At 50.0% G+C, this 57,671-nt stretch carries 47 protein-coding genes (1 of these 47 running past the window's edge); 44 read left to right on the top strand and 3 right to left on the bottom strand.

Annotation, left to right across the window (positions count from 1 at the left end):
• The 5 genes from AC0YNU_RS31415 to fliT form a co-directional block, all read left to right on the top strand.
• Nucleotides 1–674: the 3' portion of a glycosyltransferase gene (locus AC0YNU_RS31415; protein ID WP_475763723.1), read on the top strand. 397 nt of this gene lie to the left of the window's left edge; 674 of the gene's 1,071 nt are visible here — the last part of the coding sequence; its start codon lies off the left edge, out of view; its stop codon occupies nucleotides 672–674.
• A 74-nt stretch (nucleotides 675–748) separates the two neighbouring features.
• Nucleotides 749–1,147 (top strand): flagellar protein FlaG, encoded by a 399-nt coding sequence (locus AC0YNU_RS31410; protein WP_475763721.1) that lies wholly within the window; start codon nucleotides 749–751, stop codon nucleotides 1,145–1,147.
• A gap of 16 nt (nucleotides 1,148–1,163) precedes the next feature.
• Entirely contained in the window at nucleotides 1,164–2,663 is a 1,500-nt protein-coding gene (gene fliD, locus AC0YNU_RS31405; RefSeq protein ID WP_475763719.1) for a flagellar filament capping protein FliD, read from the top strand.
• A 23-nt stretch (nucleotides 2,664–2,686) separates the two neighbouring features.
• Nucleotides 2,687–3,064, top strand: coding sequence for a flagellar export chaperone FliS (fliS, locus tag AC0YNU_RS31400; protein ID WP_475763717.1), 378 nt, complete (start codon nucleotides 2,687–2,689; stop codon nucleotides 3,062–3,064).
• A 9-nt stretch (nucleotides 3,065–3,073) separates the two neighbouring features.
• On the top strand, nucleotides 3,074–3,403 hold the full coding sequence (gene fliT, locus AC0YNU_RS31395; protein ID WP_475763715.1) for a flagellar protein FliT: 330 nt from the start codon (nucleotides 3,074–3,076) through the stop codon (nucleotides 3,401–3,403).
• 109 nt (nucleotides 3,404–3,512) lie between these two features.
• Here fliT and AC0YNU_RS31390 read toward each other — a convergent pair whose 3' ends face one another.
• Nucleotides 3,513–5,450, bottom strand: coding sequence for a tetratricopeptide repeat-containing glycosyltransferase family 2 protein (locus AC0YNU_RS31390; RefSeq protein ID WP_475763713.1), 1,938 nt, complete (start codon nucleotides 5,448–5,450; stop codon nucleotides 3,513–3,515).
• A 292-nt stretch (nucleotides 5,451–5,742) separates the two neighbouring features.
• Here AC0YNU_RS31390 and rfbG point away from each other — a divergent pair, with 292 nt between their 5' ends.
• The 31 genes from rfbG (at nucleotide 5,743) to argH (ending at nucleotide 42,074) form a co-directional block, all read left to right on the top strand.
• The gene (gene rfbG / locus AC0YNU_RS31385; protein WP_475763711.1) at nucleotides 5,743–6,804 is read left to right on the top strand and encodes a CDP-glucose 4,6-dehydratase; all 1,062 of its coding nucleotides are present in this window, start codon (nucleotides 5,743–5,745) and stop codon (nucleotides 6,802–6,804) included.
• Nucleotides 6,805–6,817: 13 nt separating this feature from the next.
• Nucleotides 6,818–7,735: an NAD-dependent epimerase/dehydratase family protein gene (locus AC0YNU_RS31380; RefSeq protein WP_475763709.1), complete on the top strand. Its 918-nt coding sequence runs from the start codon at nucleotides 6,818–6,820 to the stop codon at nucleotides 7,733–7,735.
• Between the two features lie 2 nt (nucleotides 7,736–7,737).
• The gene (gene rfbC, locus AC0YNU_RS31375; RefSeq protein WP_475763707.1) at nucleotides 7,738–8,304 is read left to right on the top strand and encodes a dTDP-4-dehydrorhamnose 3,5-epimerase; all 567 of its coding nucleotides are present in this window, start codon (nucleotides 7,738–7,740) and stop codon (nucleotides 8,302–8,304) included.
• Nucleotides 8,305–8,328: 24 nt separating this feature from the next.
• Nucleotides 8,329–9,882 carry a glycosyltransferase family 2 protein gene (locus AC0YNU_RS31370; protein ID WP_475763705.1) on the top strand — a complete coding sequence of 518 codons (1,554 nt, stop codon included), beginning with the start codon at nucleotides 8,329–8,331 and terminating at the stop codon, nucleotides 9,880–9,882.
• 19 nt (nucleotides 9,883–9,901) lie between these two features.
• On the top strand, nucleotides 9,902–10,717 hold the full coding sequence (gene rfbF, locus AC0YNU_RS31365; protein ID WP_475763703.1) for a glucose-1-phosphate cytidylyltransferase: 816 nt from the start codon (nucleotides 9,902–9,904) through the stop codon (nucleotides 10,715–10,717).
• Nucleotides 10,714–11,661, top strand: a complete 948-nt coding sequence (locus tag AC0YNU_RS31360; protein WP_475763701.1) for a glycosyltransferase family 2 protein — start codon at nucleotides 10,714–10,716, stop codon at nucleotides 11,659–11,661. Before rfbF ends, AC0YNU_RS31360 begins: the two co-directional genes overlap by 4 nt.
• Nucleotides 11,662–11,683: 22 nt before the next feature.
• Nucleotides 11,684–13,006, top strand: coding sequence for a glycosyltransferase family 2 protein (locus AC0YNU_RS31355; RefSeq protein ID WP_475763699.1), 1,323 nt, complete (start codon nucleotides 11,684–11,686; stop codon nucleotides 13,004–13,006).
• Between the two features lie 14 nt (nucleotides 13,007–13,020).
• The gene (glf, locus tag AC0YNU_RS31350; RefSeq protein ID WP_475763697.1) at nucleotides 13,021–14,187 is read left to right on the top strand and encodes a UDP-galactopyranose mutase; all 1,167 of its coding nucleotides are present in this window, start codon (nucleotides 13,021–13,023) and stop codon (nucleotides 14,185–14,187) included.
• Nucleotides 14,188–14,218: 31 nt separating this feature from the next.
• On the top strand, nucleotides 14,219–15,493 hold the full coding sequence (locus AC0YNU_RS31345) for a glycosyltransferase (RefSeq protein ID WP_475763695.1): 1,275 nt from the start codon (nucleotides 14,219–14,221) through the stop codon (nucleotides 15,491–15,493).
• A 9-nt stretch (nucleotides 15,494–15,502) separates the two neighbouring features.
• Nucleotides 15,503–16,726 carry a glycosyltransferase family 8 protein gene (locus tag AC0YNU_RS31340; RefSeq protein ID WP_475763693.1) on the top strand — a complete coding sequence of 408 codons (1,224 nt, stop codon included), beginning with the start codon at nucleotides 15,503–15,505 and terminating at the stop codon, nucleotides 16,724–16,726.
• A gap of 51 nt (nucleotides 16,727–16,777) precedes the next feature.
• Nucleotides 16,778–18,598, top strand: coding sequence for a hypothetical protein (locus AC0YNU_RS31335; protein ID WP_475763691.1), 1,821 nt, complete (start codon nucleotides 16,778–16,780; stop codon nucleotides 18,596–18,598).
• 468 nt (nucleotides 18,599–19,066) lie between these two features.
• Complete coding sequence (locus AC0YNU_RS31330; RefSeq protein ID WP_475763689.1) at nucleotides 19,067–20,113, top strand: polysaccharide biosynthesis protein; 1,047 nt, start codon at nucleotides 19,067–19,069, stop codon at nucleotides 20,111–20,113.
• Nucleotides 20,110–20,838: a cytidylyltransferase domain-containing protein gene (locus AC0YNU_RS31325; protein WP_475763686.1), complete on the top strand. Its 729-nt coding sequence runs from the start codon at nucleotides 20,110–20,112 to the stop codon at nucleotides 20,836–20,838. Before AC0YNU_RS31330 ends, AC0YNU_RS31325 begins: the two co-directional genes overlap by 4 nt.
• An 11-nt stretch (nucleotides 20,839–20,849) precedes the next feature.
• Nucleotides 20,850–21,971, top strand: a complete 1,122-nt coding sequence (gene pseG, locus AC0YNU_RS31320; RefSeq protein WP_475763684.1) for a UDP-2,4-diacetamido-2,4,6-trideoxy-beta-L-altropyranose hydrolase — start codon at nucleotides 20,850–20,852, stop codon at nucleotides 21,969–21,971.
• Nucleotides 21,968–22,558, top strand: coding sequence for a formyltransferase family protein (locus AC0YNU_RS31315; protein ID WP_475763682.1), 591 nt, complete (start codon nucleotides 21,968–21,970; stop codon nucleotides 22,556–22,558). The genes pseG and AC0YNU_RS31315 overlap by 4 nt, the downstream gene beginning before the upstream one ends.
• 4 nt (nucleotides 22,559–22,562) lie before the next feature.
• Nucleotides 22,563–23,624 carry a pseudaminic acid synthase gene (pseI, locus tag AC0YNU_RS31310; protein WP_475763680.1) on the top strand — a complete coding sequence of 354 codons (1,062 nt, stop codon included), beginning with the start codon at nucleotides 22,563–22,565 and terminating at the stop codon, nucleotides 23,622–23,624.
• An 11-nt stretch (nucleotides 23,625–23,635) separates the two neighbouring features.
• Complete coding sequence (locus AC0YNU_RS31305; RefSeq protein ID WP_475763678.1) at nucleotides 23,636–24,583, top strand: NAD-dependent epimerase/dehydratase family protein; 948 nt, start codon at nucleotides 23,636–23,638, stop codon at nucleotides 24,581–24,583.
• Between the two features lie 33 nt (nucleotides 24,584–24,616).
• On the top strand, nucleotides 24,617–25,783 hold the full coding sequence (gene pseC, locus AC0YNU_RS31300; protein WP_475763745.1) for a UDP-4-amino-4,6-dideoxy-N-acetyl-beta-L-altrosamine transaminase: 1,167 nt from the start codon (nucleotides 24,617–24,619) through the stop codon (nucleotides 25,781–25,783).
• A 196-nt stretch (nucleotides 25,784–25,979) separates the two neighbouring features.
• A complete protein-coding gene (glf, locus tag AC0YNU_RS31295) occupies nucleotides 25,980–27,092 on the top strand; it encodes a UDP-galactopyranose mutase (RefSeq protein ID WP_475763676.1) in 1,113 nt (370 codons plus the stop codon).
• Nucleotides 27,093–27,455: 363 nt separating this feature from the next.
• Nucleotides 27,456–27,653: a cold shock domain-containing protein gene (locus tag AC0YNU_RS31290; protein WP_090575545.1), complete on the top strand. Its 198-nt coding sequence runs from the start codon at nucleotides 27,456–27,458 to the stop codon at nucleotides 27,651–27,653.
• Between the two features lie 389 nt (nucleotides 27,654–28,042).
• A complete protein-coding gene (gene hpf / locus AC0YNU_RS31285; protein ID WP_161704826.1) occupies nucleotides 28,043–28,588 on the top strand; it encodes a ribosome hibernation-promoting factor, HPF/YfiA family in 546 nt (181 codons plus the stop codon).
• A gap of 162 nt (nucleotides 28,589–28,750) precedes the next feature.
• Nucleotides 28,751–31,258, top strand: a complete 2,508-nt coding sequence (secA, locus tag AC0YNU_RS31280; protein WP_475763673.1) for a preprotein translocase subunit SecA — start codon at nucleotides 28,751–28,753, stop codon at nucleotides 31,256–31,258.
• Between the two features lie 57 nt (nucleotides 31,259–31,315).
• A protein-coding gene (gene prfB, locus AC0YNU_RS31275; protein WP_475763671.1) for a peptide chain release factor 2 occupies nucleotides 31,316–32,429 on the top strand; the annotation gives its coding sequence in 2 pieces (ribosomal slippage) (nucleotides 31,316–31,387 and nucleotides 31,389–32,429; 1,113 coding nt in all).
• Nucleotides 32,430–32,692: 263 nt separating this feature from the next.
• Nucleotides 32,693–33,532 (top strand): YitT family protein, encoded by an 840-nt coding sequence (locus AC0YNU_RS31270; RefSeq protein WP_475763669.1) that lies wholly within the window; start codon nucleotides 32,693–32,695, stop codon nucleotides 33,530–33,532.
• Between the two features lie 134 nt (nucleotides 33,533–33,666).
• A complete protein-coding gene (argC, locus tag AC0YNU_RS31265) occupies nucleotides 33,667–34,716 on the top strand; it encodes an N-acetyl-gamma-glutamyl-phosphate reductase (RefSeq protein ID WP_475763667.1) in 1,050 nt (349 codons plus the stop codon).
• A gap of 40 nt (nucleotides 34,717–34,756) precedes the next feature.
• Nucleotides 34,757–35,998 carry a bifunctional ornithine acetyltransferase/N-acetylglutamate synthase gene (argJ, locus tag AC0YNU_RS31260; RefSeq protein WP_475763665.1) on the top strand — a complete coding sequence of 414 codons (1,242 nt, stop codon included), beginning with the start codon at nucleotides 34,757–34,759 and terminating at the stop codon, nucleotides 35,996–35,998.
• A 26-nt stretch (nucleotides 35,999–36,024) separates the two neighbouring features.
• Nucleotides 36,025–36,813, top strand: coding sequence for an acetylglutamate kinase (argB, locus tag AC0YNU_RS31255; RefSeq protein ID WP_475763663.1), 789 nt, complete (start codon nucleotides 36,025–36,027; stop codon nucleotides 36,811–36,813).
• Nucleotides 36,814–36,845: 32 nt separating this feature from the next.
• Nucleotides 36,846–38,060 (top strand): acetylornithine transaminase, encoded by a 1,215-nt coding sequence (locus AC0YNU_RS31250; RefSeq protein ID WP_475763661.1) that lies wholly within the window; start codon nucleotides 36,846–36,848, stop codon nucleotides 38,058–38,060.
• A gap of 16 nt (nucleotides 38,061–38,076) precedes the next feature.
• The gene (gene argF / locus AC0YNU_RS31245; RefSeq protein WP_475763659.1) at nucleotides 38,077–39,036 is read left to right on the top strand and encodes an ornithine carbamoyltransferase; all 960 of its coding nucleotides are present in this window, start codon (nucleotides 38,077–38,079) and stop codon (nucleotides 39,034–39,036) included.
• 233 nt (nucleotides 39,037–39,269) lie between these two features.
• Nucleotides 39,270–40,505 carry an argininosuccinate synthase gene (locus tag AC0YNU_RS31240; protein WP_475763657.1) on the top strand — a complete coding sequence of 412 codons (1,236 nt, stop codon included), beginning with the start codon at nucleotides 39,270–39,272 and terminating at the stop codon, nucleotides 40,503–40,505.
• 153 nt (nucleotides 40,506–40,658) lie between these two features.
• On the top strand, nucleotides 40,659–42,074 hold the full coding sequence (argH, locus tag AC0YNU_RS31235; RefSeq protein ID WP_475763655.1) for an argininosuccinate lyase: 1,416 nt from the start codon (nucleotides 40,659–40,661) through the stop codon (nucleotides 42,072–42,074).
• Nucleotides 42,075–42,301: 227 nt separating this feature from the next.
• On the opposite strand, the gene AC0YNU_RS31230 is transcribed toward argH, so the two are convergent.
• On the bottom strand, nucleotides 42,302–43,789 hold the full coding sequence (locus AC0YNU_RS31230; protein WP_475763653.1) for a VanW family protein: 1,488 nt from the start codon (nucleotides 43,787–43,789) through the stop codon (nucleotides 42,302–42,304).
• Nucleotides 43,790–44,023: 234 nt separating this feature from the next.
• Between AC0YNU_RS31230 and ftsE the strand changes: the two genes are divergently transcribed.
• The 7 genes from ftsE to uvrA all read left to right on the top strand — a co-directional run bounded on the left by ftsE (nucleotide 44,024) and on the right by uvrA (nucleotide 55,075).
• A complete protein-coding gene (gene ftsE / locus AC0YNU_RS31225) occupies nucleotides 44,024–44,710 on the top strand; it encodes a cell division ATP-binding protein FtsE (protein ID WP_475763651.1) in 687 nt (228 codons plus the stop codon).
• Nucleotides 44,700–45,617 (top strand): permease-like cell division protein FtsX, encoded by a 918-nt coding sequence (gene ftsX, locus AC0YNU_RS31220; RefSeq protein ID WP_475763649.1) that lies wholly within the window; start codon nucleotides 44,700–44,702, stop codon nucleotides 45,615–45,617. The genes ftsE and ftsX overlap by 11 nt, the downstream gene beginning before the upstream one ends.
• Before the next feature lie 12 nt (nucleotides 45,618–45,629).
• A complete protein-coding gene (locus AC0YNU_RS31215) occupies nucleotides 45,630–46,805 on the top strand; it encodes a murein hydrolase activator EnvC family protein (RefSeq protein ID WP_475763647.1) in 1,176 nt (391 codons plus the stop codon).
• A gap of 139 nt (nucleotides 46,806–46,944) precedes the next feature.
• Nucleotides 46,945–48,414 carry a S41 family peptidase gene (locus AC0YNU_RS31210; protein WP_475763645.1) on the top strand — a complete coding sequence of 490 codons (1,470 nt, stop codon included), beginning with the start codon at nucleotides 46,945–46,947 and terminating at the stop codon, nucleotides 48,412–48,414.
• A gap of 126 nt (nucleotides 48,415–48,540) precedes the next feature.
• Nucleotides 48,541–49,848, top strand: coding sequence for a PDZ domain-containing protein (locus AC0YNU_RS31205; RefSeq protein ID WP_475763644.1), 1,308 nt, complete (start codon nucleotides 48,541–48,543; stop codon nucleotides 49,846–49,848).
• A 325-nt stretch (nucleotides 49,849–50,173) separates the two neighbouring features.
• Nucleotides 50,174–52,177, top strand: coding sequence for an excinuclease ABC subunit UvrB (gene uvrB / locus AC0YNU_RS31200; RefSeq protein WP_475763642.1), 2,004 nt, complete (start codon nucleotides 50,174–50,176; stop codon nucleotides 52,175–52,177).
• 21 nt (nucleotides 52,178–52,198) lie between these two features.
• Nucleotides 52,199–55,075, top strand: a complete 2,877-nt coding sequence (gene uvrA, locus AC0YNU_RS31195; protein ID WP_475763640.1) for an excinuclease ABC subunit UvrA — start codon at nucleotides 52,199–52,201, stop codon at nucleotides 55,073–55,075.
• A 208-nt stretch (nucleotides 55,076–55,283) separates the two neighbouring features.
• Here uvrA and AC0YNU_RS31190 read toward each other — a convergent pair whose 3' ends face one another.
• The gene (locus tag AC0YNU_RS31190) at nucleotides 55,284–56,894 is read right to left on the bottom strand and encodes a nitrite/sulfite reductase (RefSeq protein ID WP_475763638.1); all 1,611 of its coding nucleotides are present in this window, start codon (nucleotides 56,892–56,894) and stop codon (nucleotides 55,284–55,286) included.
• Between the two features lie 299 nt (nucleotides 56,895–57,193).
• Here AC0YNU_RS31190 and AC0YNU_RS31185 point away from each other — a divergent pair, with 299 nt between their 5' ends.
• Entirely contained in the window at nucleotides 57,194–57,409 is a 216-nt protein-coding gene (locus AC0YNU_RS31185; protein WP_475763636.1) for a hypothetical protein, read from the top strand.
• Nucleotides 57,410–57,671: the final 262 nt, after the last annotated feature.

Genomic DNA, 57,671 nt, shown 5'->3' with positions numbered 1-57,671 from the left:
CTGCTCACGTTCGATTTAAGGGGCGTATCCATGAACAAGCACAGTCGGATTTAGTTCGGCTTAATATGCCGATTACCGTACTTCATGATGGCTATTTAAACCGAAACAAGTCGAAACGAAATATACCACTGCTACTGGCGGAAGAGGCTGTCGATCCGGATAACAGTTATATTCATTTTCAGTTAGGCAGGGAGTACCAGGGCATTGCAGAACCAGATCGGGCATGCCATTATTTTAAACGTTCCCTAGAAGGGCTTAGCGGACAAGAAAGATACGCGCCTAATGTGGCGGTTCATTATATATACGCATTAAAGGAGTCCAAACAATATACGACGGCGCTTACTCTGATTCAGAAAGAATATAGTTGGTTGCAATTTTTTCCGGATTATCATTTTGCATGCGGTGTGTTCTATTTGGATTTGGTCATGAGTGATCCCGGTCAGTATGTAGGCTTATTGCCGCTAATCGAAGCGTGTTATAACAAATGCACCGCAATCGGCGAAACCAATCAATATGATACGGTTGCAGGTACAGGTTCGTATCTGGCCTTATACAACTTAGCTATTTACTACGAAATATCCGGACGAAAGAAGGAAGCAATTCGCTGTCTGAGACAAGCAGTTGAGCTGGGATATGAGAAGGCGAAGACAAGGTTGACAACACTGAATGTTTGACTAATGAAATACTAAATAATAACCAGAATATACCGATAAATAAATTAAGGATATTTATCGGGGGGGCATGTGCGATGACGATTAGTTTATCTTCGGTTACATCAGGTAAGGCGATTTCTGCTGAGTTGCTTGCAAGTTCACAGGGGGCTGAAAAGAGCGCTCAGTCAAACGATCAAGGATTGTCCTCCTTGGTCAATACGACGGAGAGCATGCAATTGGCAGAGATGCGAGGAGCGAAGGTATCAGTCGGAGAAGAGCAAAAAATCAAGATGCTCAATAAGGCCATTAAAGCGATGGAAGGTCCTAGAACCGCGCTTCATCTCTCCGTGCATAAGGAAACAAACACCATCATGATTAAAGTGATGGATAAGGACACGGGTGAATTGATTCGCGAGGTGCCGCCAGAGAAAACGTTAGATGTCGCCGCCAAAATGATGGAGATTGCAGGAATATTAGTAGATCATAAGGTTTGATTAGGAGGGAAAATGCATGACAATGCGTATCGGCGGTCTAGCATCGGGAATGGATATCGATTCGATGGTCAAGACCTTGATGAAAGCAGAGCAAGCAAAGAAGGATAAGCTGGTCAAGCAGCAAACCTCATTGCAATGGAAACAAGAGGCATACCGAGATGTCGCGACTTCGCTTGTCGATTTCCGTAATAACAAACTAAGCAGCTATAACTTGAATTCCGTTCTAACGTCCAAGAAGGCCGAGGTAACCGGGAATACGACAGCGGTATCCATAACTTCGACGAACAGCTCATTTAACGGAAACCTATCGGTAACGGTTGGTACGCTAGCGCAAGCGGCTACTACCGTATACGATACGAAAATTGCGCCCACGATTCCACCTACCACTGACATGGATGCAAAATTAGGTGCTGTGCTTGGCTCGGGGGGGGCAGTAACTTTAACCATTAACGGTAAAGTTATTGCTGGTATTGATAAGGATAGCAAGATGAGCGATGTCCTTGCTGCGATCAATTCGGATAAAGACGCGAACGCGACTGCTATGTATGCGAACGGGCAACTTTCCATATCGAATAAAAGCACGGGAGACCTGTCTGCCGCTAAGAATGCGACACTCCTTGTAAATGGAGCAGCTCCAGCAGTTGGTGCCACGCACATCATACAAGCCGGCACGAACGCAAGCTACACCGTGAACGGGCTGACAATGACGTCTTCTACAAATAACGTGACTGTTAACGGTGTCAGCATGCAATTAAAAGCAACAACGGGAGGAACAGCTTCCGTAATCACCTCCTCCGTCGACGTGGATAAAATCGTAGGAGCAATCAAGTCGTTCATTACCGACTATAACGCCATATTGGATCAAGTGAACGGCAAACTTAATGAGGCTGTTTATCGCAATTATCAACCACTAACGCAAGATGAAGAAGACGCGATGAGTGACAAGCAAGTGGAGTTGTGGGAAGGCAAAGCGAAGAGCGGCCTTTTACGCCAGGATTCGACGATGTCATCTTTGATCAGCAGCATGAGAACAATGATGGTGACTCAATACGATAATGGAGCAGGAACACAAAGCAGCCTTCAATCGCTAGGCATTACAACAGGTCAATGGAGCGATTACGGAAAACTAGTCATTGCCGATGAAGATCAGTTGCGTAAGCAAATTACAGCAGATCCTGAAGGCGTGGCGAAACTGTTTACAGCTTCTGGCGCCAACCCGTTGGATCCTTCCAGTAAGGATTCGGGTATATTCACGAAAATTAGCGCAACTGTTATGAACTCACTTCAATTGATGTCCTCGAAGGCGGGGACCTCTGCCTACAGTACGGATAAGAATGGCACTTTTATTGCCAATTCCATGCTGAGTGAGCAATTGCGCACGATTACGAAGCAAATCTCAGATCAGGATGACTATTTGAAACGCAAAGAAGATCAGTATTATAAGCAATTCTCGGCAATGGAAACAGCAATTAATAAATACAGTTCACAATCCTCGGCATTTTCAAGTTACTCTTAAGTAAGTAAGGAGGATACAGCAGGATGCTTTCACCCCAACAGAAATATCAGCAGTTGTCGGCTCAAACGGCAACACCGATTCAGCTTGTTTTGATGCTATACGATGGAGCCATTCGGTTTGCTAAGCAAGGGATGGAAGGTATTGAGCAATCGAAATATGAGGTTGCTAATAACTCTCTATGTAAAGCAGAAGCTATTATTCATGAATTAATGGGTGCGTTGAATTTCAGTTATCCGATTTCGCACGATTTAGCCAAAATCTATGAGTATGTATTGCATAATTTAATTCAAGCTAATATCCAAAAGAATGCCTCATTCGTAGTTGAGGTTATTACTCAACTGCAGGAACTGCGTGATGCTTGGAGACAAATCTCTAAATCCGCAGTTGCTGTCGGCAATTAGGTGCCGAGTATGAGCCAATCCAAGTTATTGAAGCTATACCAAGAAACCGTGGCCGTGGCAGATGCGCTTGCTGATGAAGGGCCTGATCGTCTCGTACAATTGGTTGAGCTGCGGGAAGTTGTGCTAGATGAACTGCAGGCAAGCAAAGACGTAGATGAGAACGAGCGGATCATCATCCGCGAAATTATGAAGTATGACAATCGTATAATGAAGCGGATGCAGGAACTGAAGAATGAAGCCTCCGATCAAATTAATAAGTTTCAGTATTCCAAGATGCAGAAGCGGGTATATGAAGCCGATTCCTTTGAAGGCGGCTCCTTCTTCGACAAACGAAAATAAGCTGCCTATGCAGCGCACAAATACCCTTGGCAAATATCGGTGCATACCGATATGCTGCCAGGGGTATTTTCGTCTATGATCTGCACGAAAGCAAATGCTGTGACCTTGGTTAGAGTATACGAGCAAACGCAGGGATTCTTTGGTAAAAAGAAAATTTATCGCCATACTTACGGATGAATTTCTGTTTTGTAGTTGCATCTAAACAATGCTGTAAGTAGAGCGTGTAGAAGCGAAGTTCGTCCGGACGCTTCTCGATAGCTTGCAGTAGAAAATCCAAACCGTCATCGATATAGTTGTGGGCAAGATGGTAATAAGCAAGGTTTTCCAAGCTGGCAGCATCTAGAGCTTCATTCTTCAGTAGTAAGGAATAATAGTTCATCGCTAATTCATATTGCTTCTCGGAATATAGAAAGTTGGCTATCGCATTTGTTATTTCCGTATTGTAATAGGTGTTAACGAGCCGATCATATAAGTCGAAATACTGGTAAAGATAGCATTTAGTCAATAGTTGATAGATATGAAACGTGTTTGTAACGGGTTCTCCTTCGATGATTCCTGCCAACAATTGATAACTATCAAATAAAATATGGTCTCCTGCAACAGATAAACGAATGAGATAGTTCTTACCCCAGACCAAAGAAGCAAGCGTTAGGGCAATGAGTGTATCGAAATCGAAGTGTGTATCCTTCAAACGAATGCTGCATTCATCGAATTTTGCCTCATTATTGTCAAGCAACGCATAGATCAATAAATCAATTGGATTTAGTTCCGATGCAACATCTGATAGTTGATCATATGCTTGCGAGGCTATCTCCTTCTTGCCGACAGCAAGCGCAGACTTAAACAAATACAACTGGTATTTCCTGGATTCGCCTTCGTTGAAGCTTTCTACCAGCCTATAGATATCAAGAGCGGATTGCGTGGGTGAAAGCAGAGTCCACAATTTAGTCATCGATCGGAAGTCATACGGATTTTGTATTAACAATTTGGATAGATAATAAATCGATTTTTCGGTATCGAATTCTATGGAAGCGATCTCGAATAGTACTCGAAGCGGGAAAGTCGACGCATAATCTGGACTGTCCAACCAAAACACATGAGTCTTTTCTGCAAGCTTTTCAGACGTTTGAAGGGCGGCAAGATACTCTTTCTTAGCTTCATCATACAAACCAAGATGGTAATAGATCGATCCCTTTAGCGAATAATATTCAGGATAATTATTCCATGGGAATAGCTTGGTTTCGACTAATTTCCAAGCGTCATAATTTCGGTTGAGCTCCATATAGGCCTTTGTTAAAGATACGGCGCATCGAGGATACCAAGGCAGATTGCTGTTTCGTTCGCCTTTTTTGAGCCCGCGTTCATAATAATATACGGCTCGTGGCAAATCTCGTCTGACGCCCATTTCATTCCCGATCGTAAAATAATCGTAAGCGGAGAATCCTTGTTTCTTTTTCATTTCGGAAATTATGTTTCCATTGCGGTTAAGCTTGTCCTTCGCGGTAACGGTGTCTTTCAGATAGCCTGTATGAAATAAAGAGCCAGGAGCTAAATAAAATTCAAGGGTAGTACCGTCAAGACAATGGAGTTGTTCATGGATTGGGCGCGTGTAGCAGATATTGAAGTTGTTGGGGAAGAGCCGAGGTACCTCCGCTGTCGTCTTGGTGTTACTTGTCAATTCGGAGTCGCCAAGAAAGTTAACAACGCTTATGACATAAGCGTATCCTTCTCGAGCGGGTGTTCTTTCTAAAAAGTCACGAAACTTTTGAGCTTCGTCAGGCGGGAAATATTCATCGGCATCAATAATGAAGACCCACTGGGAGGTTGCTCGTCGAATGCCTTCGTTTCGGGCAGCGGAGAAGTCATTGATCCAATCGAAATCGTAGATGAGATCCGTATAATTCGAAGCGATTTCTCTTGTTCTGTCTGTCGAGCCGGTATCGATAATAATAATTTCATCGACATGGTCTTTGATGCTGGAGAGGCATCGTTCGATTACGTTCTCTTCGTTTTTCACAATCATGCATGCTGAAATTAATTTGCTCATAATCAGGTCCACCTTATACAGAGGGTATATGTATATATTCGACATAAAGATTTGAGTTATTAATATGTTGGGCAGCCAATGGGAATGGAAACCGTTATGGCTCAAATTTAGAATCCGTATCTATCAACTCGAAATCCGATGGCGGTTGCTGTTCGATGAGAACAGGCAGTACTCGAAGTCTTATTTTACCAGTATTAATGCCGGTTGGTATATTCATATTACCATAATCTTTTAGGCGGAATATCCGATATAGTAATATAAGCTCACATAATCAAGAAGGTGCTGATAGATAATGGGTTTGCTAGATTTTTATAAAGGGAAAAAGGTTTTGATTACAGGGCATACGGGATTTAAAGGATCCTGGATGACGAAGGTACTTACCTTGAGCGGGGCACAGGTTATCGGTTATGCCTTAACACCTCCAACCGAGCCTAGTTTGTTTACATTGTCGTGCATGGAAAAAGAGATAACTTCTATAACGGGAGACATCCGTGAGTTAAAGAAATTACAGGATTGTTTCGATGCTTATCAGCCGGAAATCGTGATTCATATGGCAGCGCAGCCGTTAGTGAGAGAATCATATAAGTATCCGGTTGATACCTATGCAGTTAATGTCATGGGGACTGTTAATTTATTGGAGTCCGTTCGCGGTTGCGAAAGTGTGAAATCCGTTATTAACGTCACAACAGATAAAGTCTACCAGAATAAAGAGTGGGCTTGGGGTTATCGTGAACACGATGCGTTAAATGGCTTTGATCCTTACTCCAATTCCAAATCGTGCGCTGAATTGGTTACCTCTAGTTATAAAAATTCGTTTTTTTCTTCCGGGCAACGAAATTGTGCGATTTCAACCTGCAGAGCAGGCAATGTGATTGGTGGGGGCGATTTTGCAATAGATCGGATTATTCCCGATTGCGTGCGAGCTGTTTTGGCAAATCGCGAAGTCGTTATACGTAATCCATTCTCTACCCGCCCTTATCAGCATGTGCTTGAACCGGTATTTGCTTATCTTCAATTGGCGATGTCGCAGTTAGAAGATTCAAAGTATGCGGGTTCATATAATATCGGACCGGATGATGAAGATTGTGTTTCCACAGGTATGCTAGTGGATTCGTTCTGCCGAATTTGGGGAGAATCAGCTTCCTGGAAAAGCCTGTCCGAAGAGGGGGCGCCTCATGAAGCGCATTTTTTGAAGCTTGATTGTTCAGAGTTTAAAACCACGCTAGGTTGGAAGCCAAGGTGGCACATCGAAGATGCTTTAAAGGAAACAGTCGAGTGGAGTAAAGCCTATCGAAATGGCGAGAGCATTAACGAAATCATGAATAAGCAAATTTTAGCTTATTCAGGGGAATAAAGGAGCGGTCACCTTGAAAAAAGCTTTGGTAACTGGTGCGAACGGGTTCTTGGGTGCAGCCCTCATAAAAGAATTACTACAGCACAATGTATCGGTTATTGCTGTGGGCCGTGAAGGAAGAGACGACAACATTCCGAAACACGAGAACTTGCGTTTTGTTTCTTGTGATCTAAGCCGGATTTGTGAACTGAAAGATCAGATTTTGGATAAGGACATCGACGTCTTCTATCACTTGGCTTGGGCAGGCAGTGCAGGGCCAGCGCGTGCTGACACAGCCCTGCAGTTGCAAAATGCACAATGGACCGTGGATAGTGTTCGAGTAGCAAAGGAAATGGGCTGTACACGATTCGTAGGTGCGGGAAGTATTATGGAGAAAGAAACGACAACGGTTGCGTTTTCCCAAGGAAGTAAACCTGGAATGGGCTACATTTATGGCGGGGGGAAGTTAATTGCCCATTGCATGAGTAAGTCTGTCGCAACGCAGCTTGCGATCGATCATCTATGGGCGATTATAACCAACGCATACGGAGAGGGGGAACTATCCCCGCGATTTATTAATAGTACGCTCCGCAATATCATGAATGACAAGCCTTTGCAGTTTACGGCTGGAACACAGAACTATGATTTTGTTCACGTTGTGGATGTAGCCAAAGCATTTTATCTAATTGGAATTAATGGAAAAACCAACCGTGAATACGTGATTGGAAGCTCTAATGCACGTCCGTTGAGAGAGTTTATACTCGAAATTAAAAGTCAACTTGCTCCAGAAAAAGAGTTTCAATTTGGAGATGTTCCTTTTACCGGTATTAATCTTCCGTTGGAAGCGTTCGATTGTTCAGCAACAGAGTCGGATACAGGGTTTCGTTCCGAACTTTCATTTTCCGAAGGTATGGTTAGAACAATGACATGGATTCAAAGAGAGGATCAATAATCATGCAGCACTTTTCGTTTCACTCCACAGAAATAGAGGGCTTGACGCTTGTAAAACCTTTTATAGCTGAAGATAAGCGTGGTTACTTTTTAAAGGATTATTCCCGTGAAGTTTTCGAGAAGAATGGGATTCATCATAATCTGGAAGAAGTGTTTTATACCAACTCTCAAAAGGGAGTTATACGTGCCATTCATTTTCAACGTGTTAAACAGCAAGCGAAATTGGTTCGCTGCGTTCAAGGGCATATTTTTGATGTCGTGGTAGATTTGCGGAAAGATTCGAAAACTTTTGGCAAATGGCAGGGGTTCTATTTGTCTGGAGAATCCAATGATGAGCTGCTTATCCCTACTGGTTGTGGACATGGCTATCTCGTACTAGAGCAATCCATCGTATCTTACAAATGCGCGGAAAAATTTTATGGCGAATACGATGACGGCATTCTATGGAATGATCCGGCATTGGCAATAGAATGGCCGTTGCACCTGGTAGAAGGAAGTGTCATTCTCTCTGCAAAGGATCAGGAATTACAGACATTTGCCCAGTTTATAGATGTATACGAAGGCTTCTAATCCTCCAGGAATGAAAGGATACATATGGAACAGATAAAAGTTACGTTTCTAATGATGGCCTATAATGCAGAAAAGTATATTGCAAAAGCAATCGAAAGCGTTCTTAATCAGACTGAACGCAACATTGTTCTTTGCATTCGCAACAATGGTTCCACCGACTCGACCGGTGAGATTATTCGGCGTTACGCGGAATTGGATCCGCGTATTTATGTTGTCGAGAATGAACAAAACAATGTAAGCCAGGAAGGAATAACTCCCTTTCAAACAGGCTGGTGGCCCTATACGGAAGCTACTGCCGGTGAATATTTTTCCATTATTGACTCGGATGACTATTTAACTCCTGATTTTGTAGAGGTTATGTATAGCGAAGCAAAAAGAGCTTCTGCAGATATGGTTGTTTCCGGTAACTATCTTGTAAATGAAGAAACAAATGAGATTCATGTGCAACGTATACCCCCGAAGCTTGGAACAGAGAACCTGCATGAAATAGGTCCGAATTTTGTTCAACTCTACAATTGCATGAGAACTTGGTGGGGGAAATTATTTCAAAAGGATTTTTTCATTCATCATTATTCCGAATGCTGGAATCATATCGAACCGTTATCATGGACCATTGATACTGTTGTTATGTTAAATTATCTGGTTCGTTGTAAGATGCTTGTCTGCGTGGATCAGCCTCTTTATTATTTCCTACATCGAAAAAACTCGGCCTATAATACGCGTCCGTTTGGCTTTTTTCGATTGTGCGAAGCGGACATTTTGTACGCAGCGGGTCTTGATGTTTTAATTCACTTGAACGCTCGATCCTCACAAAACGAGTCCTTTTTAGTTAACTTACATTGGACTTATATAGCGGAAGCATTGAACGGATTAAATCACGCCGATAATGCGATTTCACCATTAAAAACACTCGAAAGATTGGGTGACATATTTAATAATCGTACAGTAAATTCCTACTTGGAATCCTCTTTTTCTCATATTTTTACCGTTTGCGAACCTTATATCCGCAGAGCAATGAATGCTGATCAGGAGAAATACTTGATTTGGGGATCCTACTTATCCCGTCTTGTTTATCTGATGGAACAAATCCCACAAGATACAAAGCTTTATTTTCCTTTGCTGTTGTCCTGTATATGTGACCCTCAAAATAAGAATCGCGTCGGGAAATGGTTCTTTTACGTTTACGGAACAAATCAAGAGAACAACAAGCTATCAAATGGTCAGAAATGGTTTCTATGCTGTTCCAAGCCGATACAAGAGTATTATTATGAACACCCACAGCTGTTAGTCGAGGTAGTCGATTCTAAAGATAGGGATGATTCTCTCATGGAGAAGGAGAATCTATTGATTAAAAGCTTTCAACAAGAAGATTTGGCGAAAGCGTGTGATTTAATTGAGGAAATAAGTCTACAATCGCCATTAAACCGGATTGCGATGTATTATCGGATCTATGTTGCCACATTAATTGATGAGTTTCCGCTCGCTTTAGTCATGGCAGCTTCCGCTAAGGTCCTATGGCCTAACGATAAAGATATACAGCTATTGTATTGGAACATCCAGAATTCCTTGAACGATTAACTATAAAAGGGGACTGAATATGAAGGTTGTTATACTCGCAGGGGGACTCGGGACCCGTATTAGCGAAGAGAGTCAGATACGTCCTAAACCAATGGTTGAGATCGGTGAGTTTCCCATCCTCTGGCATATCATGAAAATCTATTCCCACTATGGTTTTAATGATTTTGTGATTTGCCTCGGCTATAAAGCGCATATGATTAAGGAATTCTTTGCGGATTATTATTTGCATATGTCTGATGTTACGTTTGATTTTCGTGACAATAATCAGATGGTGATTCATCAAAATGTAGCAGAACCATGGCGTGTTACTTTGGTTGATACGGGCCTCTCGACTTTGACGGGAGGGCGGCTCGCACGCGTTAAGAAATATCTTGATAACGAAACGTTTATGCTCACCTATGGGGATGGAGTAGGCGATATTAATATCCCTCGATTACTCGATTATCACAGGACGCACAAGAAGACAGTGACCCTTACAGCTGTGCAGCCAGGAGGGCGTTTCGGGGTGTTAAACATTGAAGACAAGGGAACGGATGTGATTGGTTTTACCGAGAAATCCGTAGAAGAAGGTGGCTGGATCAACGGCGGTTTTATGGTTATGGAACCGGAGGTCTTTGACTACTTGGATGATGATTATACGGTGCTCGAGAAAGAACCAATGGAGAAGCTCAGCGCTAATCGTGCTTTAAGTGCGTATAAGCACTACGGATTTTGGCACTGTATGGATACATTACGTGACAAGCTGGTGTTGGAAAGCTATTGGAAGAGCAAGAATGTTCCGTGGAAAGTATGGGATGAAACTAGAAATTCGATGAAAATAGAGATGAACGTATGAACAACCCGGCTGTTAGCGTAGTTATTCCCACCTATAACCGCTGGATGTATTTGCCGCGAATGTTAGATAGCTTGCTTGCGCAGGATTTTCGCGACTTCGAGATCCTGCTCATCAATAATGGTTCAACAGATGGGAAGACCGATGAAATATGTCGTGCCTATTCGGAAAAGTCCTCTGCTATTCGTGTGTTCTCGATTATAGAAAATCAGGGTCCTGCGTCTGCTCGCAATCTCGGCATTCAAGAATCTGTAGGCGAATATTTGATTCATCTTGATGACGATGATTATTGCGAGCCCAACCATCTTATGTTGCTATATCAGCTGATCGTTCAGCATGACGCGGATGTTGCTATTTCAGGTTCGGTTCATGAAAATAATGGACGTATAGAGCCGAACCATGTGTACGAGGGGACATATGTTTGGAATCGAGCTGAGACGGTAAGTGAATTTCTGAAGAGAGAAAAATTTAATACAGGAACCCAGACGAAGCTTTACCGGCGCAGGTTGTACGATGTGATTCGCTATGTCCCCGGGAAAATAATAGATGATATTCATGTGACGTATCGACTGCTTGCAAATGTAAATAAAGCGGTTGCTCACGGAATCCCGACATATCGGTTTTGTAAGCATACGAACAATACCACCTCATTTCTTGAACAGGGCATTGTGTGGTCGGAACTGTTGGACGAGTATTTGGCTATGCAGCAAGAGAGGGTTGCATATATCTCCGAGCATGTACCGGAAGAAAACAATCATGTGCGATATTCAGCATGGTCCTATATGATTTCAATGATAGAGAAAATACATAATGGTCGTGGGAAGGGCTGCGAGCAACAATTAGATATCATGAAAGTAGAACTGCTCACGCATGCGGAACAATTCCTGCAAGCGCCTTGGATTACCGAGAGAGAACAGAAACTCATGAACGCTTTTGTGTTGAATTAGCAGAATGGAGGGAATCCATGATATGAACCCTTTGATAAGCATCATCATAACGGTTTGTAATCTTGATAAATATATTGGCGAATGTTTAGACAGCTTTGTGCAACAAGAAGACTTTACAGATTATGAACTCGTTGTCGTCGACGATGGTTCATCCGATGGCAGCCCGGATATTTGCCGTGATTACGCAGAGCGTTATCCCGATCGCGTTCGTTTTGTTCCGCTTGAACGGCCCTCTCAGTTGTATCGCGCACATAAAGCCGGCTTGGAGGCCGCTCGCGGCGCCTATTTGCAAATCATAGACGGTGATGATTTTGTCAGAAAAGGATATCTGCGCGAAGTGGCGAAAATCATTCAAACGCAAGCTCCTGACGTGATTCTAGGGCGGTATATGAGCTTCACCGAAGCGAATGCCTATCCCTTGATGGATATATCGCTGGACCGTGATCGCATTGATCATTGTTCTACGGATGATGTTCTTCTTTATATTCAGTCCATCCCGAATTATCATTTGGCCTACTGGCGATATATTTTTAATCGCTCGCTTATAGATGTCCATTTGTTTGAAAGTCGCTTGAAAGAGGCGCGTTTTTGTCCGTTGTTAGATGCAGTTGTAACATTCCGAATTCTGTTCTCCGCTACCTCCTTTGCGCTGCTGGAAGATCCATTCTATTACTACCGCCGCAGAGCCAACTCTACATCTTCTGCTGCTAAGCTTCAGTCCCTTGCTCATATCCAATCCTTTGCTGAGTTCCTTGCGTTATTACAGGAAACAGAGGTATCGGATATCAAGAAGGCATTTATCCTTTCAAAGCTAGGCCAAGAACTAAAATTGGTTTTAGGGCATAGTGATTTATGGTTTGAAGAAAGCTGGCAGCAAGCAGCTGCGATATTGAATCATGTTCGAACCGCCTTGTCACCGATAAAACAAGATTTACCTGAAGAACTTACGCGACTGCAAATCTTGATGGAGGCCGCTGATTTGAACGGGGGCACACTTGAGGCTTACTTTGCATCAGAACGGCAGCGCATCGTGAGCTGGGTTCAAGGATTAACGCCTGCTTTGATCTATATATTGCCATGCGGTCGTTATGCACAGGATATTATGCGCTGGTTGGAAAACGACGAATTCTCCGATATGTGCTTTTTAGATAATAATAAAGAGATGCACGGCCTGACTATTCAAGGGAAGGTATGCACTAACCCAACCTTATTGGAAACACTTACGGATACTCAAAAAGAACAAACCGTTGTTTTGATTGCCACGATTTATCGTGATCTGAATGAACTTCTATATCAGCAATGTGTAAACCTTGGAGTTCCGGAAGGCAATCTGTTTGTTTGTTGAATACTGGAGGGGCAATGATGGAGTTTGATGTTGTTATAGTTGGAACCGGACTTGCCGGGAGTATTCTAGCAAGAGAACTGGCCGAAATCGGCAAACGGGTTTTGATGCTGGAACGTCGAGCACATATCGCAGGCAATACATTTGATGAAGTGGATGAACACGGGGTTCTGGTACAACGATATGGCCCGCACACCTTTCATACCAATGATCGCGGTGCGTATGAATATTTAAGTCGGTTCGTCAAGATGAATCCCTATAAGTTGACGTACAGAGCCATCGTTAAAGGAATTCCGGTTCCTTGTCCTTTTAATTTTACATCGATTCGCATGCTATATGATTCGGAAACTGCGGAAGCTTTGATTTCTCGTTTGCTGCGAGCTTATCCCGGTCAAGAAAAAGTATCCATCTTCGAGCTTCTTGAGTCAGATGATGATGCAATAAGAGGCTACGCTGAAATGCTATTCGAGGAAGATTTCCGACCTTATACAGCTAAACAATGGGGAAGGAACCCAGAGGAAATCGATACGAGCGTCATTCGCCGTGTCCCTATATTGCTGAATGACAGAGACAGCTATTTCAACGATGAATTCGAATGTCAACCGGAGGGTGGATTTTCGGCAATGGTTCGCAATATGCTGGAACATCCGCTAATATCCATAAAGTTAGAGACAGATGCTTTGCAGGATCTGAAACTGGATGAAGCAACGGGGCGAGTCTCTTACCAGAACGATTCTGCCCCGCATATTATTTATACCGGAGCCCTTGATGAATTGTTTGGTTGGCAATATGGAGCGCTTCCCTATCGATCTCTTGTCTTTGAATGGGTTTCTCTTCCTCAGTCCAGCTTCCAGGAGACGGCTATTGTCGCGTATCCGAAGGACGCAGCATTTACTCGTATTACGGAGTATACCAAGCTTCCTGTGCAGCATATTCCAGGGAGGACCGTCATCGCCAAAGAATATTCACTTCCCTATGATAAGTCAGCAGATCAAGGAAATGAGCCTTATTATCCAATAGGTAACGATGAAACTCACGTTCTAAAAGAAAAATATCTGGAATTAGCTAGGAAATTCGGCAATCTGACGCTCTGCGGCAGGCTTGCAGATTATCAATACTATAACATGGATAATGTCGTGCGACGTGCACTTGATGTGGCGGAAGAACTGAAGCTTAAACTATGAATGCAACTAGTTGTTAAGGGGGAGAGCTTCAGTGAACTTTCCACTGATAAGTATTATAATGCCGGTTTACAATCGGGAACGGATTCTTACTGAGACAATAAACGAGCTTTTAGATATGGAGTTTGCCGACTATGAACTCTTGTTAGTAAATGACGCATCCACAGATAGAAGTTCCGAAATTTGTGATTCATTTGCTAGCGAGTACCCTCATATCAAGGCCCTGCATCAATTAATGAATGGCGGTCCGGGTCTGGCGCGGAACAAGGGAATGGAATCGGCAACAGGGCAGTTTATCTTTTTCATGGATAGCGATGACAAAATCGATAATACTGTGTTTGATAAAATTGCTGAACGCTTACGGGCAAATCCCCAAATCGACATATTAACTTTGAATCACAAAGAAATTACACCACAAGGTACTCACGAGGTTCGGATTGTTGAACACGATAGGGAATACGACGCGGATGAATTGTTATCAGATAAAGCCGCCCTCCTGCACATTGCAGTGTGGCGGAGTTTTTTCAATCATGATTTTTTGAAAAATAACAACTTAGCTTTTTTTGATATTAAGACCCACGAGGATATTTGCTTCAATAGCTTAGCTTTTTTGTGTTCCAAAACCATACATACACTGCCGGATGTCTTTTATTTTTATTACAGGCATTTCTCTGAAAATTCTTTGGTAGATACATTCACTATTCAAGAGAACTATAGGGGAATCGAATTTTGTTCGAAACAATTGGATCTGTTTATTCAGAACCATGCGATTTCGGAGGCAAAACAACGAGCTGTCGATCATTTCATCTATGCAAGCGCCATGTCGTTAATTGATAAAATGGCCTTGGATGAAATCGTTCGCTATGAGTTTTCTTCTTCTGAGGTTAAATTTGATTCTTTCACCGTTAATATTTCATTGTATCAACAATACGGTATGCTAGGCTGTGCCGCTTATATATGGGGGTTCATATGGAAGCAGGTGCAATTACAAGGCGAACAATTAGGGAAAGACATCTATTTTTGCCCAGCTTCTAAAATATCCGTATCTTTTGCTCAGCGAATCACGCGTGAGGGTGGACAAATCGCCGCAATTCTGGACAATAACTGCCAGCCAGATAATTTTCATATCGTTGAGACACAGAAAGCAAGCACTATCCATACTTATCCGTTTAGCCAGCTGAACAAATACGAAAAGCCGGAAGGATACTTTATATTTGTGCTTGGTTCGGTGAACACCGCACTTGCTATTTCTCGTCAGCTTGATCAATTAGGTCTTATCGAGAATATTAACTATGCTTCGGGTATATAGGAGGATCATATGAATATTCTAGTGATTTCAAGTAAAAAGTTTTGTTCTTATTTGCATGTCATGCTTGCTTCTTTGTATGAAAATCATGTAGGTACTAAGATTAATGTCTATGTGATGCACTCCGAATTAGAAGCAACGGAATTTGCATTACTTCAAGAACAAGCGGATGCTTATAACAACTACATTCACCCAATACAGATAGATCCTTCTCTTCTAGTAGTGTTCCCAGTTAGACAACAATTTCCGACGATCCTATATTACAGGATGTTCATAGCGGATGTATTACCGCAATCAGTTAATCGTGTTCTGGCTTTGGATGTTGATATTATCGTGAGAAAATCGCTGCGAGAGTTCTATTTTACTGACTTGGAGAATTACTACGCTGCCGCATGTGAGGATCTGGAGATCAATACGTCGAATTATAAGGAAAAGCTGCAAATTCCAAAGGAAAGTACATATTTTAACGCGGGAATCATGTTGTTTAATTTGCATAAATTGCGGGAAGAAGGAATTGATTTCAAGTATTTTTTGCAAATTGCTGAAGAAAGCCTAAGTCGACTTACATGGTTTGACCAGGACATCTTTAATTTGGCTTTGAGTTCAAAGTGTAAGATTGTGAAGGGGACCGACTACAATTGCCCCCCGGCCCTTTTTGAGCAATTATATGGCAGTGCTGCATCAAGGGAGGAGCACTTCGCTTCCATTATTCATTACCTAAGTCCCAATTATAAGCCATGGAACTCTATCGTGGCGAGCGTTGGTTCGGTAATCGAGAATCTATGGTGGGACTATGCCCAAAGAACCCCTTTTTATGAACGTTTTCGAGCAGAATATGAACAATCCTCCACAAGCCTGGGTAAACAAAACCTGGCTTTAAAAATGTATTATGCTATGGCACTGCTTTGGCTGAAGATAGAAGATAGGCAGCGAAAGATTGAGACTTATTGTCTAGATAGGAACTATCGTAAAGTAGCTGTCTACGGGGTCAACCCTATGCAGGAAATACTATGTTCTGATTTTACTAAAGGTAAAGTAAAGGTTTCTTACCTGATTGATAGTAATGCAAAAGGATATAGCAATGGGGTTGAAATTAGAAACGGCTCTCACTTTGGCGATATTGATGTCATTATAGTGGCTGCGTGCGCTCATTTTCGTCAAATCCGTGATCATCTTGACGATGCTTGTCCAGTTGTATCATTGGAAACAGTGATTTCCGATCTTAATAAAATGTAGCATAGATAGCCGGAGGCTTACAGGCTGACCTCATGAAGGAGTGCGAATATAGTGTCTTCATCTTCTAAGAAGCTTAATATAAATATAAAAACGCCAAAGTATATATTATTCGGTAGTGGAGTTGGATTCGATTTCATTAATGATAGATTTAATACCTTGGATGGGGCAGAGTTCTTCATTGAAACATCGCCAAGTGCAAAGGAAAAGCATGGTAAGCGTGTTTTGAGCGTACCTGAGTTTATTAATGGGAATTATTCAATTGAAGAATATACAATATTAATTTGTAACAGATTCTGGAAGCGTATAAAAGACGAAGATGTTTACAAGAAGCTTAGTAACTATACAGTTATTGATGTTCTTAATACGATGATGACTGATGTATTAAATAAGAATATTGAGATAAAACAGTATTATCAACAAATGAAGAAGTTTATAGCTAGATATCGTGAAGTCGAGATAAGTCCATGTGATGACAAAAAGAAGCTGCTTATCATGATTCAAGAGTGGGGTGGATCGGTAATCCCATTTCAGCCAATTGCATTAGGAATGATCTTACGAGCAAAAGGCGTAAACGTTGAATTTTTATTAAACGATCAGTCATATTTTGGGGACGCGATCCTGCATGATGGAGTAAATGAGTATCAGAATAAAATGCTTATCGAGTTATTAGAGGCTGCACAGGCTGTTTCTGGTATTCCATATTTCAAATTAAGTGACTCTAGTCTGATTGAGCTGGACGGACAAGAACTGCGAATTCTTCAAAGCAAGCTTTACGTCAATAAGGTTTGGTTCATGAGAAGCATAGTTTTCAATGATAAAAGTGATGTGTTGAAGAATGTGGAATATAAGTGGTTTAATAATGCGAGAGCAATCAAAGGGTTTTTAAGTAATCACGACTATAGCAAAGTGGTCACTTTTACTGGGATTCATTTTGAATTCTCCATATTGAATGAGTTAGCCAGGCTATTCGGCAAAGAAGTTTACACGTATGAATATGTTGGGGGATATACATTCTCAATGTCGGGTCCTGCCGTCCTGAAAAAAGATATTCGTTTGATAGAGGGCCAAGAGTTATCTGAATCGCTTTCCTCTTATTTTTATGAGACTGCTGATACTCATATTAAGAGTAACTTTAAATATAAAACGAATACAAGTGATCAAAAATCGGTATTAATACCATTAAACATCTTTTGGGATAGCGCTGCGTTCGGAGAGAATGATGTATTTGGTTATTTCGATCAGTGGCTTGTCAAAACCATTGATTACCTACTGGTCAATCATTCAGTTAAGGTTATTGTAAGACAACATCCACATGAACGGCGGTTCGGCACAGGAAAAGAAGTAGAGTCGCTGCTTCAGTCGAAGTTCGGCGAGAATCCTTTATTTGAATTCATTCCGGCAAGCGCTGATGTCGACTCGTATGAATTAATTGAGAATGCATCAATCATTTTACCGAACACGAGTACAGTTGGGGTTGAAGCGGCCTCCGTCGGAAAGAGAGTTATCGTTAAAAACGATGTATATTATGCAAACACAGGTTTCGTGAAGAAGGCTGAAAGTGAGCAAGAGTATTTTCAATTTATCAACGAAGCTTTGCAACAAGATCATGAGTTTAAATTGGCAGAAGATGAAATTTTAAAAGCAAAATTATATCTCGGCTTAATCACGCACTATTATGCAGATCATTCATTTGGACATGTTACGTCTGATTTTGTGAAATGGAGTGAAGAGAGCTGGGAGACCGTAATGAATTACCGCTCTACAAGATGGTTGTTAGATATGATTATTAATAATAAAACACTATTAGAAAACTATTTTGATGAGCGCCCGTCTCACGAAAATTTGAACTCTCCACAAGCGTTGTTGTTGTAAATGAGCTTTCTACATGAGACTAATGCTTGCTGCAAAAGGATTTACAAGAATGGAAGGGGAGCTATCCCTAAAGCAAGTTAATCGCTTGATGAGTCATTCCATCTAATAAAATGGTAAGAAATGGCGGTGCCAGGGAGGTTGTCCCTATACCGCCATTTCTAGTTTTTGTCGAGGCTGGCTAATCTAAATGTAATTATGTTACTAATCTCCGCATTGTTTCTGGATTATAGGAAGAGCCACGCCGCAGCTATAATTTGAAAGACCCAAAACGCTGTAGGCCAGACCACTTAAGAGCTGGTTAGCTATTCCGCTTAGGTTCAAATGAGTGTGATGTCTCTTAGACACAAACTGAAATACAAAATGCTCATTTAAAATAGCGTTCATTCCGATAAATAAGGTATTAGGTTGGGGGAAGTTTCAAAACGTATGGAGAGGCATAATCAGCTACATTAAAGAGGTGTATATGAAATGGAAGGCTTCTTCTACCAAAAGAAGATATTAATTATTGGCGGCACAGGAACGATTGGACAAGGTCTTCTACGGCATATATTAGCTCAGTCGCCGACCGTTGTTCGTGTGTTTAGCCGTGATGAACATAAACAATTCGAGCTTCAGCAAGCGATGAGGGAGTATGGAAATATCCGTTACCTCATCGGAGATGTTCGGGATTACGATCGTGTGCACCGTGCGATGCAGGACATCGATTATGTGTTTCACGTAGCTGCGATGAAGCATGTGCCAGCTTGCGAATATAATCCTTTCGAGGCGGTTCAGACGAACATTATCGGAACCCAAAACGTAATTCGGGCGTCGCTCGAATGCGGTATACGAAAAACGATATTCACGAGCACGGACAAGGCGATTGCGCCTTCGAACACGTATGGTGCATCCAAACTGATGGCTGAACGATTGATTCTAGCCGCGCAGTATCAAGCGGGGGCAGGCAAAACGATTTTTGCGGCTGTTCGTTTTGGTAATGTCATGGGCTCGCGAGGGTCAGTTATCCCATTATTTCAGCAGCAGATCGTGGAGCGTGGTAGCATTACGTTGACACGGCGCGACATGACAAGATTCATGATGACGAAGCAGCAAGCGACGGAACTCACGATCAAGGCGATGGAACGGGCACAGGGTGGAGAAGTATTCGTTCTTAAAATGCCGGTTATCCGGCTGTCCGAACTTGCTGATTGCATTATCGAGACGTCCGCACGTCAGTTGGGCATCCCGATAAAACGCATTCGAATCGAAGAAATAGGTCTTCGGCCAGGTGAAAAAATGTACGAGGAGCTATTAACGGAGGAAGAATCCAGCCGAACAATTGAATTGGAGGACATGTTCGTTGTTCCGAGCGCATTCATTCAACGATATAAATATGAGGGAGAAAGAATGACTCGAACAGGCAGCTATAGTTCCCATGACGCGCTCCCGATCTCAAAAGAAGAACTACGAGAGATGTTGTTGTCGAATCGTTTAATCGCAGATGCGCCGATCATAAGAGCGGGAGTGGGCCTGTGAAGACAGTGGCTATCGTACAAGCACGAATGGGCTCGACGCGATTACCGGGCAAAGTGCTTAAACAAATTAACGGACTCAGTGTACTTGGCCATGTAATTGATCGGTTGAGACGCGTGCCCTCTATCGATGAGTTGTGGATTGCCACAACGTCGAAGAAGACTGACGACCCTATCGAGGATGAGGCGTACCGATTAGCCGTACAAGTGTATCGGGGGAGCGAAGAGGATGTACTCGACCGGTACTACAGGACAGCCAAAAAGGCGGGGGCCGAGGCCGTCCTTCGCATTACGTCTGACTGTCCTTTAATTGAGCCTTCTGTCGTCGAAGAGCTCATCTGCCTGTATCGAGAATCGGGTAGCGATTATGCAAGCAACACACTGGAACGAACGTATCCGAGGGGACTCGATGCGGAGATTTTCAGTTTTAATGCGTTGGAGACCGCCTGGTCCCAAGCAAGTCGTCCTTATGAACGGGAGCACGTAACGCCGTATATGTATCAGCATCCTGATGTTTTCCGTTGTGCAACCCAAAGTGGGTCAGAAGATTATTCTCATTATCGCTGGACGTTGGATACGGAAGAGGATTGGGAATTGATTCGTACGATCTTCGAGAAATGCAGATATGAAGGGCATTACATTAATTATGAGGATGCAAAGGACTTTCTAATGCGCTATCCTGAATTGAGCGAGATTAACGCGCATGTTGAACAGAAAAAGTTCGTCTAAGAAAGGCTTGAATGATGATGAGAGTCGGTTTTCGCGTGGATGCTTCTATCGAGATCGGAAGCGGCCATGTTATGAGAAGTCTGACGCTGGCTGACAGGCTTCGTCGGAAAGGGGCCGATGTTCGTTTCGTGTGTAGGGAACACGAGGGCAATCTGTGCGATTACGTTCATCGTCTAGGGTTTCACGTTTATCGGTTGCCGGCATCTAAGGAAACGAAAGGGCAGAAAGTGGATGGAACCGGATACGAAACGTGGTTAGGCGAATCCTGGTCGCTTGACGTTGAGCAGACGGATGGAAGCTTGTCAGGGGATGACGGTGAATTAGACTGGCTTGTTATCGATCATTACGCGATTGATAGCCGATGGGAAAAGAAAGCCCGAACGTTCGCGAGACGCATTTTCGTAATCGATGATCTCGCCAACCGAACACATGATTGTGACGTTTTGCTCGATCAGAATCTGTTCGATAGAATGGATCAGCGGTACGAAGGTTTGGTTCCAACTGCTTGCGTGAAGCTGCTTGGCCCCCAATATGCCCTATTGAGGGAAGAGTTCCAACTCGCTCGTGCGAAGGCGAGGATACGTGAAGGCTCGATCCGCAACGTTCTCATTTTTTTTGGAGGCACTGACCCAACCGGGGAGACATTAAAGACTCTCAAGGTGATGGCTCGCTTAGCGATGACTGAGATTAAATTTGATGTAGTTGTCGGAGGGGCGAATGAACAGCGTGATGACATAGCTCGATTTTGTACCATGCATAACCATTTCAGGTTTCATTGCCAGATCGATTATATGTCCCGGCTGATGCTGCATGCTGATTTAGCATTAGGGGCCGGAGGTTCGACCACTTGGGAAAGATGTTGTTTAGGCTTGCCCTCGGTAACCTTAACGACCGCGGACAATCAAGTGGAAATTACGAAAACGGTCGCAAGGTTTGGAGCAACGTATTATCTAGGCCATTATAATGAGATTACAGTACAAGCATGGTCCGATTGTCTTGAACAGCTTCAACGAAGTCCTGAGCAGATTGCCGCAATGAGTTCGACAGGATTGATGCTGATGGACCAAGTGAAAGAGCTTGCATCGGATGTTGTCGATATTCTTAAGTTCTATGTTGAGGATGAAGTGCATTGAACATTTGTTTGCTTGGTCCGTACAATAGATGCATAATTGAAGCCCTTCGGGCGCACGGAGATACGGTGTGGCAAACTGAGGAGCGTATTCAACTAGAAGAGCTGGAACGTGCGGGTATCCAATTTATTGTTAGTTATAAATATCGGTATCTGATTCGGCAACCTATTTTAGAGAAATTCGAACGCAAAGTGATCAACCTCCATATTTCATATTTACCATGGAATCGCGGGGCGGACCCCAATTTGTGGAGCTTCTTGGAGGATTCGCCGAAAGGCGTAACAATCCATTATGTCGACAGAGGCCTTGATACCGGTGATATTATTTCGCAGCAATTGGTGGCATTCAGTCCGCAAGATACATTAAAGACGAGCTACGAGCACCTTACAGCAACAATCGAAGACTTGTTTGTTGCCGAATGGCCGGCGATTCGGTCCGGGAAATCAGAGGGCACCGTTCAACCTGCTGGAGGAAGTTATCATAGCATGGTAGATAAACAGGCCTACTCTCACTTGCTAACGGATAGCTGGGAAACTCCGATCGAAAGGCTCTTGGGTAAGGGATTACAATCAAAAACGCCGGAGGGGTAGCAAGTTGAGACATCATGAAATAGTCGTCGGCAAAAGCAAAATCGGAGTGAATCACCCGCCGTTCATCATCGCGGAGATGTCCGGGAATCACAACCGGTCGTTGGAGCGGGCGCTAGAAATCGTAGAAGCGGCAGCTCGAGCCGGAGCGCATGCATTAAAGATTCAAACCTATACGGCTGATACGATGACGATCAAGTCGGACAAGCCTGACTTCTACATTGGAGACCCGAATAGCTTATGGAAGGACAGAGACTTGTACGACCTTTATGACGAGGCGCATACACCATGGGAATGGCACAAAGCGATCTTTGATCGTTGCAAGGAACTGGGCATGATTGGGTTCAGCACTCCTTTCGATGAAACGGCCGTTGATTTCTTAGAATCGCTTGGCGTAGCGTGTTACAAGATCGCTTCTTTCGAAAATACCGATGTGGCACTTCTTCGCAAAGTAGCCTCGACCGGAAAGCCAATGATCGTCTCCACGGGAATGGCGAGCATTGCCGAGTTGGACGAGCTTGTTCGAACGGTAACAGAGGCCGGAGGGAATGATCTTGTTTTGCTAAAATGCACAAGCTCTTATCCTGCTTCTCCGGAGAACTCGAATATACGTACGATTCCGCACATGCAGCAATTATTTGACGTCCAGATCGGCCTCTCGGATCATACGCTCGGCATTGGCGTTGCCGTTGCCAGCGTAGCCATGGGGGCAACGGTCATCGAAAAGCATTTTACTCTGAATCGTGCGGACGGAGGGGTTGATGCCGAGTTTTCGCTGGAGCCTGTGGAAATGCGCAGTCTCGTAGAAGAAACAGAGAGAGCTTGGCAAGGCTTGGGGACGATTTCTTACGGGGCGACGGAAAGGGAGATAAGCTCTTTGAAGTTCCGACGCTCTCTCTATATCGTCAAGGATCTGAAAGCTGGCGAAGTGCTGACAACCGAAAACCTGCGGGCGATTCGTCCGGGTTACGGTCTTTCTCCGAAACATTTGAAGCTGTTGCTGGGCCAAAAGGTTAGGAAGGACGTATCAAAAGGAACGGCAGCGAGTTTTGATCTAATAATGGATTGAGGATGATGGTGATGAACATTCTACTTACCGGCGGTGCCGGATTTATTGGAAGATGGGTAGCTAAACGTCTGCTCGACGATGGGCATTCAGTGTGGATCGTGGATGACTTGTCCAACGGCCGTGAAGTGAATATTGACGAGTTCCGGGAACATTCTGGGTTGAAAGTTTTCATTAAAGGTACGATCCTGGACGAGGCACTGCTCGATCAGTTGTTTGAGGAGAATGGCTTCGATATTTGCTATCATCTCGGCGCGTCCATCAACGTGCAAGATTCCATCGATGATCCGCTTACGACGTTCAATAACGATACTATTGGCACGTTCTATATTCTTGAGCAATGCCGCAAGCATCAGGTTAAGGTTGTCTTCATGAGCACATGCATGGTTTACGACCGTTGTATGAATCCGGAAGGCATAACCGAGCTTGATCCGATTAAGCCGGCATCTCCTTACGCTGGAGCGAAGATCGCTGCGGAGAACATGGTACTCTCTTACTACTATGCTTACGGTTTACCGACGGTTGTAATTCGACCGTTTAATACGTATGGTCCATTCCAGAAAACGGGGGGAGAGGGCGGCGTAGTTGCGATTTTTATTAAGAACAAGCTGTCTGGCAAGACGCTGAACATCTATGGGGAAGGCACACAAACCCGCGATTTGCTGTATGTTGAGGATTGCGCGCGTTTCGTTGTGGAAGCTGGCTATTCCGACGCTGTGAACGGGGAGATTGTGAATGCTGGATTAGGGCGCGACATTGCAATCAACGATTTGGCCCAGCTTGTCGTCGGAAACGAATCTCGTATTTGTCACGTTGAGCATATCCATCCGCAGAGTGAGATCCAGAAATTGCTGTGTAACTCCGATAAGGCTGAGCGTCTGTTAGGTTGGAAGCCGGAAATTTTGCTAGAAGAGGGTATTCGTAGAACAGAGCAGTGGATCATGACCACGAACCTGATTTAATTCCTGAAAGAGGGCAGTTGGCCTATGAACGTAATGAACCGTCGCGATCGTGGTACGTTTCTTCCTTACGGCAAGCAGTGGATAGATGATGGGGATATCGCAGCCGTTGTGGACGTGCTGCAGGGAGATTTTATTACACAAGGCCCGGCTATTGAACGTTTTGAGCGAGCAGTTGCAGAATACGTGGGCGCGAAGTACGTCGTGGCGTTTAGCAATGGGACTGCGGCTCTGCACGGTGCATGCTATGCGGCAGGTATCGCACCAGGCGATGAGGCTATTACGTCGCCGATCACCTTTTTGGCTAGCAGTAACTGCATACTCTATTGCGGAGGCACACCCGTATTCGCGGACATTCGGCCAGATACATACAACCTAGACGCAGACGATGTGGAGCGCAAAATCACATCCAAGACGAAGGTAATCATCGCCGTCGACTTCAGCGGTCAGCCGGTGGAATCGGATCGCTTCTCGAAGCTTGCTAAAGAACATGGTCTTGTTTTTATTCAAGATGCTGCTCATTCGCTAGGGGCTTCTTACGAAGGGCGCATGGTGGGGGCACTCGCGGACATGACGATGTTCAGCTTCCATCCAGTCAAGCACGTGACGACTGGGGAAGGCGGCGTCATTGCTACGGATAGCGAGGAGTACCGGGATAAACTGCTCTCCTTCCGCAGCCACGGGATGACGAAAGATCCAGCACTGCTAGAACGTAACGATGGACCCTGGTATTACGAGATGCAGTCGCTTGGCTATAACTATCGAATGACCGATATACAGGCTGCACTTGGTGCCTCTCAGATGCATAAGCTCGATCGTTTCGTAATGCGTCGTCGAGAAATTGCGGAGCAGTACAATCGCGCATTCGCGGACTTAGCGTGCATCCTGACGCCTTATCAGCATCCCGAAGCGAACTCGAGTTGGCATCTGTACGTCATCCGTTGGCGACAAGGCATTGACAGAGCGGATGCTTTCGCAGAGCTGCGCAAACGTAATATCGGCGTTCATGTACATTATATTCCCGTGTACAAACAGCCCTATTATCGCGATCTTGGTTATGCCGATCGGCAGTGCCCGGAAGCCGAAGCTTATTATGAGGAAGCATTGTCAATTCCAATTTTTCCGGCGATGTCGGATGAGGACGTACAGGACGTCATTCATGCGGTCTTACGAACAGCAGGCAAGATTTATGAAATGGTGTAATTGAATTGGCTCCGGGCGTCACTACTTACAGTACCTCTAATTGACAATGACATTGTCGTTCAATTCTTAGATGGTAGAATCCAAAGTGAAGCGCCAAGTTTGGTAAGGGCTTTTACGTAATTTTGTGAAACGCTAATGAAACATAATTTCAAGGAAGGACCTTATTTGAGAAATTTAGAATGGAGTGATTTACTTCTTGATTCAATACGATTATCTAATCGTCGGCGCGGGGCCATTTGGCGCCCTTTTTGCTTATGAAGCGACCAAGCGAGGCAAATGTTGTTTAGTAATAGACAAACGCGGACATATTGCAGGTAATATATATACCGAGAATATTGAAGGGATTAACGTGCATAAATACGGTGCGCACATTTTCCATACATCCAACAAAGATACTTGGGAGTATATCACTCAGTTTGCCGAATTCAATCACTTTGTGAATGCTCCGGTGGCCGTTTACGAAGATGAATTGTACAATCTGCCGTTCAACATGAATACCTTCAGTAAAATGTGGGGGATTAAGACGCCGGCAGAGGCTAAGCGAATCATTGAAGAGCAGACTGCTTCAGCGGGTGTTGACGAGCCTCGTAATTTAGAGGAGCAGGCCATTCGATTGGTGGGCAAGGACATCTATGAAAAATTAATTAAAGGTTACACGGAGAAACAATGGGGGAGATCGTGTACTGAGCTTCCTGCATTCATCATTAAGCGCTTGCCAGTACGGTTTACTTACAACAATAATTATTTTACAGATCGCTATCAGGGAATCCCTATTGGTGGTTATACGCAAATTGTAGAGAAGATGCTTGATGGGGTCAAAGTGAGATTGAGTACGGATTATTTCGACTTTATTGAAGAAAATCCCAATATTGCAACCAAAACGCTATTTACGGGTCCGATCGACCAATTCTATAAGTATTGTTATGGAGAATTGGAATATAGAAGCCTTGTGCTCGATACGAAAATTCTAGATGAGGAGAACTTTCAGGGTAACGCAGTTGTTAATTATACCGAAGCTGATGTACCTTATACGCGAATTATCGAACACAAGCATTTTGAATTCGGCACTCAATCGAAGACTGTTGTTACCTATGAGTATTCGGCAGATTGGACGCGCTATGATGAACCTTATTATCCGATCAACGACGCTCGCAACAACGCCCTATTCCAAAAATATCAGGAGTTGGCGGCTGAAGATTCGCATATCATTTTCGGAGGCAGATTAGGGGACTACAAATACTACGATATGGATAAAGTTATCGAAGCTGCGTTGGAATTGGTGAAGAAGGAATTTGAAGATAGCAAATGATTTACTTCACTGAATGGAGTGAGTATTAAACAACAACCATGCAGAGAAAGTTGTGCATGGTGGAGGGCCAGAAGTGACCTTCGACTGCTTCCAAACACAGGAAGGTTTTGAAGCAAGTTGCTCTTATGGGGAGCCTGATTTCAACCCTAAATAAGCACAAACTAAGAAGAATTGCCTTCGTTGATTTCGCCGTATTAGATCAGTTACATTAATTCTAGGCCTAAGTAGTTAGAATAATAAATAATGCTCGAATGAATTCGCTTACAAAAGTTATTGACAATATTGTGAAGCCGATGGTATATTTCACTTGTGGGCCACGCTTAGTGATCTCGCAGCTATTTGAAGATGAAGGGAATGTTCTGAATGCAAGGTAAAGTTAAATGGTTCAACGCTGAAAAGGGTTATGGATTCATCGAAACTGAGCAAGGCGGCGACGTATTTGTTCACTTCTCCGCAATCCAATCCGAAGGCTTCAAAACTCTTGAAGAAGGCCAATCCGTAGAGTTCGACATCGTCGAAGGCGCGCGCGGTCCTCAAGCAGCTAACGTTACTAAACTGTAATTATCCCGCTGTTAAGCGGCCACATCATACATGGTATGCGCGCTTAACCGAATGAGATAAGCAACAGCCCCGGGCAACCGGGGCTTTTTGTTATGCCTCAGCTATGCTCCGATAAGAGATGCTACCGAATCGAATCAGTAGCCGGTACTCGTAAACCGGCACTCACCATTTGTTGCTCACAGCTCAGTCGGCTGCGGAGTCGATCGGCTACTAGGTCGCTGCTTAAGCAAGCCAAGAATGCCCGTCTTCCGACCGCCAAACAAAGTTCCCGTTTCGAACAGGCACAGCTCGTTTATATATTTTTAGAACATTCACAAAATACTGAAAATAACTTTGAGCCGCCCAGAATAAGATGTTATAATAAGAGTATGTAAAAGGAGGAATGCCCCATGAAATACAACATTCGAGGTCAACACATCTTGGTGACTGACGCCTTGCGCGATTATGTCGAGAAGAAATTGAACCGCCTGGAAAAGTATTTTGAAGAGCCCTCAGCCTCCGAAACAAACGTAACTTTAAGCGTTACTAAAGGAAGACATTCCGTCGAGGTGACCATCCCGCTAACGAATGCACTGCTTAGAGCCGAAGAGAAGAGCGAGGATATGTACGCTTCGATCGACCTGGTCGTGGACAAACTGGAACGGCAAATACGCAAACATAAAACGAGAATAAATAGTAAATTCCGTAAGGAAAGCGGGATCCGCACGATGTTCAAGGACGACGGGGCTGCGGTCCGCGTGGCAGACGAAGAGGAAGACTTCGAATTGGTACGTACGAAGCGGTTTCTGCTGAAGCCGATGGACGTCGAAGAGGCGATCCTCCAGATGAATATGGTCGGTCATTCCTTCTTTATGTTCGCCAATTCGGACACGAAAGAAGTGAACGTCGTCTACAGACGCAGCGACGGCCGATACGGCTTGCTGGAAGCGGATTAGTAGGTAGAGCAAGGAAGCCCTGGGCAACCAGGGCTTTTTTGTCTTCATGCTCGAATCTGCTTCAGGTTTACCCATCTTATCCCTATGCCCGCCAACATTGCGAGAAGAGCCGCAAACTGTTACAATTTATGCAAACAGGCGTAACATCGAAAGGGGAAGACCATGCTCGGACTTGTAAAGAAATTATTCGGAGACGCCAACGAACGAGAGATTAAGCGTCTTATGCGTACCGTAGAGGAAATTAATGGACTAGAACCGCAGATCGCTCAGCTTTCGGACGAGGGTCTTCGGGATAAAACGGCGGAATTCAGAAGCCGTCTGGAACAAGGAGAGGATATCGACGCTCTGCTCCCGGAGGCGTTCGCCGTTGTAAGAGAGGCATCCAAGCGCGTCTTGGACAAGCGCCACTATGACGTACAGCTGATCGGCGGCATGGTGCTGCATGAAGGCCAAATCGCCGAGATGAAAACCGGTGAAGGTAAAACGCTCGTGGCGACGCTGTCGGTATACTTGAATGCTTTGCTTAGCAAAGGCGTTCACGTCGTAACGGTCAACGATTATCTCGCGATGCGCGATAGCGAACAAATGGGACAGCTGTATCAGTTTCTAGGAATGACTGTCGGCTGCAACCTGCACGGCCTCTCGCATGACGAGAAGCAGGCAGCGTATGCATGCGACATCACATATGGAACGAACAATGAGTTCGGCTTTGATTACTTGCGCGACAACATGGTGCTGTACAAGGAACAGATGGTTCAGCGTCCATTGTATTATGCGATCATTGACGAAGTGGACTCCATCCTCGTCGACGAAGCGCGTACGCCGCTTATCATTTCGGGTCAGGCTGCAAAGTCGACCGAGATGTATTTTGCCGCGGACCGTTTCGTGCAGCGCATGAAAGAAGAAGAAGATTTCACGGTAGACATCAAGGTGCGGTCCGTCACGATGACGGAAGCGGGCGTGGAGAAAGCCGAGAAGGCGTTCGGCATCGAGAACTTGTACGATCATGCCAACGTCCTTATTAATCACCACATTCAACAGGCTTTGAAAGCACATATTATTATGAAGCGCGACGTTGACTACGTCGTTCAAGAAGAAGAAGTCGTGATCGTCGATGAATTCACGGGCCGTCTGATGGCGGGCCGCCGCTACAGCGATGGTTTGCACCAAGCGATCGAAGCCAAGGAGCAAATCAAGGTTCAGAACGAGAGCATGACGCTCGCGACGATTACGTTCCAGAACTACTTCCGGATGTATCGTAAGCTGTCCGGCATGACCGGTACGGCCAAGACGGAAGAAGAAGAGTTCAAAAAAATCTACGGTTTGGAAGTCATTCAAGTGCCGACGAACCGGAAGAACATTCGGAACGATATCGCGGACGTCGTGTACAAAACGGAGAACGGCAAGTTCAAGGCAGTCGTCGAGGAAATCGTCAAGCGTCACGCGGAAAAACAGCCCGTGCTGGTCGGTACGGTTTCGATCGAGAACTCCGAGAAGCTGTCCGAGCTGTTGAAGAAGCGCGGCGTTCAGCATAAGGTGCTAAATGCCAAGTATCATGCCGAGGAAGCGGAGATTATCTCGCGCGCGGGTCAATCGAATTCGGTTACGATCGCGACGAACATGGCCGGCCGCGGTACGGATATTTTGCTGGAAGACATCGTTGGCGGTTTGGGCGGTCTGCATATTATCGGTACGGAACGTCACGAAAGCCGCCGGATCGACAATCAGCTCCGCGGTCGTGCGGGCCGTCAAGGCGACCCGGGCTCGTCGCAGTTCTACCTGTCCCTCGAGGATGATCTGATGCGCCGCTTCGGCTCCGAGAACATCATGGGCATGATGGAGCGCCTCGGTTTCGAGGAAGACCAGCCGATCGAGAGCCGTCTTATCTCGCGTGCGATCGAATCCGCCCAGAAACGGGTAGAGGGCAATAACTTCGATCAGCGTAAAATCGTCTTGCAATACGACGATGTCATGAACCAGCAGCGTGAAATCATTTACAAGCAGCGCCGCGAAGTGCTCTTCTCCGAGAACATTCGCGAGATCGTCCTTGAAATGATCAAACCGGTCGTCACGAAGATCGTCGAAGCGCACTGTCCTTCCGATGATGTGCCGGAGAACTGGGAGCTGCAGGAGATCGTCGATTACGCCGAAGGCAATATCTTGAACGAAGGCATGATTACGAAGGATGATCTTTGGGGCAAAGAACCGCAGGAAATCATCGAATTCCTGCTCGACAAAGTGACGGAGCTTTACAACCAGCGAGAAGAAGAAATCGGAACGGACACGATGCGCGAGTTCGAGAAGGTCGTCGTGCTGCGTGCGGTAGACAGCAAATGGATGGACCACATCGATGCAATGGACCAACTGCGCCAAGGTATTCACTTGCGCGCATACGGCGGCACGGATCCGCTTCGCGAATATCAATTCGAAGGCTTCGAGATGTTCAAGGAAATGATTGAGCATATTCAAGAAGAAGTGACGAAATATATTATGAAGGCGCATGTCGAGAACAACCTCGAGCGTCAAGAAGTGGCTAAGGGTCAGACGGAATCCGGCGGCAGCAGCGAGAATGCGCAGAAGCGCCCGGTCCGCAAGGATGAGCGCGTGAAGCGTAACGATCCATGCCCATGCGGCAGCGGCAAGAAATACAAGCAGTGTCACGGACAATAAGCCTGGCTCCTGCATAGGCTAGGGCAATGAACCGAATGTTGAGGTGAAGCGATAGTCATGATAGATATCACGGTGAAACAGGATCTGCGTGAAATGGCGAAGCGTCTCCAAGAACTCAGGGGGTCTCTTTGACTTAGATATTAAGCAAGAGATGATTTTGAACTTCGAGGAGAAAATGAGCGCCCCCGACTTCTGGGACGACAATGAACGCGCCCAAAGCACCATCGCCGAGATGAATGCCGTTAAATCCGTCGTGGATGATTACGAACGGATGCAGAGCGAGCAGGAAGATCTGGAGACGATGCTGGAGCTGGCGGAAGAGGAAGACGACGAGGAAATGGACGCCGAGCTCAAGAAAAGCGTGGCGGCTCTCGTGGCTAAAGTAGGCGAGTTTGAATTGCAGCTGCTGCTCTTCGAGCCTTACGATAAGCTGAACGCGATCCTCGAGCTGCATCCGGGCGCCGGCGGCACGGAGTCGCAGGACTGGTGCCAGATGCTGTACAGAATGTATACGCGCTGGGCCGAGAAGCACGGCTTTAAAGTGGAGCTGCTCGATTATTTGGCCGGAGACGAGGCGGGTATCAAGAGCGTCACGATTTCCGTTAAAGGCCATAATGCGTACGGGTACTTGAAAGCGGAGAAAGGCGTGCACCGGCTCGTGCGGATTTCTCCGTTCGACGCCGCGGGCCGCCGTCACACTTCCTTCGTATCCTGCGATATCATGCCGGAGATCGACGACGATATCGAAATCGATATCCGCAGCGAAGATTTGAAGGTCGATACGTACCGGGCGAGCGGCGCCGGCGGACAGCACATTAATAAGACGGAGTCGGCGATCCGGATTACGCATGTACCGTCAGGCATCGTCGTCTCGTGCCAAACGCAGCGTTCGCAGATCCAGAACCGGGAGCGCGCCATGCAGATGCTTCGTTCCAAGCTCTACGAGCGCAAGATCGAAGAACAGCAGAAGCACCTCGCGGAAATTCGCGGCGAGCAGTCCGATATCGCATGGGGCAGCCAAATCCGCTCCTATGTGTTCCACCCGTACAGCATGGTGAAGGATCACCGTACTTCGGTGGAAACCGGCAACGTCGGCGCGGTCATGGATGGAGACTTGGATGCGTTCATCGACGGCTATCTGCGCAGCAAAATCCGCCATGAGGACAATTAAGCCCAAGGCATGCATAGGCAAGGCAAAGAGTTCCGACACTGATAAGTGTTGGAACTCTTTTTTTGTGTCATAAGAAGAGGCTCCTACTGTTTCAGCCGATACCACACGCGACACACGCGACATACGCGACCAAGCTATTTGGGATATAGATGTAGGGACGATAGAAACCAGCTTAGAGTGGCAGAAGATAAAGGGGCGAAATACGCATGAATGAGCAACCGAGTAACCGAAGCGGAACAACCAATAAGCGAAAGGCGCGCGTTATGAATCCCAGAGCGGAAGCGCTGCTCAGCGTCGTACTGCTGCTGGCGGGGGCTTTCCTCATCGCGGCCAGCTTCAATCTGTTTCTCGTACCGCTCGGCATCGCATCCGGCGGCGTGTCGGGCATATCGATCCTCGTTAATCATGAGACGGGCATTCAGCCCGCTTATACGCAGTGGGCGCTTAACGTGCCCCTGTTCTTGCTTGGGCTGTGGCTTTTAGGAAAGCGATTCGCGCTCAAGACCGCTCTCGGGTCCTTCGTCCTGCCGCTGCTCGTCCTGGTCACCTCGGATTGGACGCCGCCGACGGATAATGCGATGCTGGCTTCCATCTACGGCGGCATCGGCGTCGGAGCGGGGCTCGGCTTGGTCTTTCGAGGCAAGGCGTCGACAGGCGGGCTCGATCTGGCGGCGCAGCTGCTGCATCGCTATACCGGCGTGCGTCTGGGACTCGCGGTTGCGGCGTTCGATGGAATCGTCATTGCATCGGCAGGTATACTGATCGCGCCGGAGAATGCGCTGTATGCGCTGGTGGGCTTGTTCGCGACAAGCAAGACGATCGATTTTGTTCAAACGGGCCTGGCGATCTCGAAAGTAGCGTTTGTCATATCGGATCACCCGGAGGCGATTACGCAAACGGTATTGCATGATTTGGACCGCGGCCTCACGAAGCTGGACGGACATGGGGGATATACGGGAGAGTCGCGGGCCGTGCTGATGATCGTCGTCGGCAGAGGTGAAGTATCGAGGCTGAAAAGCCTTGTAAGAGCAGCAGATCCAAGCGCGTTCGTAATCATCAGCGACACGGCCGAAGTGCTGGGCGAAGGCTTCCAATTGCCATGAAAAACAGCCGAATTTGGCGTTGTATTTATATGAATTCGTATGTATAATAATACAGAGCAAAAGCTATTTCCACGATCCTTCCGTTTGTGTACAATGAATTACTAGGAAGGATAAGGATGGGAGAGAGAACGGATATGAGCACAGTGGTTAGAGCGGCAATTATCGGATCGACCGGTTACGGCGGCGTGGAGCTGATCCGGCTTCTGGCGGGTCACCCGCAGGTAGAAGTGACGTCGGTCGTATCTTCATCGAGCGCAGGCGCGCCGATCGCGGAGGGCTATCCGCATTTGAACGAAATTCGCACCGACTTGTTGGATGACGTCGATCCGGCGCTCCTCAAGAAGAAAGCTGATGTCGTGTTTATCGCGACGCCCGCGGGCGTTGCGTCCAAAATAACCCCTTCGCTTCTTGCAGAAGGCTTGAAGGTCATCGATATTTCCGGCGATCACCGTTTGAAGGACCGTTCGGAATACGAGACGTGGTACAAAAAAGAGCCTGCGGCGCAGGAATACTTGGATCAAGCGATATTCGGTCTCTGCGAGGTATATGGTGAATCCGTGCGTGGCGCTGAGTTTGTCTCCAATCCCGGCTGTTTCCCGACGGCGACGCTGCTTGGACTGGTACCTGCCGTCAAAGCGGGTCTCATCGATCCGGCTTCGATCATTATCGATGCCAAATCCGGCGTTTCCGGTGCGGGCCGCGGCGTAAGCCTCGGTAATCACTACGCGGAAATCAACGAGAACTTTAAGGCATACAAGCTGAATAAGCATCAACATATTCCCGAAATCGAGCAAGTACTTACGGATATCGCAGGCATCAAGGTCGTGACGACGTTCTCGACGCATCTCGTGCCGATGACGCGAGGAATCATGAGCACGATGTACGCTTCCGTGAACGGTAAGGCTACGAACGAAGATTTCGTGTCGCTGTACCGCAATTATTACGAAGGCCGTCCTTTCGTGCGTATTCGCCAGGAAGGCACCTATCCGACGACCAAGGAAGTCTCGGGCTCCAACTATTGCGACATCGGCTTCTCCGTCGATCCGCGCACGAACCGCGTCACGATCGTATCGGTCATCGATAATCTCGTGAAAGGTGCCGCGGGCCAGGCCATTCAGAACCTCAATCTGATGATGGGCTGGGACGAGTCGTTGGGCCTCCGCTTCGTACCGGTTTATCCTTAAAATAGAACCTACACTGCCGAGAAGGAGAAGCGATTGAAAAATGGGACAGGGGAACACATCCGCATCATACACGGTCGTACCGAATGGCTCGGTCACGACCCCCAAAGGCTTTAAAGCCGCAGGCTTGCATTGCGGCCTGAAGAAAACGACGCGCCATGACTTGGGCGCCATCGTATGCGACGTACCCGCGGCGGCGGCCGGCGTGTACACGACCAACGCGTTCCAGGCGGCGCCGATCGCCGTCACGCGCGAAAGCATCGGCGCGAGCGGCAAGCTGCGCGCGGTCATCGTCAACAGCGGCAACGCCAATGCTTGCACCGGCAAGCAAGGCGAAGCCGATGCGTACGAGATGCGCAGCGCGTTCGCGTCTGCGATCGGCATACCGGCAGAGCAGGTGGCCGTAGCGTCCACGGGCGTAATCGGCGAATTGCTGAAGATGGACCGCGTTCGCGGCGGCATCGAGGAGCTGCCTGCACGGCTGGGCGACTCCTATCAAGCGGCGGATGATTTCTGCCAGGCGATTTTGACGACGGACCTCGTGAAGAAGGAAGTGTGCGTCTCCGTTACGGTCGACGGCCGTACCGTTCATATCGCCGGCGCGTCCAAAGGGAGCGGCATGATTCATCCTAACATGGCGACGATGCTCGGTTTCGTGACGACGGATGCGGCTATCGGCAGCGAGACGCTGCACAAGCTGCTTCGCCAAGTGACGGACCTGACGTTTAATATGATCACGGTCGACGGCGATACAAGCACGAACGATATGCTGGTCGCGATGGCGAGCGGATTGGCAGCCAACGACGAGCTGAACGAGTCGCATGCGGATCTTGCGGCCTTCGCCGAGGGGCTTCGTTATGTATGCGAAGTACTGGCCAAAGCGATTGCGCGCGACGGCGAAGGCGCGACCAAACTGGTCGAGGTGCAAGTGCGAGGCGCGGAGAACGCTGTATCGGCGCAAGCGATCGCCAAGACGGTTATCGGCTCGTCGCTCGTGAAGTCCGCCGTGTTCGGCGCGGATGCCAACTGGGGCCGAATCATTGCGGCGGTGGGCCGCGCCGGCGTGCCGGTCAATCCGGAGACGGTCGATATCGCGCTGGGCGACATCGTGACGCTTACGCAGTCCCGTCCCGTGGCGTTTGACGAAGACGCCGCACTGGAGTACCTGAAGGGTGACACAGTCATCATCTACGTCGATCTGCATATGGGTGAAGGCGCCGCGACCGCTTGGGGCTGCGACCTGACCTATGATTACGTCCGCATCAACGCGGCGTATCGGACTTAATGGATAGAGGGGAACGGAAGAATCCTATGGAAACGCGGTTTGTCATGAAATGCGGAGGCAGCACGCTTGCGGCGCTGCCGGCTTCCTTTTTCGAAGATTTACGCGACTTGCAGGCGCGGGGCGTCAAAGCGGTCATCGTTCACGGCGGCGGGCCGGCGATTTCCGAGACGCTCGGCAAGCTCGGCATCGAGAGCGAGTTCGTAGGCGGTTTGCGCAAGACGAGCAATGAGGTTCTCGACGTTGTGGAAATGGTGCTCGCAGGACGCATCAACAAAGAAATCGTTCGCCGCATTCAGCAGAGCGGAGCGAAGGCGCTTGGCCTTTCCGGCGTGGACGGCGAATTGATCAAGGCGCAGCCGGTGGCCCATGCCGCTGAGATCGGCTTCGTCGGCGACGTGACGGACGTCAACGCAGCTATTATCGAGGGCGTGATGGGGATGGGCTACATACCGGTCATCGCTCCGATCGGCATCGATGCAGCGGCGCAGCGCTATAATATCAACGCGGATACGGCGGCGGGAGCAGTTGCTTCCCATCTCGGCGTAGAGCGGATGATCGTCGTGACCGACGTGCCGGGCATCATGAAGACGGTCGAAGGCAAGAAGCAGGTGCTTCCGACGGTAACCGTGGAAGAGATCGAAGCCATGATCGCGAGCGGCGAGATTTACGGCGGCATGATTCCGAAGGTGCGTGCGGCGATTGCCTGCATACAAGGCGACGTGAAGGAAGTCGTGATCGTGAACGGCGACATGCCGGGCGTGCTCAGCAAAGTCGTGCTCGAGGGCGGCGTCGGTACGCGAATCGTACAGCAATAATCATTTATTCCTTATGAGAGGGTGAACGTAAGATGAGCGATGTGAACAAAAGCGCGGCGGCAAACGAGGGAAGCTCGCTGTTCCCGACGTACGCAAGATATCCGATCTCCTTGGTGAAAGGAGAAGGCAGTTGGCTGTGGGATGACCAGGGTAACAAATATCTGGACTTTATGTGCGGCATTGCGGTCACGAACCTCGGCCACGCGCCGAAGCAGGTGAAGGACGCGCTCGTAAAGCAGCTCGATGAGCTGTGGCATGTCTCCAACCTGTTCCATATTCCGAACCAGGAAGCGGCAGCGAAGCTGCTCACGGACAACAGTCACGCGGACGCGGTCTTCTTCTGCAGCACCGGCGCGGAAGCCAACGAAGCGGCGATCAAGCTCGCTCGCCGTTATCAGCAGAAAGTGAAAGGCAACGGCCGCTACGAGATTCTTACGTTCGCCCAATCCTTCCACGGACGCACGTTGGCGACGCTGACGGCGACCGGCCAAGAGAAAGTGAAAGAAGGCTTCCTGCCGCTGCCGGAAGGTTTCCGTTATATTCCGCTGCATGACATCGAAGCGCTGGAAGCGGCGATTACCGATAAGACGGCTGCGGTCATGATCGAGACGATCCAAGCCGAAGGCGGCATTATCCCGGTAGAACCGGCCTTCCTTCAGCATTTGGCGAAGTTGTGCAAAGAGCACGGCGTTCTGCTCATCGTTGACGAGATTCAAACCGGCATGGGCCGTACCGGCAAGATGTTCGGTTTCCAGCACTACGGGATCGAGCCGGATATTTTCACCCTGGCCAAAGGGCTCGGAAGCGGCTTCCCGGTCGGCGCCATGCTGGCCAAAGGCGAACTGGCCGAGGCATTCTCGGCAGGCAGCCACGGTTCCACGTTCGGCGGAACGCCGATTGCGACTGCCGTCGTGAAGGCGACGATCGAAACGCTGCTGAAGGAGAAAGCGGCCGACCGCGCAGCGGAAACGGGCGAATACCTGATGAATGAATTGCGCGGCAAGCTGGCCGACAATCCGTTCGTGAAGGAAGTTCGCGGCAAAGGCTTGTTAGTGGGCATCGAGTGCGCAGGGCCGGTCGCGCCGATCATTGCGGAAGGACAGAAGCGCGGCTTGCTCGTCATCACGGCGGGACCGAACGTCGTTCGCCTGCTCCCAAGCCTGCTCGTATCGCGTGAGGAAGTCGATCAAGCGGTAAGCATCCTGACCTCGATTTTCGCAGACCAAACGGCTGCGGCGCAGTTGTAACGAGAGGAGATTCACCATGTCCCAATTGTTCAAAGAAGAACTCGCGGTTAGCCTCAAAGGCCGCGATTTTATAGAATTGTCCGATTACACGCCGGATGAAATCCGGTACCTGATCGATCTGGCGATCGAGCTGAAGCGCAAGCTCAAAGCGGGCGAGACCCATCACCCGCTGAAGGGCAAGACGCTCGGGATGATTTTCGAAAAATCGTCCACGCGTACGCGCGTTTCTTTCGAGGTCGGCATGTACCAGCTCGGCGGCCAAGCGCTGTTCCTGAGCCGCAACGATCTTCAGATCGGCCGCGGCGAGACGGTGTCCGATACCGCGCAGACGTTGTCGCGCTACCTCGACGGCATGATGATCCGAACCTTCGCGCATCGCACGGTCATCGAGCTTGCCCGCGCCGCGACGGTTCCGGTCATTAACGGCCTTACGGACTTGGCGCATCCGTGCCAAGTGCTGGCCGACTACCAAGCGGTATTGGAGCATAAAGGCCGCCTGGAAGGACTCAAAATCGCCTATATCGGCGATGGCAACAACATGGTGCACTCGCTGCTCATCGGCGCTGCCAAGCTCGGCATGCATATGTCCGTGGCGACGCCGGAAGGCTACGAACCGGACGAAGATGTCGTTCGCATGACGAAGGAATACGCGGCTGAGACCGGCTCGCGCATCCATGTCTGCCGCGATCCGCGCGAAGCGGTTGCCGATGCGGACGTCATCTACACGGACGTATGGGCAAGCATGGGCTTCGAAGCGGAACAGAAGGAGCGCGAGCTCGCGTTCGCGAACTTCCAGGTCAACGAAGAGCTCGTCAGCCACGCGAAGAGCGACTTCATCTTCATGCACTGCCTCCCAGCGCACCGCGGCGAGGAAGTCAGCGAAGGCATTATCGACGGCAAGCATTCCATCATTTTCGATCAAGCGGAGAACCGCCTGCACGCGCAGAAAGCGATCATGGCCGCGATTATGGGTTAATATTTGAGGGAATTTCAAAGGCATGCCCTGCAGTCGATACGGGTCTACAACCGCTGTTGTAGTCGGATTTTTAATTGTCGAATGATTTATCGGTTAAAATCCGTCTACAAAGGCGAACGCTAACGCTTTTCCGACTCCGTACCGCCCTCCGGGCACTTCTTTAACGAACTTCCCTCGGGCGGGGCAGGCAGTAAACTTCATATTATAAATTACTTTTCAAGGGAGCGTTTTAATTGGCTAAGGAAAAAATCGTTCTTGCATACTCCGGCGGACTAGACACGTCGGTCATTCTAAAATGGCTCAAAGAAACCTACGACGCGGAAATCATCGCCTTCACCGCCGATATCGGACAGAAGGACGAGCTCGACGGCCTGGAAGAAAAAGCGCTGGCAACGGGCGCTTCCAAAGTATACATCGACGACCTGCGCGACGAGTTCGCGCAAGATTTCATCTACCCGATGTTCCAATCGGGCGCGCTGTATGAAGGCCAGTACCTGCTCGGCACGTCGATCGCGCGTCCGCTGATCGCGAAACGCATGGTCGATATCGCCCGCGCGGAAGGCGCAACGGCGATCGCGCACGGTGCGACAGGCAAAGGAAACGACCAAGTACGCTTCGAGCTGACGGCGGCTGCGCTGGCTCCGGACATCGCGGTAATCGCGCCTTGGCGCCTTGAAGAATTCCGCGAGCAGTTCCCGGGCCGCGCCGAGATGATCGCATACGCCGAGAAGCATAACATCCCGGTACAAGCGTCCGCGGCGAAGCCGTACTCGATGGACCGCAACCTGCTGCACATCAGCTTCGAAAGCGGCATGCTGGAGGATCCGTGGTTCGATCCGAGCAGCGACGAGAACAAAGGCATGTTCGTTCTGTCCGTAGCTCCCGAGGATGCGCCGGATCAATCCGAATACGTCGAGCTGACATTCGAAGCCGGCAACTGCATCGCCGTGAACGGTGAGCAGCTGAGCCCGCTGCAGGTGATGGAGAAGCTGAACGAGCTGGGCGGCAAGCACGGCATCGGACGCGTCGACATGGTCGAGAACCGTTTCGTCGGCATGAAGAGCCGCGGCGTGTACGAGACGCCGGGCGGCACGATTCTTTTCACAGCGCACCGCAAAATGGAGTCCCTCACGATGGACCGCGACGTCATGCATCTGCGCGATTCCTTGATTTCCAAATACGCTTCGCTCGTCTACAACGGCTTCTGGTTCGCGCCTGAGCGCCTTGCGCTGCAAGCCCTCGTGCTGGAAAGCCAGAAGAACGTAACCGGCGTCGTTCGCTTGAAGCTGTACAAAGGCAATGTTATCGGCGCAGGCGTCAAGAGCCCAGTCAGCCTGTACAACCCGGACATCGCGACGATGGAAGCCGATCCGTCCAAAGCGTACGACCAAGGCGACGCAACCGGCTTTATCCGCTTGAACGCGCTGCGTTTGAAAGTTTCTTCCGGCGTAGAGCAAAACAAGAAATAAGCAGCGATAATAGGGCGGCCCCTGGGCACGCCATATCGGCGAAACGAGGCCAGACCGGCCTGAGCTCGCCTGTCCAACTGACCCGGTCCGGGGTGAATCGCCGGGCCGGGTCGTTCGGCAATAAGGCATGAAACGATAAAGGAGTGCGGCATTGTGAGCAAATTGTGGGGCGGCCGGTTTACGAAGAAGACCGACCAATTGGTAGAAGAATATACGGCATCGATTACGTTTGATAAAGAATTGGCGGAAGAAGACATTCAAGGCAGTTTGGCGCATGTGACGATGCTGGGCAAGCAGGGCATCCTGCCGGCGGCGGACGTGGAGACGATCAAGGACGGTCTGCACCGCGTGCTGCAGCGGATCAAGCGGGGCGACCTGGAATTTGCGATCGCCGATGAAGACATTCATATGAACATCGAGAAAACGCTGATCGACGACGTTGGTCCGGTCGGCGGCAAGCTGCACACGGGACGCAGCCGCAATGACCAAGTGGCGACGGACATGCACCTGTATCTGCGCAAGCGCGTCGTCGAGTTCGTCGACTTGCTGCTGAAGCTGCAGGAAGCGCTCGTGCAGCAGGCCAAAGCGAACATCGACACGATCCTCCCGGGCTATACGCATCTGCAGCGCGCGCAGCCGATCCTGTTCGCGCATCACATGATGGCCTACGTCAGCATGTTCGGCCGCGACATCGAGCGTCTGCAGGACAGCTATAAGCGCGTTAACATGCTGCCTCTCGGCGCCGGTGCGCTGGCGGGCACGACGTTCCCGATCGACCGTCACTTCGTGGCGAGCCAGCTCAAATTCGACCGCGTGTACGAGAACAGCCTGGATGCGGTAAGCGACCGCGACTTTATCCTGGAATTCCTGTCGCATGCGTCGATCATCATGATGCACCTGTCGCGCCTGAGCGAAGAGCTTATTCTGTGGTCGAGCACGGAGTTTCATTTCGTGGAGCTGGACGACGCGTTCTGCACGGGCAGCAGCATCATGCCGCAGAAGAAGAACCCGGACGTGCCTGAGCTTGTCCGCGGCAAAACCGGTCGTGTCTACGGCAATCTCGTCGGCTTGCTGACGGTGCTGAAATCGCTGCCGCTCGCGTACAACAAGGACATGCAGGAAGACAAAGAAGGCATGTTCGATACGGTCCGCACGCTGCAAGGCGCGCTTCAGCTGTTCGCGCCGATGATCGCGACGATGAAGGTCAACAAAGACCGGATGCGTCAGGCGGTCAACCAAGACTTCTCCAACGCGACGGACATCGCCGACTTCCTCGTCGGCAAAGGATTGCCGTTCCGTCAAGCGCATGAAGTCATCGGCAAGACGGTGCTCTACTGCATCCAGCAGGGCAAATATTTGCTCGATCTAACGCTGGACGAGTTCAAGCAGTTCTCCTCGCTGTTCGACGATCGGATCTACGCCGTGCTGCAGCCGGAAAATGTCGTGAACGCCCGCGACGTTTACGGCGGTACGGCAACGAAGCAAGTATCGGACGCGATCGTCCGTGCGGATAATGAGCTGGCTGGTACGGCAGCTTGGGTGAAGGAATACGCGGAGCGCAGCAACTAGGCAACTAGCCGCTTCTCCTACATGGCATATCATCAGAAAGCCCCGTCTCGGGCTGACCTTAAGCGGTCGGCATCGCGGCGGGGCTGTTTTGCATGTACATGTTTTCGATTCGGTTGTTTGTTTCCCGCATGAGGCCCCCAACGACGATGCACCACTCCAACAACCGGTACCTTCAGCTGCTCCTGGACCTACGCCGAAGCTCCATTCTCCATCAGCTGCTTCTTGACCTACTCCGAGACGCCATCCTCCAGCAGCGGCTTCTCATCGTCCTCGCTTCCACCTGGAGAGGTTTGTTCCGGAGCAACGGCATAGACCGCCGGCTGCGCCTTGTACGTATCCCGAGATATCCGCTTGCTGGCAACGACTTTCCCGTCCACGAGCTTGGAGCGGAACGTCTCGACGACGTAGCCGGATTTACCTGGCGTGAGCAGCAGCCGGGAGCCAGGGTCGAGGGAAGCTCGGGCCACTTCTTTGATTGTCGGCGCGATCGTGCTGAGCGTCTTGGACGTAATTTTGTAGCTGACGTTCTTCGGCATCGTCCCGAACAGCTTGACGGTCAACTGCCGGTTATTCACGACCGTGCGGACGACCAACGTCTTGCCCGTCGTGTTTTTGAAACGGAAATTGATCGCGCCCTCCGCGAAAGTCGCGTCCTGGCCCATCGGCAGATAAGCGACGGGCAGAGAATGGTTTCGCCGCTCTACCAGCTCGAGCCCCGCGCGCAGCACCGCATTGTACAGCGTGCTGGACACTTGGCAGATACCGCCGCCGACGCCATCGACGAACGCGCCGTTCAAGATGACCGGCGCCGCGCGGTATCCGTAATGCTCGTTCGTGGCCGCAACCACTTTGCTGTAGTCGAACACTTCGCCGGGAGCGAGCTCCCAATCGTTCAGCGAGCGGGCAGTCATTTCCACGTTATAGGCACGTCCGGAGCCGCTCGTACGGAAACTCGTGGTGAAGGATGCAATCATTCGGGTAACGCCCTCGGCCTTCAGGCGATCGAGCGTAATTGCCGGATGCACGACTTTCAGCTCTACGGGGATCGCGATCGGCTTCAAGCTGCTGCTCCAATCCTGCCCGAGCACTTGTCCGAGCGCCTGCGCGGCACGCGAGAACATCGTGTCGGGATCCAGCCGGAAGGCGTCTTTGTGCGGCGTATAGACGATGCTGTCGTCGTCCCGGATCTTCCGCGTTGCATTGACAGGTTCCCCGGCTTCAAGGTAGCCCCATGCTTTTCGCATCTGTTTGAGGAATATGGTCCGATCCCAGCTCATACCGAGCACCACTTGACCGGGAAAATGCCAACGCGTCTTGGCACGTGTCATCAGGCTGCCCTTCTCCAGTGTCTCGAGCGCTTGGATCGCCGGCTTCGCGTTAATTGTGAAGCCCAGCTCCGCCAGCGTCCAAGATTTCCGCACGGTGTTGGAGGGACCGCCGGTTGCGGTCAGGCGAAGCTGCTCCAGCGCGGTTTTACGGTCGGCCAGCTTCTGCTTCGCCTCTGAAATATCCATGCCGCCAAGGTCGATGGCTGTCCCACCCTCGGGTAGAAGGGGCTTATTCTTACCCGTGTTAGTGGCATCTATCTGCAATTCAAGCGCTCTCGGTACGGAATGCTGCGAGGCATAGATCCACACGCCGCCCCAGCCGGAGGAAAACAGCAGCAGGCATAGCACAATCAATGTCCACACGATATGGATTCCTTTCGTTTTCAAGGCTCGTCAACTCCTTGGGCGATGATTCTTACATGTATATGCGCGTCCAAGCGAGGTTTTGCCAAAACCTTTCCGACTCCGAACATTTGTCGAAAAATCTTTACTTTTATCCCCATTGTCACTGGAAATACCTTCATGAGAATTATGAAAATTGGAGAAATCAGGACTTTCGTAGAGGATTTCCCGTCCTTATGTCGAATATCTAAAAGCTGACTACCTACAGGATGTGATAAAGTGATCGAGCTTCAAGACATTTGGAAAACGTACGCAGACGGCACTCATGCGCTGCGCGGCGTTTCCGTTCTTATAGAGCGCAATGAATTCGTTTACCTGGTCGGGCCTTCCGGGGCCGGCAAGTCGACCTTCATGAAATTAATATACCGTGAGGAAATCCCGACCAAGGGGCAAATTTCCGTCAACGGCTTCAATATTGGCAAGCTGAAACCGCGCAAAATCCCGTACGTCCGCCGCAACATCGGCGTTATTTTTCAAGATTATCGGCTGCTGCCAAAGCTGACCGTGTTTGAGAACATCGCCTTCGCGATGGAAGTGATCGAAGCGCCTAAGCGCATTATCAAGAAAAGAACGATGGAAGTGCTCGAGCTTGTCGGCCTTCGCGGGAAGCATGCCAGCTTGCCGCAGCAGCTGTCCGGCGGCGAACAGCAGCGTGTCGCCATCGCGCGCGCCATCGTCAACAATCCGTCCGTCATCGTGGCGGATGAGCCGACAGGCAACCTCGATCCCGAGACCTCATGGGGCATCATGAACCTCCTGGAAGAGATTAATTTCCGCGGCACGACCATCGTCATGGCTACGCATAACAAGGAAATCGTCAATACGCTCCGCAAACGCGTCATCGCCATCGAGAACGGTACGATCGTGCGAGACGAAGCGAGAGGAGAGTACGGGTATGAAAATTAGCACCGTGCTGCGCCATCTTCGCGAAGGCGTCAAGAACGTGGTGCGCAATGGATGGATGACCTTCGCCTCCGTGAGCTCTATCGTTATTTCGCTGTTCATCCTCGGCGTGTTTCTTCTGCTGGCGCTGAACGTCAACAATTTGGCCGATCAGATCGAAAGCCAGGTTCAAATCCGGGTCTATTTGCAGTTAGGCACGCCGGAGGCCAAGGTGAACGAGCTGAAGAATGCCATCGGCAATATCCCGGAAGTGAAGAAAGTCGTCTTCGTTTCCAAGGAGCAAGGGCTGAAGGATTTGCGCACCAGCATCGGCGCGGACGGGTCGGAGCTGCTTGAAGGCTACGACGATACGAATAATCCGCTGCCGGATTCCTTCACGGTCGACGTGTTCGATCCGCAGAATATCGCCTACGCCGCGAAGAAAATCGACGCGATCGGCAGCGCGGATACGAGCAAGCCGATTTCGAGCGTGAAATACGGGAAGGGAACGGTCGAGACGCTGTTCCGAGTGACGAATGCCGTCCGTAATATCGGCCTCGTCGTCGTCATCGGCCTCGCAATAACCGCGATGTTCCTCATTTCCAACACGATCAAGATGACCATATTGGCACGTCGGCGCGAGATCGGCATCATGAAGCTCGTTGGGGCGACCAACAACTTTATCCGCTGGCCGTTCTTCATCGAAGGCGCGTTAATCGGCATCATCGGCTCTGTGATTACGACCGTCCTGCTTCTGTTCGGTTATTCGGAGTTGGTGCAGGCCTCGCAGTTCGAGCTCGGCTTGATGATGATCAAGCTGGTGACGCTGAAGGACGCGGGCTTCACCATTTCGGCCGTGACGCTGGCGCTGGGCACGCTGATCGGCATTTGGGGAAGTACGTTATCCGTCCGGAAATATTTGAAAGTGTAGGTGACTGTGGACGTGAAGAAAGGCTTATTGGCTATCGCGATCATCGTTTTGGCTGTATACATCTTTCAACCGACGCAAGGCGAAGCTTCATCGCAGCTGGATAAGATCAACAAGGAGCTCGCGAAGGTCCGTCAGGAGATGAGCGCGGCTACGCATAACCGCAATCAGGCGGATAAAGACAAAGAATATATTTTGTCGATGAAAGACAAGACGGCGAAGTCCGTCACCGAGATCGTCACTCAGATCAATGAGGTCGGCGGCCAGTTGAATGCGGTGCAATCGCAAATCGACGACAAGGAAACGCAGGTCAAGCAGGCTGGCGCGGATCTCGAAGCCGCAGAGGACAGGATCGAGAAGCAGGACAAGCTGCTGCAATCGCGCGTCCGTCTCATGTACACGAACGGTCTCGTATCCTATCTGGACGTGCTGCTGAGCGCGACAAGCTTCAGCGATTTCATCGACCGCATGGACTCGCTGTCGTCCATTCTCGGTCAGGACCGCGAGATTCTGGCAAGCCGGAAGAAAGACAAGGTGCTGGTCGAAGAGAAGAAACAGGAAGTCGAGAATAAGCTGGCAGAAGTGAAGACGATGTACGGCAAGCTGGCCGGTTATCATGATCTCCTGAAGGACAAAGAGAAGCAGAAGGAAGTCATGGTGCTGAAGTATAAAGACCAAGCGGACGAACTCGACGAAATTAGCAGCGATCAAGAAGAGTTGCTCATGAAATTGGCGAAGCAAGTGTCCGATTTGGAAGCGAAGAAGAAGACGATTAAAGTCTACTATAATCCTGGTGGCAAGCTCGGCATGCCGCTCCGTGCCAGCTGGCACCTTAGCTCGCCGTTCGGCTACCGGATTCATCCGGTTACGGGCGTGAGGAAGCTGCACACCGGCATGGACATGGCGGTTCCGAAGGGTACGCCGATCTACGCGGCGGAGTCCGGCGTTGTCATCGTCGCCCAATGGTGGAGCGATTACGGAAACTGCGTCATTATCGACCACGGCGGCGGCTTATGGACCATTTACGGCCATATTCGCGACGGCGGCATCAAGGTCGAGAAGGGACAAGCGGTCAAGCGCGGTCAGAAGATCGCGGAGGTCGGCAGCACGGGCATGTCCACGGGGAATCATCTTCATTTCGAAGTGCGATTGAATGAGAAGGCCGTCAATCCGGCGCCATACTTGAAATAAATAACGGGCTCGAGCTCATAAGCTCCATGCCGACCGACATCGCCGCACCCGGAGCTTAATAATTGGGTGCGGCTTGTCATATACTAGGAAAGTTGGAATACCGCCGCCGGCCTGGCCGGGGCAATAAAGGGGTGTTAACGTGCAGTTTAAGGGACGAACAGTGGCGGCGTTTATTTTGCTTACGATGGTGGCTTCCGTGCTGGTCACGCTGACGGTTGCGGATCGTTTCATCGTCATCGGAAGCGAAGGGACGGCGGCAAGAGCCGCGTCATCGGAATCGTCCGAACCCTATGGGTTAAGCGAGAAGGAGCTTCGCAAATTAAATACCGTGCTCGGATTAATCGAGACGAAATATTTCCGCGGCGTGGACCGTACGAAGGTGATGGACGGCGCGGTAAACGGCATGATGACGGCGCTCGGCGACCCGTATTCGGTCTACATGGAGAAGAGCGTTGCGAAACAGTTCTCCGAAACGATCGAAGGCTCGTTCACGGGCATCGGGGCAGGCGTTCAAATCAAGGAAGGTAAAATCACCGTGGAATCGGCGATCAAAGGCTCGCCGGCGGAGCGGGCGGGCGTCCTTCCGAATGACGTTCTGCTCTCGGTGAACGGCGAGAAGCTTGCAGGGCTGTCCTTGAACGACGCCGTGGCGAAGATTCGCGGGCCGAAAGGCTCGAAGGTCAAGCTGTCGATCCAGCGCTCGGGTCTATCCCAGCCGCTGCAGCTGACGATCGTCCGCGACGACATCGATTACGAGACTGTCTACGCTCATCTTCGGAGCGACGGGATTGGCGTGATCGAAATCCGCCAGTTCTCCCTGAATACGGGCGATCGTTTCGCCGAGGAACTGGACAAGCTGGAGAAGCAGCATATGAAGGCGCTCATCATCGACGTGCGCGGCAATCCTGGCGGCGTACTGCCAGTCGTCGTATCCGTCGCCCAGCCGTTCGTGCCCAAGGGCAAGCCGATCGTGCAGGTGGAGGATAAGAATGGCCACCGGGAGAAGACGGTTTCGAAAGGAAACGGCAGGACGTATCCCGTCGCAGTCCTTATGAACAAGGGAAGCGCAAGTGCCTCCGAGGTATTGGCAGGCGCGCTCAAGGAAGAAGCGAATGCCGTATTGGTCGGCGAAACTTCGTTCGGCAAAGGCACGGTTCAAGTCAGCTACGACAAGCAGCTGGCGGACGGCAGCCTGATCAAGATGACGATCGCGAAGTGGCTGACGCCGCTTGGCAACTGGGTGCACGAGAAAGGTCTGAAGCCGGACGTTGCGGTGAACCCGCCGGATTACTATACGGCGGCGCGCATGTCCAAGACGAAGACGCTCATGCCGGACACGATCGATGAGAACACGAAGAGCCTGCAGATCATGCTTGCAGGTCTGGGCTACAGCGTTGACCGCAAAGACGGTTACTACAGCCCGGCGACGGCAGACAGCGTTCGCTCGTTCCAGACGAAGGCGGGATTGCCTGCGACCGGCAACACGGACGTCGCGACGGCCGAGAAGATCGAGCAGCAGCTCATCGCGAAGATTCGCGACGAGAAGAGCGATACGCAGCTTCAGAAAGCCGTAAGCGTACTTCAAGCCAAGCTGGTGAATGCAAAATAACCCAGCAGGGATTGAGCCATAAATGTCGAATAGGAAGAAGGTTAGTATTCGCTCGTTTAGGGATACGGCCTTCTTTTTTATTTAGGGGATCCATTGATGCGATAAATTCATGAACGCAAGGGGGGGATGAAGCGATTGGATGCGGTGTGGGATGTGCTTCAACTAGCGGGATCGGCGGCGCTGGGGCTGTTGTTGTCTCCGTTTTATTATATCGGCGTACTTCTTATCATGCTGCAATATTTTCGTCAAACCCGGCTTGAACGGAAGCTGTTTCATGTGCGACTGCACGCATGGCCGAATCAGCTGGCCAAGACGATGGGCGCGGGATTGGTCGTCGGCGTTGTACTTACGCTGGCCGGATTGTTTCTCGGTGTGACGGTCGACAGCGATGCGGTGCTTTGGTTGTGGGGAACGGCCGTCGTGCTGCTGCTCGTTCGCGTGCGGTACCTCTGTTTTGCTTACAGCGCGGGTATGCTTGGCCTCCTTCAATGGGGGCTTGGCTGGACGGCGCTCGATGGAAGGGGCGATTGGCTGGGGGAGGCGGCCCGCTCGATCGGCGCTCTGGATATTCCGGGGCTGCTCGTGCTGGTTTCGCTGATGCATATCGCCGAAGGATTGTTGGTGCGCTGGCAGGGAGCGCAATTCGCAAGCCCGCTCTTCCTGGAGGGCAAGCGCGGCAAGCTTGTTGGCGGTTATATGCTGCAAGGCTACTGGCCCGTACCGATGCTCCTTCTAGTGCCGGCTGCTGCCGGAAGCGGAGGCGTAGACTTGTCTTGGTCGCTGCTGCTGGGCGATGGCACTGCATGGAGCCATGGCGTAACGATGATCGGCTTCCCCATGATGATCGGCTTTACGGAGCTGACGCGGACGATGCTGCCGGAGGCCAAAGCCCGCAGCGCCTCGAAAGCACTGCTGGTGTACGGCGTAATGGTCGGCGTCGCGGCTGTAGCAGCCTCGTTCTGGGCGCCGTTCATGCTCGCTGCTGCGCTTTGTGCGCTATTGCTCCATGAGGCGCTAGTAGCGGTCAGCTATTATAAGGAAGACGCGAATTCGCCGCTATATGTCCATGACGACCGCGGGTTGCGTATCCTGGCCGTCATACCGGGGACGCCGGCGGAAGCCATGGGGCTGCAGGCAGGTGAAATCATCCAGAAGGTCAACGGAACGCGCGTGAAGACCAAAGAAGAGCTTCACGCCGCGCTGCATATCAATTCGGCTTTCTGCAAATTAGAGGCCATCAACCTGGAGGGGCATGTGAAATTCGTGCAGCGTGCAAGGTTCGCAGGCGAGCATCATCAGCTCGGCGTCGTGCTCTCGCCGGATGATCAGGCCGGCTATTACGCCGCCGCATCGCCGGCATCGTTGTTCGATTTGCTGCGCAAGCGGACGGCTAAGAGCCGGAACCGTCAGGCGTCCACGTCTTCCTCTTTATAAGCGTAGCTGCAAGCCCGCCTACTGTTGCTTCTGACAGGAGGTGGGTTTTTTCGTCACGCATGCCGCCAATTTCCTTGGCTTGGAATCCATAACCATTCATTGCATCGCCAAAGGGAACACGGTATAATATACAAGAATGGGAACACATATTCTTATGTCAGCTTTCTTATTGCGGCTGTTGACGGATATAGGAATCATGAACTTGTTTATCGGTCATTCGGATACGTGTAAATTACGATTGCCGTCTATTTTTTCGAGGCATAATGGGCATACAAATTAATAGGCATTTTTCATAGAAGACATAGGATTGGGGTGTAGTGAATTTATGGTTGAACAGCAGGGTCAAGGCAGGCTTTTCGAGCTGAAGTCGGATTATACGCCTCAAGGCGACCAGCCGAAAGCGATCCAGCAGCTCCTGGAAGGCGTGGAAGCGGGCGCTGTGCATCAGACGCTGCTCGGCGCGACCGGCACGGGAAAGACGTACACGATCGCCAATACGATCGCGAAGCTGAACCGGCCCACGCTCGTCATCGCGCATAACAAGACGCTGGCCGCGCAGCTTTGCAGCGAGTTCAAGGAATTTTTCCCGGACAACGCGGTCTCCTATTTCGTCAGCTATTATGATTATTATCAACCGGAAGCCTACATCCCGTCCTCGGATACGTTCATCGAGAAGGATTCCAGCATCAACGACGAGATCGACAAGCTGCGCCACTCCGCGACGAGCTCGCTGTTCGAACGTCGTGACGTCATTATCGTTGCGAGCGTGTCCTGCATCTACGGTCTCGGGTCTCCGATCGAGTACGGGAAGCTGGTGCTCAGTCTGCGCGTCGGCATGGAGAAGTCGCGGGATGCGATTCTGCATAAGCTTGTCGACATTCAATACCAGCGCAACGATATCAACTTCATTCGCGGCACCTTCCGCGTTCGCGGCGACATCATTGAGATTTTCCCGGTAGCGAATAATGAACGCGCGATGCGCGTGGAATTGTTCGGCGACGAAATCGAACGCATTACCGAGATCGACGTGCTGACCGGCGAGATCGTCGGCGAGCGCGATCATGTCGCGATTTTCCCGGCCTCTCACTTCGTTACGCACGAGGATACGATGAAGGTCGCCATCAAGAACATTGAGCGCGAGCTTGAAGAACGTCTTGCGGAGTTTCGCGAGCAAGGGAAGCTTCTGGAACTGCAGCGGCTGGAACAGCGGACGCGTTACGATCTGGAGATGATGCAGGAGATGGGCTTCTGCAGCGGGATCGAGAACTATTCCGGGCCGCTCACCTTCCGGGAGCGGGGAGCTACGCCGTATACGCTGATGGATTATTTCCCCGACGACATGCTCATCGTTATCGATGAGTCGCATGTGACGCTTCCGCAGATCCGCGCCATGTACAACGGTGACCGCGCGCGCAAAGAAGTGCTCGTGGACCACGGCTTCCGGCTGCCGTCCGCCATGGACAACCGGCCGCTTCGGTTCGAGGAATTCGAGAAGAAAGTGAAGCAGGCGATTTATGTTTCTGCAACGCCGGGCCCTTATGAACTAGAGCATTGTCCGGAGATGATCCAGCAGATCATCCGTCCGACGGGGCTCCTGGATCCGATCGTCGAAGTGCGCAAGACCAAAGGGCAGATTGACGATCTGCTCACCGAGATCCGAGATCGCATCGCCAAGGATGAGCGGGTCCTCGTCACGACGCTGACGAAGAAGATGTCGGAAGACCTGACCGATTATTTGAAGGATGTCGGCATTAAAGTTCGGTACCTGCATTCCGATATCAAGACGCTCGAGCGGTTGGCGATCCTGCGCGATCTGCGGATCGGGACGTTCCATGTGCTTGTCGGCATTAACTTGCTCCGGGAAGGCTTGGATTTGCCGGAGGTCTCGCTGGTTGCCATTCTGGATGCCGACAAGGAAGGTTTCCTTCGTTCCGAACGATCGCTGATTCAAACGATGGGCCGCGCGGCGAGGAATTCCGAGGGCAGGGTTATCATGTACGCCGACCGCCATACGGATTCCATGAATACCGCCATCGGCGAGACCGAGCGCCGTCGCGCCATTCAGATCGCCTATAACGAGAAGCATGGCATAACGCCGCAGACCATTAGCAAGAAAGTGCATGACGTGATCGAAGCTACCAAGGCGGCCGAACAGAAAAGCGATTATTTGACGGGCATCGGCGTCGACAAGATGTCGAAGAAAGAGCGTCAGTCGCTGCTGCAGCGTCTGGAAGCAGAGATGAAGGAAGCGGCCAAGAGCCTGCAGTTCGAGCGTGCGGCCGAGCTTCGCGACGCGCTGCTTGAGCTCAAAGCGGAGTTGGGCCTGTAGGCCGGGAGGAGAGGTAAGACAGTGGCTAGTGATTCAATCGTAATTAAAGGGGCGCGAGCCCATAATCTCAAAAATATCGACGTGACGATTCCTCGCGACAAATTTGTCGTATTGACAGGCCTCAGCGGCTCCGGCAAGTCTTCCTTGGCCTTCGACACCATCTATGCGGAAGGGCAGCGCCGGTACGTCGAGTCGTTGTCGGCGTATGCGCGCCAATTTCTTGGGCAGATGGAGAAGCCGGATGTGGATTCTATTGATGGGCTATCGCCCGCCATTTCCATTGACCAGAAGACGACGAGCCGCAACCCGCGTTCCACGGTCGGGACGGTGACGGAAATATACGATTATCTGCGGCTGTTGTTCGCCCGCGTAGGCAAGCCGCATTGCCCGGACCACGGCATCGAGATTACGTCGCAGACCGTGGAGCAGATGGTCGACCGTATCATGGAATATCCGGAGCGGACGCGGCTGCAAATTATGGCGCCGATCGTGTCGGGACGCAAGGGTGAACATACCAAGTTGCTGGCGGACGTGCAGAAGCAGGGGTTTGTTCGTATCCGCGTTAACGGCGAGCTTCGGGAATTGAGCGAGAGCATCGAGCTGGAGAAGAACAAGAAGCATAATATCGAGGTGGTCGTCGACCGGATCGTCGTGAAGGAAGACATTCACAGCCGGTTGGCCGATTCGCTCGAGACCGCGTTGAAGTTGTCGGGCGGTCAGGTGCTTGTCGACGTCATGGAGAAGGAAGAGCTGCTGTTCAGCTCGAATTTGGCTTGTCCGATCTGCGGATTCAGCATCGACGAATTGGCGCCGCGGATGTTCTCGTTCAACAGTCCTTACGGTGCATGCCCGGACTGTGACGGCTTAGGCGCCAAAATGATCGTCGATCCCGATCTGCTCGTGCCGGATTTGAGCAAATCGATCGAGGAAGGTGCGTTCGAAGCTTGGGCAGGCAGCACGTCCAATTACTATCCGCAGTTTCTTGAGGCAGTCTGCAAGCATTACGGCATCCCGCGCGATGTGCCTGTCAGCGAGCTGACCGCCGAACAGATGAAGAAACTGCTGAACGGAACGGGCGGCGAACGGGTGCGTTTCCGCTACCAAAATGATTTCGGACACTCCAAGGAAGCGCTCGTGCCGTTCGAAGGCATCGTGAATAACCTGGAGCGCCGTTACCGGGAGACGGGATCGGAAGGCATACGCGAGCATATCGAGCAGTATATGAGCGCCAAGCCATGCTCCGGCTGCAAGGGTCATCGCTTGCGGAAGGAAAGCCTGGCAGTGACGATCGGCAGCCAGAATATATCGTTTGTCACCTCGCTGTCGATCGGCGAAGCGGAACGTTTCTTTAATGGTCTTGATCTGACGGAGAAAGAATTGCTGATCGCCAATCTAATCCTTAAAGAAATCAATAGCCGGCTCGGTTTCCTCGTGAACGTCGGACTGGAATACTTGTCGCTGAACCGAGCCGCGGGTACGCTCTCCGGCGGGGAAGCGCAGCGGATCCGATTGGCGACGCAGATCGGTTCAAGCTTGATGGGCGTTCTCTATATTCTTGATGAGCCGAGTATCGGTCTTCATCAGCGCGACAATGACAAGCTCATTCAGACGCTGGAGCATATGCGCAATTTAGGCAATACGCTGATCGTCGTCGAGCATGACGAAGATACGATGCTGGCTAGCGATTATATTATCGATATCGGACCGGGCGCGGGCATCCACGGCGGTCAAGTCGTCTCGATGGGAACGCCGAAGGAAGTGATGGCGGACGAGAATTCGCTTACGGGCGCTTACCTAAGCGGCCGCAAATTCATTCCTGTTCCGCTGAAGCGCCGGGAGACGAAGGACAAATGGCTGGAAGTACGCGGCGCGAAGGAGAACAACCTGCGCAGCGTCAATGCCAAGTTCCCGCTCGGCGTGTTCACGGCAGTGACAGGCGTGTCCGGCTCCGGTAAATCGACGCTGGTCAATGAGATTCTATATAAGACGCTTGCGCGTGATCTCAACAAGGCGAAGGTTCGCCCTGGCGAGCATAAGGAAATTCGCGGACTTGAGCATGTCGAGAAGGTCATCGATATCGACCAATCGCCGATCGGCCGTACGCCGCGCTCTAATCCGGCGACCTACACGGGCGTCTTCGACGACATCCGCGATCTGTATGCGTCAACGAACGAAGCGAAGGTGCGCGGCTACAAGAAGGGCCGCTTCAGCTTCAACGTGAAGGGCGGCCGCTGCGAGTCCTGCCGCGGTGACGGCATCATCAAGATCGAGATGCATTTCCTCCCGGATGTGTACGTGCCTTGCGAGATTTGCAAAGGCAAACGGTACAACCGCGAGACGCTTGACGTGAAATACAAAGGCAAGAGCATTGCGGATTTGCTGGAGATGACGATTGAGGATGCCTGCGAATTCTTCCGCAACGTGCCCCGTGTCCATCGCAAGCTGCAGACGCTCCTTGACGTCGGCCTCGGTTATATGAACCTAGGGCAGCCGGCGACGACGCTATCCGGCGGCGAAGCGCAGCGCGTGAAGCTGGCAGCCGAGCTGTATCGCCGGAGCACGGGCAAGATGCTGTACATTTTGGATGAACCGACGACGGGATTGCATGTCGACGATATCGATCGGCTGCTTGTCGTTCTTCACCGCCTGGTAGATTCCGGGGAATCGGTACTGGTTATCGAGCATAACCTCGACGTCATCAAGACCGCAGACTATATCGTGGATCTCGGACCCGAGGGCGGCAATGGCGGCGGTATGATCGTTGCAACCGGTGCGCCGGAAAAAGTCGTCACCGTAGAGGGTTCGTACACGGGTCGCTACTTGAAGCCGATCCTGGAGCGCGACCGTGAACGGACGATTGCCCAGCAGCGCGAGATGCAAAGCGTAGCCGCCGAATAGCGTTTATCGCATGTTTTCAACATGCAGCTGATAGGCCTTAGCATAGGAAAGCCCCTTTTGGACAACGAATGATGGAGAAGCGGATTTGCTTTTGAGCCGCTTCTCCATACTCGCTCCTCAAAGGGGCTTTTTTGCGCTTCCTCGCACGCAATAAAAACCCGGCGGTTCCAATGAAGGAACCGCCGGGTTGAAGGGCTTGATTGAAAGATTAACCAGCTAGAATGGCTGTCAATCTTTCTTGGAATGCCGGAACGCCGACACGATTGACATAGTTATGGAACGTTTCGCTGGACTCGCGTCCCTCTTTATAGAAGTTGAGCAATTGAACAAGCACGCCGCCAAGCTCGTCGCCTTTGACGCGGCCTTTCAATGCGGTGTTGAACTGAGCGCCTGGTCCGAGAATACCGCCGACAGCGATATCGAACGCATCGACCATGCCTTCCGGCGTCTTCACGAGCGCGCCTTGCAGACCGATGTCCGCGATATGCTTCTGTCCGCAAGCGTTCGGGCAGCCGATGAAGTGAATGCGGATTTTTTCGTCCAATTGGATATGCTCGTCCAAATATTCCGCGACGCGGACAGCGCGTTCTTTCGTTTCGACGACGGCCAGGTTGCAGAACTCGTTGCCCGTGCAAGAAACCGTACGGCTCATGAACGGCTTCGCATTCGGCGACAGGCGCTTCAGCACCGGTACTTGCAGCGCTGCTTCTACTTTGTCGTCCGGAATGCCGGCAAGAATGATGTTTTGCGACATCGTCGTACGGATCTTGCCGTCTCCGAATTCGTCGGCTGCGTCAGCCAACTGCTCCAGCTCCGAAGAGTTGGTGCGGCCTACGGGTACGTTCAAACCGATGAAGTTCAAGCCAGTTTCTTTCTGTGGATATACGCCGTCATAGTATACGCCGTTCCAGCCCACCGTTTTGTTTTCGCCGGCGGAAGGCATATCGCCGATGATTTCTTTCAGCTTCTCGAGGAATTTCTCCGGTCCCCAGTCGGCTACGAGGAATTTCAAACGGGCTTGGTGGCGCTTCTCGCGATAGCCGTAATCGCGGAAGATCGTCGTGACGCCGATCGATACCTTCAGTACATCCTCCGGACGAACGAACATATCCAGTTCCTTCGCCATATGCGGCTTCGCGGACAAACCGCCGCCTACATAGATATGGAAGCCGATGACTTCTTCGCCGTCAATCACTTTCGTAGCCGGTACGTACGCCAAATCGTTGATTTCCGCGTTCGCGTTGTTATAGATATTGGACGAGATGGACATTTTATATTTACGAGGCAGGTTGGAGAAATCGCGGTTCATCAAGTAGAAGTCGTTGACTTGCTCGACGATTTCGCGCGTATCCATCAGCTCGTCGCGGTCGATCCCGGCAAGCGGATTGCCGACGATCGTACGCGGGCAGTCGCCGCATGCTTCGTAAGAGTACAGGCCTACGGCTTCCAGTCGGTTGAAGATGTCCGGCAGGTCCTCGACCTTCAGCCAGTGGTACTGAATCGCTTGACGCGTCGTCACGTCGATCAGATCACGACCGTAATCGCGGCCGATCGAAGCGATTGCACGCGCTTGCGCGGACGTCATAATGCCGGTGTTGATTCGGATCCGCATCATGAAGTAGCCTTCGCGGGGCTTCTGCTCATATACGCCGGCCCATTTGAAGCGGTTCATGTCATCCTCGGGAATGGAAGCATAGCCTTCCTTCGAGTACTTGTCGATGATGGTGCGAATTACGTCGAGACCGTCTTTTTCCATTTTAATAAATTCGAATTTATTTAATTTGGAAGGGTCGTTCATCCATACGGCTTCATATGCCATTTTGTTCGTTTCCCCCTTGTGTAATGTCGCCCGGTGCAAGGCATTCGCGAAAATCCGACGATTTTCGTATGATTTCACTAGTATGAATGTACCATAATTCAGATCGACCGACAACGAAAAGCGGGTATCGATTTATAAGAAATTATTATATTTAAAAGCAGGTCTGTTTATAATTAAGAACCCCTTTTGGAAATGGTGACAAACTTGTTACGATTGTCGATTGTGACTTGCAACGGACTCGTGATGAGGCTAACATAGGTAACATAGGCTACGTGCGAAAATGAAGGAGGATCTCACCCATGTTTCTTGCAGAGAACGCATCAACGGCACTCGCGAAGTTCGATCCCATGGATATCATGATGCTGCTGTTTACGATTGTTATTTTCATCGGATGGATTCGTTTGATCATGAATCGTTCGAAGAAAAATCTATTTGCGATCGGATTTACGACAGTTTCGCTGCTCGTATTCCTATTCGCCAATTACGTCATGATTTTCAAAGTTTGGATGTCGTAATACGCGTTTCGCACACATATGATCGGATGCTCGGACGATACTGCCGCCGCCAATCTTGGACTACAAGATTGCGGCGGTTTTTCGTATGTCAGCGTTTGTCATGGCCCAGCAATTGACTGATACGATTGCTGTAACAAAAAAGAAGCCCCAGCCGTCTGATCTGCACCCCTTATAGTGGACATTGGAAAAACACCCTAGTGTTTAAACCGATGAAAACTATAGGGGGTGCTTTTCGTTATGAAAAAACAGGGAGAAAATCATC

This window comes from Paenibacillus sp. J31P316, from assembly GCF_056269105.1.
The sequence above is the reverse complement of the archived record's forward strand: the minus strand, read 5'-3'. Positions and strand labels throughout refer to the sequence as shown.

Bases quoted from the DNA above. Each gene is read 5' to 3' on its own strand.
- AC0YNU_RS31205 (WP_475763644.1), top strand. From the start codon at position 48,541: ATGAAGCGATTGGATGCGGTGTGGGATGTGCTTCAACTAGCGGGATCG.
- AC0YNU_RS31340 (WP_475763693.1), top strand. From the start codon at position 15,503: ATGAATATTCTAGTGATTTCAAGTAAAAAGTTTTGTTCTTATTTGCAT.
- pseG (WP_475763684.1), top strand. From the start codon at position 20,850: ATGATGATGAGAGTCGGTTTTCGCGTGGATGCTTCTATCGAGATCGGA.
- fliT (WP_475763715.1), top strand. From the start codon at position 3,074: ATGAGCCAATCCAAGTTATTGAAGCTATACCAAGAAACCGTGGCCGTG.
- fliD (WP_475763719.1), top strand. From the start codon at position 1,164: ATGACAATGCGTATCGGCGGTCTAGCATCGGGAATGGATATCGATTCG.
- AC0YNU_RS31330 (WP_475763689.1), top strand. From the start codon at position 19,067: ATGGAAGGCTTCTTCTACCAAAAGAAGATATTAATTATTGGCGGCACA.
- rfbC (WP_475763707.1), top strand. From the start codon at position 7,738: ATGCAGCACTTTTCGTTTCACTCCACAGAAATAGAGGGCTTGACGCTT.
- uvrB (WP_475763642.1), top strand. From the start codon at position 50,174: ATGGTTGAACAGCAGGGTCAAGGCAGGCTTTTCGAGCTGAAGTCGGAT.
- AC0YNU_RS31270 (WP_475763669.1), top strand. From the start codon at position 32,693: ATGAATCCCAGAGCGGAAGCGCTGCTCAGCGTCGTACTGCTGCTGGCG.
- AC0YNU_RS31360 (WP_475763701.1), top strand. From the start codon at position 10,714: ATGAACAACCCGGCTGTTAGCGTAGTTATTCCCACCTATAACCGCTGG.
- argJ (WP_475763665.1), top strand. From the start codon at position 34,757: ATGGGACAGGGGAACACATCCGCATCATACACGGTCGTACCGAATGGC.
- AC0YNU_RS31370 (WP_475763705.1), top strand. From the start codon at position 8,329: ATGGAACAGATAAAAGTTACGTTTCTAATGATGGCCTATAATGCAGAA.
- AC0YNU_RS31250 (WP_475763661.1), top strand. From the start codon at position 36,846: ATGAGCGATGTGAACAAAAGCGCGGCGGCAAACGAGGGAAGCTCGCTG.
- AC0YNU_RS31185 (WP_475763636.1), top strand. From the start codon at position 57,194: ATGTTTCTTGCAGAGAACGCATCAACGGCACTCGCGAAGTTCGATCCC.
- AC0YNU_RS31355 (WP_475763699.1), top strand. From the start codon at position 11,684: ATGAACCCTTTGATAAGCATCATCATAACGGTTTGTAATCTTGATAAA.
- AC0YNU_RS31290 (WP_090575545.1), top strand. From the start codon at position 27,456: ATGCAAGGTAAAGTTAAATGGTTCAACGCTGAAAAGGGTTATGGATTC.
- rfbG (WP_475763711.1), top strand. From the start codon at position 5,743: ATGGGTTTGCTAGATTTTTATAAAGGGAAAAAGGTTTTGATTACAGGG.
- glf (WP_475763697.1), top strand. From the start codon at position 13,021: ATGATGGAGTTTGATGTTGTTATAGTTGGAACCGGACTTGCCGGGAGT.
- AC0YNU_RS31390 (WP_475763713.1), bottom strand. From the start codon at position 5,450: ATGAGCAAATTAATTTCAGCATGCATGATTGTGAAAAACGAAGAGAAC.
- rfbF (WP_475763703.1), top strand. From the start codon at position 9,902: ATGAAGGTTGTTATACTCGCAGGGGGACTCGGGACCCGTATTAGCGAA.
- argF (WP_475763659.1), top strand. From the start codon at position 38,077: ATGTCCCAATTGTTCAAAGAAGAACTCGCGGTTAGCCTCAAAGGCCGC.
- AC0YNU_RS31410 (WP_475763721.1), top strand. From the start codon at position 749: ATGACGATTAGTTTATCTTCGGTTACATCAGGTAAGGCGATTTCTGCT.
- argB (WP_475763663.1), top strand. From the start codon at position 36,025: ATGGAAACGCGGTTTGTCATGAAATGCGGAGGCAGCACGCTTGCGGCG.
- fliS (WP_475763717.1), top strand. From the start codon at position 2,687: ATGCTTTCACCCCAACAGAAATATCAGCAGTTGTCGGCTCAAACGGCA.
- argC (WP_475763667.1), top strand. From the start codon at position 33,667: ATGAGCACAGTGGTTAGAGCGGCAATTATCGGATCGACCGGTTACGGC.
- pseC (WP_475763745.1), top strand. From the start codon at position 24,617: ATGAACCGTCGCGATCGTGGTACGTTTCTTCCTTACGGCAAGCAGTGG.
- AC0YNU_RS31305 (WP_475763678.1), top strand. From the start codon at position 23,636: ATGAACATTCTACTTACCGGCGGTGCCGGATTTATTGGAAGATGGGTA.
- AC0YNU_RS31190 (WP_475763638.1), bottom strand. From the start codon at position 56,894: ATGGCATATGAAGCCGTATGGATGAACGACCCTTCCAAATTAAATAAA.
- ftsX (WP_475763649.1), top strand. From the start codon at position 44,700: ATGAAAATTAGCACCGTGCTGCGCCATCTTCGCGAAGGCGTCAAGAAC.
- hpf (WP_161704826.1), top strand. From the start codon at position 28,043: ATGAAATACAACATTCGAGGTCAACACATCTTGGTGACTGACGCCTTG.
- secA (WP_475763673.1), top strand. From the start codon at position 28,751: ATGCTCGGACTTGTAAAGAAATTATTCGGAGACGCCAACGAACGAGAG.